This is a genomic window from Hydrogenophaga sp. FG152 (assembly GCF_057809615.1).
On record NZ_JBMDKH010000025.1, the window covers coordinates 1 to 55,057 of the forward strand.

General features: G+C 67.5%; 54 protein-coding genes and 1 other RNA gene (1 of these 55 cut by a window edge). 33 read left to right on the top strand and 22 right to left on the bottom strand.

Annotation, left to right across the window (positions count from 1 at the left end; all coding sequences use genetic code 11):
* Positions 1–90: 90 nt before the first annotated feature.
* Complete coding sequence (locus ACODTB_RS23425) at positions 91–747, bottom strand: glutathione S-transferase (protein WP_291114764.1); 657 nt, start codon at positions 745–747, stop codon at positions 91–93.
* A 137-nt stretch (positions 748–884) separates the two neighbouring features.
* Between ACODTB_RS23425 and ACODTB_RS23430 the strand changes: the two genes are divergently transcribed.
* Entirely contained in the window at positions 885–2,093 is a 1,209-nt protein-coding gene (locus tag ACODTB_RS23430; RefSeq protein ID WP_291114766.1) for a polyhydroxyalkanoate depolymerase, read from the top strand.
* Positions 2,094–2,146: 53 nt separating this feature from the next.
* Here ACODTB_RS23430 and ACODTB_RS23435 read toward each other — a convergent pair whose 3' ends face one another.
* Positions 2,147–2,614, bottom strand: a complete 468-nt coding sequence (locus ACODTB_RS23435) for a CBS domain-containing protein (RefSeq protein ID WP_291114768.1) — start codon at positions 2,612–2,614, stop codon at positions 2,147–2,149.
* Positions 2,615–2,741: 127 nt separating this feature from the next.
* On the opposite strand from ACODTB_RS23435, the gene ACODTB_RS23440 reads away from it, so the two are divergent.
* The gene (locus tag ACODTB_RS23440; protein ID WP_291114770.1) at positions 2,742–4,052 is read left to right on the top strand and encodes an O-acetylhomoserine aminocarboxypropyltransferase; all 1,311 of its coding nucleotides are present in this window, start codon (positions 2,742–2,744) and stop codon (positions 4,050–4,052) included.
* Between the two features lie 92 nt (positions 4,053–4,144).
* Positions 4,145–4,963 carry an alpha/beta fold hydrolase gene (locus tag ACODTB_RS23445; RefSeq protein ID WP_291114772.1) on the top strand — a complete coding sequence of 273 codons (819 nt, stop codon included), beginning with the start codon at positions 4,145–4,147 and terminating at the stop codon, positions 4,961–4,963.
* On the opposite strand, the gene ACODTB_RS23450 is transcribed toward ACODTB_RS23445, so the two are convergent.
* Positions 4,960–5,802 carry an alpha/beta fold hydrolase gene (locus ACODTB_RS23450; protein WP_291114774.1) on the bottom strand — a complete coding sequence of 281 codons (843 nt, stop codon included), beginning with the start codon at positions 5,800–5,802 and terminating at the stop codon, positions 4,960–4,962. The two genes, ACODTB_RS23445 and ACODTB_RS23450, sit on opposite strands and share 4 nt — an antisense overlap.
* A 14-nt stretch (positions 5,803–5,816) precedes the next feature.
* Positions 5,817–6,797: a Bug family tripartite tricarboxylate transporter substrate binding protein gene (locus ACODTB_RS23455; RefSeq protein ID WP_291114776.1), complete on the bottom strand. Its 981-nt coding sequence runs from the start codon at positions 6,795–6,797 to the stop codon at positions 5,817–5,819.
* A 97-nt stretch (positions 6,798–6,894) separates the two neighbouring features.
* On the opposite strand from ACODTB_RS23455, the gene ACODTB_RS23460 reads away from it, so the two are divergent.
* Positions 6,895–7,791 carry a LysR substrate-binding domain-containing protein gene (locus ACODTB_RS23460; RefSeq protein WP_291114779.1) on the top strand — a complete coding sequence of 299 codons (897 nt, stop codon included), beginning with the start codon at positions 6,895–6,897 and terminating at the stop codon, positions 7,789–7,791.
* On the opposite strand, the gene ACODTB_RS23465 is transcribed toward ACODTB_RS23460, so the two are convergent.
* Positions 7,784–8,053: a hypothetical protein gene (locus ACODTB_RS23465; RefSeq protein ID WP_291114781.1), complete on the bottom strand. Its 270-nt coding sequence runs from the start codon at positions 8,051–8,053 to the stop codon at positions 7,784–7,786. The two genes, ACODTB_RS23460 and ACODTB_RS23465, sit on opposite strands and share 8 nt — an antisense overlap.
* Before the next feature lie 127 nt (positions 8,054–8,180).
* On the opposite strand from ACODTB_RS23465, the gene ACODTB_RS23470 reads away from it, so the two are divergent.
* Positions 8,181–9,440, top strand: a complete 1,260-nt coding sequence (locus ACODTB_RS23470) for a cytochrome P450 (RefSeq protein WP_291114783.1) — start codon at positions 8,181–8,183, stop codon at positions 9,438–9,440.
* A gap of 9 nt (positions 9,441–9,449) precedes the next feature.
* Here ACODTB_RS23470 and ACODTB_RS23475 read toward each other — a convergent pair whose 3' ends face one another.
* Positions 9,450–10,739, bottom strand: coding sequence for a YihY family inner membrane protein (locus ACODTB_RS23475; RefSeq protein ID WP_291114785.1), 1,290 nt, complete (start codon positions 10,737–10,739; stop codon positions 9,450–9,452).
* 51 nt (positions 10,740–10,790) lie between these two features.
* Here ACODTB_RS23475 and ACODTB_RS23480 point away from each other — a divergent pair, with 51 nt between their 5' ends.
* From ACODTB_RS23480 to xth, 9 genes are read left to right on the top strand one after another with little or no spacing between them, the layout of a single operon-like run.
* Entirely contained in the window at positions 10,791–11,246 is a 456-nt protein-coding gene (locus tag ACODTB_RS23480) for a DUF2069 domain-containing protein (protein ID WP_291114787.1), read from the top strand.
* On the top strand, positions 11,243–12,673 hold the full coding sequence (locus tag ACODTB_RS23485; protein ID WP_291114789.1) for an FAD-binding oxidoreductase: 1,431 nt from the start codon (positions 11,243–11,245) through the stop codon (positions 12,671–12,673). The genes ACODTB_RS23480 and ACODTB_RS23485 overlap by 4 nt, the downstream gene beginning before the upstream one ends.
* Complete coding sequence (locus ACODTB_RS23490; protein WP_291114791.1) at positions 12,670–13,587, top strand: lytic transglycosylase domain-containing protein; 918 nt, start codon at positions 12,670–12,672, stop codon at positions 13,585–13,587. The genes ACODTB_RS23485 and ACODTB_RS23490 overlap by 4 nt, the downstream gene beginning before the upstream one ends.
* Positions 13,584–14,396: a thymidylate synthase gene (locus ACODTB_RS23495; protein WP_291114793.1), complete on the top strand. Its 813-nt coding sequence runs from the start codon at positions 13,584–13,586 to the stop codon at positions 14,394–14,396. The genes ACODTB_RS23490 and ACODTB_RS23495 overlap by 4 nt, the downstream gene beginning before the upstream one ends.
* Positions 14,397–14,418: 22 nt before the next feature.
* A complete protein-coding gene (locus tag ACODTB_RS23500) occupies positions 14,419–15,312 on the top strand; it encodes a DMT family transporter (protein WP_291114795.1) in 894 nt (297 codons plus the stop codon).
* A gap of 4 nt (positions 15,313–15,316) precedes the next feature.
* Positions 15,317–15,829 carry a dihydrofolate reductase gene (locus ACODTB_RS23505; RefSeq protein ID WP_291114797.1) on the top strand — a complete coding sequence of 171 codons (513 nt, stop codon included), beginning with the start codon at positions 15,317–15,319 and terminating at the stop codon, positions 15,827–15,829.
* Positions 15,826–16,467, top strand: coding sequence for a 7-carboxy-7-deazaguanine synthase (gene queE, locus ACODTB_RS23510; protein WP_291114799.1), 642 nt, complete (start codon positions 15,826–15,828; stop codon positions 16,465–16,467). Before ACODTB_RS23505 ends, queE begins: the two co-directional genes overlap by 4 nt.
* The gene (locus ACODTB_RS23515; protein ID WP_291114801.1) at positions 16,464–16,844 is read left to right on the top strand and encodes a 6-carboxytetrahydropterin synthase; all 381 of its coding nucleotides are present in this window, start codon (positions 16,464–16,466) and stop codon (positions 16,842–16,844) included. The genes queE and ACODTB_RS23515 overlap by 4 nt, the downstream gene beginning before the upstream one ends.
* Before the next feature lie 11 nt (positions 16,845–16,855).
* Complete coding sequence (xth, locus tag ACODTB_RS23520) at positions 16,856–17,635, top strand: exodeoxyribonuclease III (RefSeq protein ID WP_291114803.1); 780 nt, start codon at positions 16,856–16,858, stop codon at positions 17,633–17,635.
* Positions 17,636–17,723: 88 nt separating this feature from the next.
* Here xth and ntrC read toward each other — a convergent pair whose 3' ends face one another.
* The 6 genes from ntrC to ACODTB_RS23550 form a co-directional block, all read right to left on the bottom strand.
* Positions 17,724–19,283 carry a nitrogen regulation protein NR(I) gene (gene ntrC, locus ACODTB_RS23525; RefSeq protein ID WP_291114805.1) on the bottom strand — a complete coding sequence of 520 codons (1,560 nt, stop codon included), beginning with the start codon at positions 19,281–19,283 and terminating at the stop codon, positions 17,724–17,726.
* 49 nt (positions 19,284–19,332) lie between these two features.
* The gene (gene glnL, locus ACODTB_RS23530; protein ID WP_291114807.1) at positions 19,333–20,490 is read right to left on the bottom strand and encodes a nitrogen regulation protein NR(II); all 1,158 of its coding nucleotides are present in this window, start codon (positions 20,488–20,490) and stop codon (positions 19,333–19,335) included.
* Entirely contained in the window at positions 20,487–21,014 is a 528-nt protein-coding gene (locus ACODTB_RS23535) for a hypothetical protein (RefSeq protein ID WP_291114809.1), read from the bottom strand. Before ACODTB_RS23535 ends, glnL begins: the two co-directional genes overlap by 4 nt.
* 210 nt (positions 21,015–21,224) lie before the next feature.
* Positions 21,225–22,640: a type I glutamate--ammonia ligase gene (gene glnA / locus ACODTB_RS23540; protein WP_291114810.1), complete on the bottom strand. Its 1,416-nt coding sequence runs from the start codon at positions 22,638–22,640 to the stop codon at positions 21,225–21,227.
* Positions 22,641–22,906: 266 nt separating this feature from the next.
* A complete protein-coding gene (locus tag ACODTB_RS23545; RefSeq protein ID WP_291114812.1) occupies positions 22,907–23,722 on the bottom strand; it encodes a competence/damage-inducible protein A in 816 nt (271 codons plus the stop codon).
* On the bottom strand, positions 23,719–24,615 hold the full coding sequence (locus tag ACODTB_RS23550; RefSeq protein ID WP_291114814.1) for an EI24 domain-containing protein: 897 nt from the start codon (positions 24,613–24,615) through the stop codon (positions 23,719–23,721). The genes ACODTB_RS23545 and ACODTB_RS23550 overlap by 4 nt, the downstream gene beginning before the upstream one ends.
* Before the next feature lie 84 nt (positions 24,616–24,699).
* Between ACODTB_RS23550 and ACODTB_RS23555 the strand changes: the two genes are divergently transcribed.
* A complete protein-coding gene (locus ACODTB_RS23555) occupies positions 24,700–25,512 on the top strand; it encodes an alpha/beta fold hydrolase (RefSeq protein WP_291114816.1) in 813 nt (270 codons plus the stop codon).
* A gap of 223 nt (positions 25,513–25,735) precedes the next feature.
* Positions 25,736–26,464 (top strand): hypothetical protein, encoded by a 729-nt coding sequence (locus tag ACODTB_RS23560; protein WP_291114818.1) that lies wholly within the window; start codon positions 25,736–25,738, stop codon positions 26,462–26,464.
* On the opposite strand, the gene ACODTB_RS23565 is transcribed toward ACODTB_RS23560, so the two are convergent.
* Positions 26,461–27,231, bottom strand: coding sequence for a pseudouridine synthase (locus ACODTB_RS23565; protein ID WP_291114847.1), 771 nt, complete (start codon positions 27,229–27,231; stop codon positions 26,461–26,463). The genes ACODTB_RS23560 and ACODTB_RS23565 overlap by 4 nt on opposite strands.
* Before the next feature lie 91 nt (positions 27,232–27,322).
* On the opposite strand from ACODTB_RS23565, the gene ACODTB_RS23570 reads away from it, so the two are divergent.
* Entirely contained in the window at positions 27,323–27,910 is a 588-nt protein-coding gene (locus tag ACODTB_RS23570) for a DUF2062 domain-containing protein (RefSeq protein WP_291114820.1), read from the top strand.
* A gap of 68 nt (positions 27,911–27,978) precedes the next feature.
* Here ACODTB_RS23570 and ssrA read toward each other — a convergent pair.
* From ssrA to ompA, 4 genes are all read right to left on the bottom strand, one after another.
* Positions 27,979–28,355, bottom strand: a transfer-messenger RNA (tmRNA) gene (gene ssrA / locus ACODTB_RS23575).
* 13 nt (positions 28,356–28,368) lie between these two features.
* A complete protein-coding gene (locus tag ACODTB_RS23580; protein ID WP_291114822.1) occupies positions 28,369–29,040 on the bottom strand; it encodes an HAD-IA family hydrolase in 672 nt (223 codons plus the stop codon).
* Positions 29,037–29,744 carry a bifunctional 2-polyprenyl-6-hydroxyphenol methylase/3-demethylubiquinol 3-O-methyltransferase UbiG gene (gene ubiG / locus ACODTB_RS23585; RefSeq protein ID WP_291114824.1) on the bottom strand — a complete coding sequence of 236 codons (708 nt, stop codon included), beginning with the start codon at positions 29,742–29,744 and terminating at the stop codon, positions 29,037–29,039. The genes ACODTB_RS23580 and ubiG overlap by 4 nt, the downstream gene beginning before the upstream one ends.
* Before the next feature lie 70 nt (positions 29,745–29,814).
* Complete coding sequence (gene ompA / locus ACODTB_RS23590; protein WP_291114826.1) at positions 29,815–30,462, bottom strand: outer membrane protein OmpA; 648 nt, start codon at positions 30,460–30,462, stop codon at positions 29,815–29,817.
* Positions 30,463–30,722: 260 nt separating this feature from the next.
* Here ompA and gyrA point away from each other — a divergent pair, with 260 nt between their 5' ends.
* The 9 genes from gyrA (at position 30,723) to lapB (ending at position 42,318) form a co-directional block, all read left to right on the top strand.
* Complete coding sequence (gyrA, locus tag ACODTB_RS23595) at positions 30,723–33,374, top strand: DNA gyrase subunit A (RefSeq protein ID WP_291114828.1); 2,652 nt, start codon at positions 30,723–30,725, stop codon at positions 33,372–33,374.
* A complete protein-coding gene (gene serC / locus ACODTB_RS23600) occupies positions 33,374–34,480 on the top strand; it encodes a 3-phosphoserine/phosphohydroxythreonine transaminase (RefSeq protein ID WP_291114830.1) in 1,107 nt (368 codons plus the stop codon). Before gyrA ends, serC begins: the two co-directional genes overlap by 1 nt.
* 4 nt (positions 34,481–34,484) lie before the next feature.
* Positions 34,485–35,582, top strand: coding sequence for a prephenate dehydratase (pheA, locus tag ACODTB_RS23605; protein ID WP_291114832.1), 1,098 nt, complete (start codon positions 34,485–34,487; stop codon positions 35,580–35,582).
* Positions 35,582–36,460, top strand: coding sequence for a prephenate dehydrogenase (locus ACODTB_RS23610; RefSeq protein WP_291114849.1), 879 nt, complete (start codon positions 35,582–35,584; stop codon positions 36,458–36,460). Before pheA ends, ACODTB_RS23610 begins: the two co-directional genes overlap by 1 nt.
* Before the next feature lie 35 nt (positions 36,461–36,495).
* Positions 36,496–38,547, top strand: coding sequence for a bifunctional 3-phosphoshikimate 1-carboxyvinyltransferase/cytidylate kinase (locus tag ACODTB_RS23615; RefSeq protein ID WP_488929811.1), 2,052 nt, complete (start codon positions 36,496–36,498; stop codon positions 38,545–38,547).
* A gap of 181 nt (positions 38,548–38,728) precedes the next feature.
* On the top strand, positions 38,729–40,414 hold the full coding sequence (gene rpsA, locus ACODTB_RS23620) for a 30S ribosomal protein S1 (RefSeq protein ID WP_291114836.1): 1,686 nt from the start codon (positions 38,729–38,731) through the stop codon (positions 40,412–40,414).
* Positions 40,415–40,506: 92 nt separating this feature from the next.
* Positions 40,507–40,827 (top strand): integration host factor subunit beta, encoded by a 321-nt coding sequence (locus ACODTB_RS23625; protein ID WP_291114839.1) that lies wholly within the window; start codon positions 40,507–40,509, stop codon positions 40,825–40,827.
* A 44-nt stretch (positions 40,828–40,871) separates the two neighbouring features.
* Entirely contained in the window at positions 40,872–41,183 is a 312-nt protein-coding gene (locus ACODTB_RS23630) for a LapA family protein (RefSeq protein ID WP_291114841.1), read from the top strand.
* Positions 41,173–42,318, top strand: a complete 1,146-nt coding sequence (gene lapB, locus ACODTB_RS23635; protein ID WP_291114843.1) for a lipopolysaccharide assembly protein LapB — start codon at positions 41,173–41,175, stop codon at positions 42,316–42,318. Before ACODTB_RS23630 ends, lapB begins: the two co-directional genes overlap by 11 nt.
* Positions 42,319–42,418: 100 nt before the next feature.
* Here lapB and ACODTB_RS23640 read toward each other — a convergent pair whose 3' ends face one another.
* Together ACODTB_RS23640 and ACODTB_RS23645 are read right to left on the bottom strand one after the other, a co-directional pair.
* Complete coding sequence (locus ACODTB_RS23640) at positions 42,419–46,003, bottom strand: hydantoinase B/oxoprolinase family protein (RefSeq protein ID WP_488929812.1); 3,585 nt, start codon at positions 46,001–46,003, stop codon at positions 42,419–42,421.
* Between the two features lie 126 nt (positions 46,004–46,129).
* Positions 46,130–46,669: a winged helix DNA-binding protein gene (locus tag ACODTB_RS23645; RefSeq protein WP_291117711.1), complete on the bottom strand. Its 540-nt coding sequence runs from the start codon at positions 46,667–46,669 to the stop codon at positions 46,130–46,132.
* Between ACODTB_RS23645 and ACODTB_RS23650 the strand changes: the two genes are divergently transcribed.
* The 6 genes from ACODTB_RS23650 (at position 46,620) to crcB (ending at position 51,195) form a co-directional block, all read left to right on the top strand.
* On the top strand, positions 46,620–46,742 hold the full coding sequence (locus ACODTB_RS23650; protein WP_291117815.1) for a hypothetical protein: 123 nt from the start codon (positions 46,620–46,622) through the stop codon (positions 46,740–46,742). The two genes, ACODTB_RS23645 and ACODTB_RS23650, sit on opposite strands and share 50 nt — an antisense overlap.
* A gap of 103 nt (positions 46,743–46,845) precedes the next feature.
* A complete protein-coding gene (locus tag ACODTB_RS23655; RefSeq protein WP_291117714.1) occupies positions 46,846–47,820 on the top strand; it encodes a TRAP transporter substrate-binding protein in 975 nt (324 codons plus the stop codon).
* 7 nt (positions 47,821–47,827) lie between these two features.
* Positions 47,828–48,397, top strand: coding sequence for a TRAP transporter small permease (locus tag ACODTB_RS23660; RefSeq protein WP_291117717.1), 570 nt, complete (start codon positions 47,828–47,830; stop codon positions 48,395–48,397).
* Entirely contained in the window at positions 48,398–49,708 is a 1,311-nt protein-coding gene (locus tag ACODTB_RS23665; protein ID WP_291117719.1) for a TRAP transporter large permease, read from the top strand. It abuts the gene before it with no gap.
* An 84-nt stretch (positions 49,709–49,792) separates the two neighbouring features.
* Positions 49,793–50,785, top strand: a complete 993-nt coding sequence (locus ACODTB_RS23670) for a recombination-associated protein RdgC (protein ID WP_291117722.1) — start codon at positions 49,793–49,795, stop codon at positions 50,783–50,785.
* Positions 50,786–50,811: 26 nt separating this feature from the next.
* Complete coding sequence (gene crcB / locus ACODTB_RS23675) at positions 50,812–51,195, top strand: fluoride efflux transporter CrcB (RefSeq protein ID WP_291117725.1); 384 nt, start codon at positions 50,812–50,814, stop codon at positions 51,193–51,195.
* On the opposite strand, the gene ACODTB_RS23680 is transcribed toward crcB, so the two are convergent.
* The 3 genes from ACODTB_RS23680 to ACODTB_RS23690 are packed head-to-tail and all read right to left on the bottom strand — an operon-like array spanning position 51,182 to position 54,629.
* Positions 51,182–52,099: a helix-turn-helix transcriptional regulator gene (locus tag ACODTB_RS23680; protein WP_291117728.1), complete on the bottom strand. Its 918-nt coding sequence runs from the start codon at positions 52,097–52,099 to the stop codon at positions 51,182–51,184. The two genes, crcB and ACODTB_RS23680, sit on opposite strands and share 14 nt — an antisense overlap.
* Positions 52,096–54,162, bottom strand: a complete 2,067-nt coding sequence (locus ACODTB_RS23685) for a xanthine dehydrogenase family protein molybdopterin-binding subunit (protein ID WP_291117731.1) — start codon at positions 54,160–54,162, stop codon at positions 52,096–52,098. Before ACODTB_RS23685 ends, ACODTB_RS23680 begins: the two co-directional genes overlap by 4 nt.
* Entirely contained in the window at positions 54,159–54,629 is a 471-nt protein-coding gene (locus tag ACODTB_RS23690) for a (2Fe-2S)-binding protein (RefSeq protein ID WP_488929813.1), read from the bottom strand. Before ACODTB_RS23690 ends, ACODTB_RS23685 begins: the two co-directional genes overlap by 4 nt.
* A gap of 249 nt (positions 54,630–54,878) precedes the next feature.
* Here ACODTB_RS23690 and ACODTB_RS23695 point away from each other — a divergent pair, with 249 nt between their 5' ends.
* A protein-coding gene (locus ACODTB_RS23695; RefSeq protein WP_291117737.1) for a multidrug effflux MFS transporter crosses the window boundary here: on the top strand, positions 54,879–55,057 show its start. The gene runs 1,009 nt beyond the window's last position; the window shows 179 of its 1,188 coding nt (coding positions 1–179); its start codon is at positions 54,879–54,881; its stop codon lies beyond the right edge, outside the window.

A 55,057-nucleotide genomic window follows, 5' to 3' on the forward strand; every position in this document is an offset into this window, starting at 1 on the left:
GGGTAAAGGAGGAGCCGGCACCAGCCGGCGGGGGACACCCGCGGAGCAGAGCGCCCGGGTGGTCGATCCCGCGAGGTGCAGGAAAGGAATTCAGAACTCGGCGTCCAACTCGTCGATATCGTCGGGCTCGGCCTCCGCAGCCGCCACCCACTCCTTCATGGCCGGCAAGTCCATGATGGTGTCGCAATACGCCACACAAGAAGGGCTGATCGCCACCCCGTAGGTGATGAAGCGCGTCACCACCGGCGCGAACATCGCATCCGCCATGCACGGCTTGTCGCCGAACAGGTAAGGCCCGCCATAGGTCTCCAGACACTCGTTCCAGATCGCCTCGATGCGGTCGATGTCTGTCTGCGCGCGCGACCACAGCTTGAAATTCGGAAACGACGCCTTGATGTTCATCGGCAGCGACGATCGCAGCGCTGAAAACCCCGAATGCATCTCGCCGCAGATCGCCCGGCAATGCGCCCTCGCCGCCCGGTCCGCCGGCAACAGACCCGCCTTCGGCTTCACCTCGTTCAGGTACTCGCCGATCGCCAGCGTGTCCCACACATGAATCCCGTCGTGCTCCAGCGCCGGCACCCGCATCGAAGCCGACAGCAACAGCATCTCGGCCTTCATCGCCGGGTCGTCCGGCGAAATCACGTTCTCCGTGAACTCCAGCTTCGCCATGCGCGCCATCAACCAGCCCCGCAAAGCCCAGGCACCGTAGTTCTTGCTGCTGATCGTGAGTACCGCTTTGGCCATGGACATGCTCCTTCAGAGGGCATCGACCGAGCAAGGCCTGTGCCATCGCTGTGCACCCACCACGCACCGCGCCGGTGCAACACCCCGCTGGCCCGCAACTTGCCTGCGACGCGACACGTTGTCCCAGGAAACAAACCATGCTGTATCAGGCCTACCAACTCCAGTCCGACCTGATCTCGCCCCTGCGCCTGACCGCGCAGCACCTGAGCGCCGCCCTCTGGCTGCGCGAAACCGAGGGCAGCGTCATGCGCAAACTGGCCGCCGCCTGCGACGTGATCTCGCGCCTGCGCCTGACGCACACGCGCCCGCCGTACCAGATCCACAACGTGACGGTGGGTGAACGCGAATTCCCCGTCACCGAGGAAACGGCGCTCACCCTGCCCTTCGGCACCCTGCTGCGCTTTCGCAAGGAAGGCGCCGAGCCCCAGCCCAAGGTGCTGCTGGTGGCCCCGCTCTCGGGGCACTTCGCCACCCTGCTGCGCGAGACCGCACGCACCCTGCTGCAGGACCACGACGTCTACATCACCGACTGGCACAACGCGCGCGACGTCTCCCTGCGCCACGGCGGCTTCTCGCTGGACGACTACATCAGCTACATGATCCGCTTCACCGAGGCCGTGGGCCCGGGCAGCCACATGGTGGCGGTGTGCCAGCCCTGCGTGGCCGCGCTGGCCGCCACGGCCCTCATGGCCGAGGACGACAACCCGGCCCAGCCGCGCAGCCTCACGCTGATGGCCGGCCCGGTGGACTGCCGCGTCAACCCCACCGAGGTGAACAAGCTCGCCACCAGCAAGCCCATCGAGTGGTTCGAGAAAAACCTGATCAGCCACGTGCCGTTTCCGCACGCCGGCATGATGCGCCGCGTCTACCCCGGCTTCGTGCAGCTCACCGCCTTCATGAGCATGAACCCGGACCGCCACAAGCAGTCGTTCCGGAACATCTACGACCACCTGGCGGCCGGCCGCACCGAAGAGGCCGGCGTCATCCAGGCGTTCTACGAGGAGTACCTCGCGGTCAACGACCTGCCGGCCGAGTTCTACCTGGAGACGGTGGAGAAGGTGTTCCAGACCTACGACCTGCCGCGCGGCGTGCTGACCTGGAACGGCCGCACCGTGAACCCCACCGCCATCCGCCGCACCGCACTGATGACGGTGGAAGGCGAACGCGACGACATCTGCTCGGTGGGCCAGACGGTGGCCGCGCAGGACCTGTGCCGCAGCGTGCGCCCCTACATGAAGACGCACCACGTGCAGACCGGTGTGGGCCACTACGGCGTGTTCAGCGGGCGGCGCTGGAACCAGCAGATCTATCCCCGCGTGCGCGACATGATCCATGGGTCGGCATGAGCCCATGAAAAACGCCCCGGCATGCGGGGCGTTTTCGTTGAAGGCTGGAAACTTCAGGGGAAGTTCGGCTCGTTCTTGCTCGACTCTTCCTCCGGCCAGTCGCGGATGTAGGCCTTGAGCATCTTGTTCTCGAAGTTCTGGCTGTCGACCACGGCCTTGGCCACGTCGTAGAAGCTGATCACGCCCATGAGCATCTTGTTGTCCATCACCGGCATGTAGCGCGTGTGCCGTTCCAGCATCATGGGGCGCACCTGCTCCAGTTCGGTCTGGGGCGTGCAGGTCATGGGGTGGTCGTCCATCACGGTGCGCACGGTGCGACCGCCCAGCGAGCCGCCATTCTTGGCCAGGGTGTGGATGACTTCGCGGAAGGTCAACATGCCCACCAGGTCGCCATGCTCGATCACGGCCAGCGAACCGATGTCGAACTGCGACATGGTTTCGATCGCGCGTTCCAGCGTCTCCTGAGGCTGGACGGTGTACAGCGTGCCGCCCTTGACGCGCAGGATATCGCTGACTTTCATGGCTGTGCTCCTCAATTCTGATGTGTCCCCCATGGGGCTGGGGTGCTGACAATATAGCCCACAATACAAATCAAGACCACTGCGCGCGCCTCGGCCGCCGCAACGACAGGCAACCACTGGAGACCTTATGTCCGGCTACGCTGACCCCGGCTTCGACACGCTCGCGCTGCACGCGGGCGCCGCCCCCGACCCCACCACCGGCGCGCGCGCCGTGCCCATCCACCTCACGACCTCGTTCGTCTTCGATTCCAGCGACCACGCCGCCGCCCTGTTCAACCTGGAGCGCGCGGGCCACGTGTACAGCCGCATCAGCAACCCGACCAACGCCGTCTTCGAGCAGCGCATGGCCGCGCTGGAGGGTGGCATCGGCGCCATCGCCACCGCCAGCGGCCAGGCCGCGCTGCACCTGGCCGTGGCCACGCTGATGGGCGCGGGCTCGCACATCGTGGCCAGCACCGCGCTGTATGGCGGCAGCCAGAACCTGCTGCACTACACCATGCGCCGCTTCGGCATCGAGACCACCTTCGTGAAACCTGGCGACATCGACGGCTGGCGCGCCGCCGTGCGGCCCAACACCAAGCTGTTCTTCGGCGAGACCGTGGGCAACCCGGGCCTGGACGTGCTCGACATCCCCACCGTCTCGCAGATCGCGCACGAGGCCGGCGCGCCCTTGCTCGTGGACTCGACGCTTACAACGCCTTACCTCGTCAAACCGTTCGAGCTGGGGGCCGACATCGTCTACCACTCGGCCACCAAGTTCCTCAGCGGCCACGGCACGGTGATCGGGGGCGTGGTGGTCGATGCGGGCAGTTTCGATTGGGAGAAGTCGGGCAAATTCCCCGAGCTCACCGAGGCCTACGAAGGCTTTCACAACATGGTATTCAGCGAAGAAAGCACGGTGGGTGCCTTCCTGCTGCGCGCGCGGCGCGAGGGCCTGCGCGACTTCGGCGCCTGCATGAGCCCGCACAGCGCCTGGCTGATCCTGCAGGGCATCGAGACGCTCTCGCTGCGCATGGACCGCCACATGGGCAACACCGAGAAGGTGGTGCAATTCCTCGCCAGCCACCCGCTGGTGGGTCGCGTGGGCCACCCGCTGCTGGAGAGCCACCCCAGCCACGCGCTGGCCGAGAAGCTGCTGCGCTTTGGCGCCAAGGGCGCGGGCTCGGTGTTCAGCTTCGACATCAAGGGCAGCCGCGCGCAGGGCAAGGCCTTCATCGAGGCGCTCAAGATCTTCAGCCACCTGGCCAACGTGGGCGACTGCCGCTCGCTGGTGATCCACCCGGCGAGCACCACGCACTTCCGCATGAGCGACGAAGCGCTGGCGGCCGGCGGCATCGGCCCGGGCACGATCCGCCTGTCGATCGGGCTGGAAGACCCGGACGATCTCATCGACGACCTCAAGCGCGCGCTCAAGGCCGCAGAGAAAGCAGGAGCCTGAACCATGCGCCCCCACGTTCATCACTTCGTGTATTCACTGCCCCCCGAGGGGGCACAGGCCTCCCTTGGGGCGGCCCGGCGGGAGTCCTGATCATGTACCTGCAAGTCAACGGCGCCAACACCTACTGCTACACCGGCGGCAAGCCTTTCGACGCCGCCAAGCCCACCGTGGTGTTCCTCCACGGCGTGATCAACGACCACAGCGTCTGGATCCTGCAGAGCCGCTACCTGGCCCACCACGGCTGGAACGTGCTCGCGGTGGACCTGCCCGGCCACTGCAAGAGCGAGGGCGAAGCGCCCGCCTCGGTGGAAGACGCGGCCGGCTTCGTGGCCGCCCTGCTCGACGCCGCCGGCGTGCAGAAGGCCGCGCTGGTGGGCCACAGCTGGGGCTCGCTGATCGCGCTCGAATCGGCCGCGCGCCTGAAGGAGCGCGTGAGCCACCTGGTGCTGGTGGGCACGGCCTACCCCATGAAGGTTTCGCCCGCGCTTATCGAAGCCTCGCTCAACGAGCCGGAGAAGGCGCTCACCATGGTGAACGTGTTCAGTCGCAGCACCCTGGCCGCGCCGCCCTCGGCGCTCGGCCCGGGCACCTGGGTCTACGGCTCCAGCATGGCGCTGGGCCGGCGCGTGCTGCGCAGCAACGCCAAGGTCAACGTGTTCCACCGCGGCTTCGTGGCCTGCGACCGCTACGCCGGCGGTGAAGCCGCCATCGCGCAGATCACCTGCCCGGTGCTCTTCGTGCTCGGCGGGCTGGACCAGATGACCAACCCCAAGGCCGCGCAGGTGCTGGTGCAGGCCGCGCGCACGGCCGGCAAGGCGGTGAGCATCGCCACGCTGCCGGTGGGCCACCACCAGATGACCGAAACGCCCGACGCCACGCTGTTCGCGATCCGCGATTTCCTCCGGGTTTAAGAACAGGCGCCCGTTTCGGCCAACGGGTCGGCTGGCGCCCCGCCCAGGCACGACCGCAGAAAGCGGCCCACCTGCGCATTGAACTCCGCAGGGCGTTCGAAGTACGGTGAATGCCCACAGGCGTTCATCTCGATGGCCTGCGCGTTCGGGAAAAGCGCCGCGATCGACCGGGCGAGTCCTGGAGGCACCAAGGGATCGTGCTCCCCCGAGACCAGGAGCACGGGGCAGGCAACTTCTGCGAGGCGCTCGCATCCGATCAGGGCATCCGGGTGGTTCAAGGCCTGCAGCCGGCGCTTGAGCTCGGCCGTCATGTCGCCGGACACCAGTGGGTTGAAGGCGTTGATCTGCTGGTACAGAAAGGCCAAGGCCGCCTCCGACGCGCGGAATGCGGGCGCCAATGCGCGTTGCTCGACCTGCCGGCTGTCCGACGTGCCCAGGTAACGTTCGACACACGCCAGCACCTCGGGCGCATCGATGCCCAGCGGCGAACCGCTCGATACCAGGGCCCACACGCGATCGGGGTGCGCCAGCGCAAGGCGCAGCCCCACGCCCCCGCTCAACGACTGGCAGACCAGGGCCGCGCGATCGATGCGCTCGGCGTCGAGCACCGCCAGAAGATCCCTGGTGAGCACATCCCACGTCAGGGAGTCGGGGCGTGCCAGCGACCGGCCGAAACCGCGGCAGTCCAGGGTCAGGCAGGTAAAGCGGCTCGAGAAAAAAGGGATCTGCTGCCACCAGGTCGCGGCATTGGACCCCGCGCCATGGCAGAAGACCAGCGCCGGTCCCTGACCGTGGCGCTCATGGTAGATGCGGCAACCCTGGGTCTGGACAAAGCCCATGGCAACGGGCTCCCTCAGTCTTCCAGCTTCATGCCCGGCACGATCGCCCGGTACTTGCGCTCCTCGGCATCGAGAAAACGCTGCGCCCCGGCGAAATCCAGGCCCGCAGCGGGCACCGCCATGCCGCTGGCGCGAACGAACGACTGGATCGACTCCGAGCGATGCGCCTCGCGCAGCGCCTGGTTGAGGCGCTCGGCCACCGCCTGTGGCGTGCCCTGCGGCGCAAACAGGCCCACCCAGATCGAGAAATCGACATCACGAAGCTCGGGCATGCTCTCGGCAAAAGTGGGGACCGTCGGAGCCAGGTCCATCCTCGAAGACGAAGACACCGCCACCGCCTGCATCTGGCCGCTCGACAACTGCGGCACCGCCGTGACCGTGGGCAGCAGGATCAGGTCGATCTGACCTCCGATGAGGTCCGCGATGAAGGGGGCGCCCCCCTTGTAGGGAACGTGCAGCAAGTCCGACTTCAGCCGAGACGCCAGGGAGTGCATCACGATGTGCTGAAAGGTGCCTCGACCCGGCGTGCCATACGTCAGGCTGCCCTTGCCGGGTGCGCTGGCCTGGGCGATGTCCTTCAGCGATCGGTGCGGTTTGGATTTGCCGGTCAACAGCACGACCGGGGAGGCCCCCAGGATGCCCACGGTCTTGAAACTGGCGGTCTTGTAGGGCGGGTTCCTGTTGGTCAACGGGCTCAGCACCACCTCGTTCACCGCCCCCAGCAAGAGCGTATAGCCATCGGGCGCGGCCTGCGCCACCCGCTTCGCGCCGATCATGCCGCCCGCGCCCCCCATGTTCTCGACCACCACCGGTTGCCCAAGCTGTTTGGCAAGCTCCTCGCTCCACTTCCGGGCCACCGTGTCGGTGGATCCACCGGCCGGATACGCCACCACCAGGGTGACGGGCCGGTTGGGATAGGCCGGATCGGCCGAGGCGGTGACGGTTGCCCCCAGCAGGGCCGCGATGGCCAGGGTCCATCGGTGAAGGGTCTTCATGGTCGTGTCTCCATCGTTGTGCTGGAAGAATTCTGTTCTTGCGGCCAGTGGCGGTAAACCGAATAATCCGCATGCACCCATTTCCTATGGAAATACCATGAGGCTGCCAGCCCTTCACTTGCTGCAAGCGTTTTCCGCCACCGCCCGCCACGGATCCATCTCGGCCGCTGCGAGGGATCTCCACCTCACGCAAGGCGCCGTGAGCAAAAAGCTCCTGGAGCTGGAGGCCTCGCTGGGGGTGGCCCTCTTCGACCGGATTCGAGGGCGCCTTCACCTTTCTCCTGCGGGGCATCGCTACCTGCCGGGGGTGGATGCGGCACTCGGACAACTGGAGCAGGCGACGCTGGGCGTCATGACGTTGCGAGGGCGCGGGGGTGTTCTGAACGTCATGAGCACCCCGACATTCGGGGCGAAATGGCTGATCCCCCGCCTGCCCCGGTTCCTGGCACAGCATCCTGAGGTATTCCTGAATTTCGTGCCCTTCAGCCGAGGCGCGTCCCCCGACCCCGATCTGGACTGCGCGCTTCTCTATGGCAACGGCACCTGGCCTGGAGCAAGCTCCCACTACATCGCCGGCCATGAGTACGTGGTCATTGCCCCGCCGCGCCTTCCGGCCTCGTCGCGCCTGCGCAGGCCGCGCGACATCGCCCTGCACGCTCTGCTTCAGCATCCCGCTGAACCGGGCGCCTGGCCGCGGTGGTGTGAGCTGCACGGCGTCTCCCACCCGGCGCTCATGCAAGGGCCCAAGCTCGATCAGGTGACTTCCATCGTGCGCGCGGTGATGGCAGGCATGGGGCTGGGCCTGGTGCCCCGTTGCGTGGTTCAGGACGACATCGACGCAGGGCTCGTGGCGGCCCCCTTTTCCAAGGACATGGTGGGTGAGGCCGGCTACTACCTCACCTACCCCGAGGGCAAGAACCACTTGCCACCTCTGGCCACCTTCCGCGACTGGATGCTGCAGGAGGCCACGGGAAGAGACGCGCCGGCTACTTGACGCACTGCAGCTGGCCGGTGTCCTTGCCGCTGCTGGGCGGCACGCTCATCACGCAGGACATGCCGCCGCAGACGCAGTGCACGAGGCGGGTGCCACCGGCCACCACGGACGTCGGTGCCGAACATTGGCAGGCCGGCGCCTCCATGATGTTTTTGGACTGGGCCGAGGCCGGCCGCAGCGGCAGCGCCGCCAGCAGGGCAACGACCAGCACGAAGAGCAGGATCGCAGCGATCAGCACGCCGCGCAGGGGACGCTGGAACATGGCAACTCCTCAAGCAGACAAGGGCGCAACCCATGCTACGCCACCGCCTCGCGATTGCAAGCCCATTTCGTCCATGCTTTCGCGCTGCCACAATGCGCGAACCATGACGCCACCGATCACACCGCCCATGACCGCTGCGCGCGCGCAGGAGATCGCCACCCACTTCGACCTGCGCGCCCTGCCCGCCGACTTTCTGGCCAATCCCTACCCGGTCTACGCCGCGCTGCGCGAGAGCCAGCCGGTGCGCCGCATGCCCGATGGATCGGTGTTCCTCACCCGCTGCGCCGACCTGATGGCGGTGTACCGCGATGCGCAGGCCTTCAGCTCCGACAAGCACGTGGAGTTCGCGCCCAAATACGGCGCGGATTCGGCCCTGTTCGAGCACCACACCACCAGCCTGGTGTTCAACGACCCGCCGCTGCACACGCGCGTGCGCCGGCTCATCATGGGCGCGCTCACGCGCCGCGCCATCGCCGAGATGGAGCCGGGCCTCATCGCACTGGTGGACCAGTTGCTCGACGAGCTGGACGCGCGCGGCGGGGGTGACCTGATCGAGGACTTCGCTTCGGCCATCCCGGTGGAGATCATTGGCAACCTGCTGGACGTACCGCACGAAGACCGGGGCCCGCTGCGCGCCTGGTCGCTCGCCATCCTGGGCGCGCTGGAACCCACGCTCACGCCCCCGCAGCAGGCCAGCGGCAACCAGGCCGTGACCGAGATGACCGCCTACCTGCGCAGCCTGGTGGCCGCGCGCCGCCAGCGCCCGGGCGACCCGGAGCGCGACGTGCTCACCCGCCTGATCCAGGGCGAGGCCGGCGGCGAGCAGCTCAGCGAGGTGGAGCTGCTGCAGAACTGCATCTTCCTGCTCAACGCGGGCCACGAAACCACCACCAACCTGATCGGCAACGGCCTGATCTCGCTGCAGGAGTTTCCCGAGGCCCGTGCCGGCCTGCTGCGCGATTTGCAGGCCACGGCGGGCGACGCCGCCGCCGAGGAAGCCGTGCTCAGCCGCGCGGTCGATGAATTCCTGCGCTTCGAGTCGTCCAACCAGCTCGGCAACCGGCGCGCGATTCAGGACACCCAGGTCGGCGGCGTGGATCTGCCGGCCGGCACGCTGGTGACGCTGTGCATCGGCGCAGCCAACCGCGACCCGGCGCAGTTCGCCGACCCCGAGGCATTGAACCTGGCGCGCGAAGGCAACAAGCACCTGGCCTTCGGCTTCGGCATCCACCAGTGCGCCGGCCTGAGCCTGGCGCGGCTGGAGGGGCGCATCGCCATCGGCCGCTTCCTGCGGCGCTTCCCGGGCTACCGTCTCATCGAGGAGCCCACGCGCGGCGGCCGGGCACGTTTTCGCGGCTTTCTGCGCGCGCCGTTCGCCGTCGGTTGAGCGCGGGCATCAACCCGACGCGGCCGAAGCCTCCCCCACGACCTCGCTCGAGCCGCCGGCCAGGGCCGGTGTGGTCGAGATGGCCTGCGCCACCGAGAGGTCCATCCAGCGGCTCTCGGACCAGAAGCGCGCGGTGTGCGGCTGGCGTGCGAGCAGCAGCCGCTCCACCAGCGGGGCCAACGGCGTCATGGCCGGGTCGATCAGCAGCACGTAGCGCTCGCCGTCCTCGTCGAGCCGGCCCAGCCAGTCCAGCTTGACCATCACGGCCACCGGCTCTTCGAGCTGCAGCGCGTCCACCCGCAGCACCTGGGCCAGGGCCTCCAGGCTCAGGCCCTTGGGCGCGGTGTCGCGCGCCGTGTGGAGCTGCTCCAGCACCTCCAGCGCGAGCTGGAAGCTCCAGCCCGGGGTGTCGCTGCGCCGTGCGATGCCCGAGAGCAGGCTGGGCAGGTAGGCGGCGACCACCGCCCCCAGCAGCACGATCACCCAGGCGACGTAGAACCACACCAGCAGGATGGGCACGGTGGCAAAGGTGCCGTAGACCACCGAGTAGGTGGGGACCTGGGCCAGGTACCAGGCCAGCACCTTCTTGGCCAGCTCCAGCCCCACGCCCACGAACAGGGCGCCCGAGAGCGCGTGGCTCCAGCGCACCCGGGTGTTGGGCACGTAGCGGTAGAGCGCGGCCAGGCCGCCGGTGAGCAGCGCGAACTGCACGGCATCCAGCAGGAAACGCACACCACCAGGCAGGCCCGAGACCACGCCGCGCGAGGCCGTGACGGCGTAGGAGGTGGCCGCCAGGCTGCCCGCCAGCAGCAGCGGGCCCAGGGTGAGCACGGCCCAGTACACCAGCACGCGCTGGGTCAGCGAACGCGGCTGGCGCACGCGCCAGATGTCGTTGAGCTTGCGGTCGATGGTCAGGATCAGGGCCAGCGCGGTCACCAGCAGCACCAGCGCGCCGGCCCAGCCCATCTGCCCGGCCTTGTTGGCGAACTGGTTGAGGTAGCTGAACACCTGCTTGGCGATGTCGGGCGGCACCAGGCTTTGCACCAGCCAGCGCTGCAGGGTGACCTGCAGGCGGTCGAACATCGGGAAGGCGCTGAAGATCGCCAGCGCGACGGTGAACAGCGGCACCAGCGAGATGGTGGTGGTGAAGGTCAGCGAACTGGCGGTGATGCCCAGCCGATCTTCCCGGAAGCGCTCGCGCAGCGTCAGCGCCGTGGTGCGCCACGGAAAATTCAGGGCGTCGCGCCACAGCGCGCGCGCCAGGGTTTCAAGGGCCCGCAGGCGCTCTTTCAGGGTCATCCCGGTATCATGCCACCTGCCCTCCCGCCCCCGGCTTCCCCACCCTCCCCCATGCCCTCATCCCCCTCGCCCTCCAGCGCCCTGGATACCCCTTTCGCCGTGCGCGGCACCCGCTGGCTCGCCGTGGGCAGCCTGCTGGGCCTGATCGTGCTGGGCCTGGCCTGGGAACTGTGGCTCGCGCCGCTGCGCGAAGGCGGCTCCTGGTGGGCCATCAAGGTGCTGCCGCTGACCGTGCCGCTGGCCGGCCTGCTGAAGAACCGGATGTACACCTACCGCTGGGTCAGCCTGCTGGTGTGGCTGTATTTCACCGAAGGCGCGGTGCGCGCCACCAGCGAGTCGGGCACCTCGATGTGGCTGGCCTGGCTTCAGGTGCTGCTGTGCATCGCCCTCTTCGCGGCCTGCGCGCTGCACGTGCGCATGCGCCTGCGCGCCGCCGGCAAGGAAGCCGTGGCCGCCGACGTGGCCAGCTCCACCGCCGCGGCCGAGTCCCGGGTCGCCAAGCCATGAGTGCAGAGCTGCTGCAAGCGCTGCGCGCGGCTGTGGGCCCGGCCCAGGTGCTCACGCACGAAGACCCCGCCGCCGACCTCTCCGCCTGGGAAAACGACTGGCGCAAGCGCGCGCAGGGCCGCGCGCTGGCGGTGGTGCGCCCGGGCAGCACCGCCGAGGTGGCCGCCGTGGTGCGCGCCTGCGCCGAGGCCGGCGCGGCCATCGTGCCGCAGGGCGGCAACACCGGCCTGGTGGTGGGCTCGGTGCCCGACGATTCCGGCACCCAGGTGGTGCTGAGCCTCACCCGCATGAACGCCGTGCGCGCGATCGACGGGGCCAACCTCACGATGACGGTGGAAGCCGGCTGCGTGCTGCAGTCGCTGCAGGACGCGGCCGAGAACGCCGGCTTTCTGTTCCCCCTGAGCCTGGCGGCCGAGGGCAGCTGCACGATCGGTGGCAACCTGGCCACCAACGCGGGTGGCACGCAGGTGGTGCGCTACGGCAACGCGCGCGAACTCTGCCTGGGCCTGGAGGTGGTGACCGCGCAGGGCGAGGTGTGGCAAGGCCTCACCGGCCTGCGCAAGGACAACACCGGCTACGACCTGCGCGACCTCTTCATCGGCAGCGAGGGCACGCTGGGCGTGATCACCGCCGCCACGCTCAAGCTCTATCCGCTGCCGGCAGCGCAGCTCACTGCCTGGGCCGCCGTGCCCACGCTGGACGCCGCCGTGGCGCTGCTGGGCCTGGCGCACCAGCACCTGGGCGCAGGCCTGACCGGCTTCGAGGTGATGGGCCAGTTCGCCCTGGGTCTGGTGGACAAGCACTTTCCCGCCCTGCGGGTGCCGCTGTGGGCGGACAGCCCTTACTGCGTGCTGCTGGAGAACAGCGACAGCGAATCGGAAGAACATGCGCGCGGGCAGTTCGAGCGCCTGCTCGAAACCGCCTTCGAGCAAGGCCTGGTCAGCGACGCGGTGGTGGCCGAGAGCCTCTCGCAGGCGCGTGGCCTGTGGCACATCCGCGAGAGCATTCCTCTGGCCCAGGCCGAAGAGGGCCTGAACATCAAACACGACATCAGCATCCCGGTCTCGCGCATCCCCGCCTTCTGCGCAGAGACCGACGCCTTGCTGCAGCGCGAGATCCCCGGCGTGCGGCTGGTGAACTTTGGCCACCTGGGCGACGGCAACCTGCATTACAACGTGCAGGCGCCGGCTGACGGGGATGCCAAAAAGTTCCTGAATGAGCAGGAAACGCGCGTGAACACCCTGGTTTTCGATGCGGTGGCGCGCTACGATGGATCGATCAGCGCCGAACACGGCGTGGGCAGCCTCAAGGTCGCCCACCTGCCCCACTACAAGGACCCGGTTGCCCTGGGCCTGATGCGCGCCATCAAGCAGGCGCTCGACCCTCACCACCTCATGAACCCTGGCCGCGTGCTCACCCACCCATGAATCTCCGCCGTCCCGTCCGCCTCCTGCTCGTGTGTGCGCTCGCCGCCACGGGGTGGGCGCACGCGGTCGAGGCGAACCAGCGCCAGGCCTGGCGCGAGCAGGCACTGGCCTATGAACACGGCGAGGGCGTGGCGCGCGACACCCAGGCCGCGATCGCGCTCTACTGCCGCGCCGCACTCGCGGGGGACGCGGTCTCTGCCTACAACCTGGGCTGGCTCTACGCCAACGGCCGCGGCACGCCGCGCCACGACGGCTACGCCGCTCACTGGTTCGCGCGCGCGGCCCTGCTGGGCGATGCCCAGGCCGAGGCGATGTACAAGCGACTCGACACACCGGCCGACAAACCCGAGTGCGTGCTGCAGGCCGAACGGGCCGAACAGCAGCGCGCCGAACAGGAACGGCTGACCGCCGAGGCCGATGCGGTGGTCACGCGCTACCGCGACTGGGTCAACACGCCCGAGCAGCAGCGCATCATGAAGATCGTCTACAAGCTCGCGCCGCAGTTCGGCATCGAGCCCGGCCTGGCCTTCGCGGTGATCAAGGCCGAGTCCAATTTCAACGTGCATGCCCAGTCGGACAAGAACGCCCAGGGCCTGATGCAGCTCATTCCCGAGACCGCCGCGCGCTTCCGCGTGAACAAGCCCTTCGACGCCGAGCAGAACATCCGCGGCGGCCTGTCCTACCTGCAGTGGCTGCTGGCCTACTTCAAGGGCAACGTGCCTCTGGTGCTGGCCGCCTACAACGCGGGCGAAGGCACGGTGGAGCGCTACCGTGGCGTGCCGCCTTTCCCCGAAACGCAGGGCTACATCAAGCGCATCCAGCAGATCTTCGCCCTGCAGCAACATCCTTTTGACGAGCGCATCACCGCGCCGTCGCCGGCCTTGCCCGGCATCGCCTCCGCCATCCGCCCATGACCGACCGACCCATCCGCTCACAGTACGAAGACTTCATGCGCCACGTGTTCACCACAGGCGTGCAGAAAACCGATCGCACCGGCACCGGCACCACCAGCGTGTTTGGCCACCAGATGCGCTTCGATCTCAACGAAGGTTTTCCCCTGGTGACGACCAAGAAGGTGTTCACCAGGGCCATCATCGTCGAGCTGCTGTGGTTCCTGCGCGGCGACAGCAACGTGAAGTGGCTGCAGGAGCGCGGCTGCACGATCTGGGACGAGTGGGCGCGCGAAGACGGCGACCTGGGGCCGGTGTACGGCGTGCAGTGGCGCAACTGGCCCGCGCCCGACGGGCGCCACATCGACCAGATCAGCGAGGTGGTCAAACAGCTCAAGACCAACCCCGACTCGCGCCGCATCATCGTGAGCGCCTGGAACGTGGCCGACCTCGACAAGATGGCCCTGATGCCCTGCCACGCGTTCTTCCAGTTCTACGTGGCCGACGGCAAGCTGAGCTGCCAGCTCTACCAGCGCAGCGCCGACATTTTCCTGGGTGTGCCGTTCAACATCGCCAGCTACGCGCTGCTCACCCACATGCTCGCGCAGCAGTGCGACCTGGAAGTGGGAGAGTTCATCTGGACCGGCGGCGACTGCCACATCTACAGCAACCACCACGAGCAGGTGCAGACGCAGCTTGCCCGCGCCCCGCACCCCTACCCCACGCTGCGCATCAAGCGCCGCCCCGCATCGATCTTCGACTACGACCTCGACGACTTCGAGATCCTCGACTACCAGCACCACCCGGCCATCAAGGCGCCGGTGGCGGTCTGAGCACGCGCCCGCCGCCGCGCGCGTGATCACCCGACGCCAGCTCTGGGCACTGCTCGCCCTCACGCTCATGTGGGGCGTGAACTGGCCCATGATGAAGCTCTCGCTGCAGGAGCTGACGCCGCTGTACTTCCGCGCCAGCACGATGATGCTGGGCGCGCTGGGCCTGTTCATCTACGTCGCCCGCCGGGGCGAGCGCATGCGGCCCACCCGCGCCGAATGGGCCGCCATCGCCTGGCTCGGCCTGCCCAACGTGCTGGGCTGGCACACGCTCTCCATCTTCGGCGTGCAGGAGCTCGCCTCGGGTCGGGCGGCCATCCTGGGCTTCACCATGCCGATCTTCACCGTGCTGATGGGCGCAGCCTTCTTCGGCGAACGCATCACGCCGCGCGTGCGCTTGGCCGTGGTGTGCGCGGGCATCGCCATCGCGCTGCTGCTGTGGCACGAGCTGCAAAGCCTGAGCGGCCGACCCACCGGCATCGCGTGGATGCTGGGCGCCGCCTTCTGCTGGGGCGTGGGCACGCTGCAGTTCCGCCGCGCCCACCTCACGCTCTCGCCCATGGTGGTCACCGTCTGGATGCTGCTGCTGGGCAGCGGCGTGGTGGGGGTGCTGGCCCTCGCACTGGAACCCGTGCCCCGGCTGGCGGGCTTCTCGGCACCGATGTGGATCAGCCTGGCCTATGGCGTGTTCATCAACTACGGCGTGGCGCAGCTGATCTGGTTCGGCATGGCGCGCAACCTGCCACCGGCGACCAGCGCCATGAGCGTCATGGCCATCCCGCTGGTGGGCACGCTGAGCGCGACCTTCATCGTGGGCGAGGTGCCTCACTGGCAGGACTGGGCCGCCATCGGCTTTGTGATGATGGCCATTGCCAGCGTGCTCTGGCCCGCCCGGCCTGCCTTGCCAGCGGCACAATAGGCGCATGCCCCAGCCCACCACCCGACTTCACCTGATCCTCGCGCGCGCCGCCAACGGCGTGATCGGCAAGGACAACGCCCTGCCCTGGCACCTGCCGGAAGACATGGCGCACTTCAAGCGCACCACGCTCGGTCACCCCGTGATCATGGGCCGCAAGACCTGGGATTCGCTGCCACCGAAGTTCCGCCCGCTGCCGGGCCGGCTCAACATCGTCGTCACGCGCGACACCGCCTGGCAGGCCGACGGCGCTGCCCGGGCGAACTCGCTGCCCGAAGCCGTGTCGCTGTGCCCCGCGGGCTCAGACGCCTGGGTGATCGGCGGCGCGCAGATCTACGCCGCCGCCCACCCCCTGGCACACAGTGCCGTGGTCACAGAGATCGACCGCGCGTTTGACGGCGACGCCTTCGCCCCCACCTTCGGGCCGGAGTGGGTAGAAACAGCACGGGAGGCCCATGTCACCGCCAGCGGCCTACCCTACGCCTTCGTCACACTGACACGCACCGCAGGCCAACAATGAGCTACGCCATCAAGGAAGTCTTCTACACGCTGCAAGGTGAAGGCCTGCGCGCGGGCAGGCCTGCGGTATTTTGCCGCTTCGCCGGCTGCAATCTCTGGAATGGGCGGGAGGAAGATCGGAATCGCGCCATCTGCCAATTTTGCGACACGGACTTCGTGGGCACCGACGGCGCGCGCGGCGGCAAGTTCAGCGACCCGGCCGACATCGCCGCACTCGCGGCATCGCTTTGGCCGCCAGAGGAACGCCACCGCTACATCGTGCTCACCGGCGGCGAACCCCTGCTGCAAGTGAACGCGGAACTGGTCGATGCGCTGCATGCCCAGGATTTCGAAATTGCGCTGGAAACCAATGGCACCCTGCCTGTGCCGCCCGGCATCGACTGGATCTGCGTCAGCCCCAAGGCCGGTGCCGAATGGGTGCAGCGACGGGGCCATGAACTCAAACTCGTCTGGCCCCAACTGTCTCTGCTGCCGGATCGGGTACAGGCCATGACCGACCTTCACTTCGACCACTGGTTGCTGCAACCCATGGATGGGCCACAACGGGCCCAACACACGCGCGATGCGATCGCCTATTGCCAGCAACACCCGCGCTGGCGGCTGTCGCTGCAAACCCACAAGATCCTGGAGATTCCATGAGCCCCGAATCCACCGCCGCGCTGCACGAGTTGTCGCAGCGCTTCTTTTTCGAGGCGTCGCACACGCTGCGCCGCTCTGTAGAGGCAGAGGGCAGCCGCCGCGTGCACGGCCACACCTACGAGGCTGAAGTGACGGTGCGTGGCGCGCCCGATGCCTCGGGCATGGTGATCGATCTGGCCTACCTGCGCAGCATGATCGCCCAGGTGCGCCATCAACTCGACCACCATCTGCTCGACGAAGTGGCCGGCCTGGGCATCCCCACGCTGGAAAACCTCTGTAGCTTTATCCGTGAGAATCTGGAGCCGCAGGTGCCGGGTCTTTGCGCTGTCACGATCGAACGCCGAGCCAGCGGCGATCGATGCACCCTGCGTTGGTGAAAGGAATGCCCATGAAGCTTGCCACCTGGAACGTCAACTCCCTTTCCGTGCGCCTGCCGCAGTTGCTCGACTGGCTGGCCACCAACCCGGTCGATGCGATCGGCCTGCAGGAACTCAAGCTGGTCGACGAGAAGTTTCCCTACGAAGCCTTGCAGGAGGCGGGCTACCACGCTGCAGTCTTCGGCCAGAAGACCTACAACGGCGTGGCCATCCTCAGCCGCATGCCGCTCAACGACGTGGTGCGCAACATTCCGAACCACGCGGACGAGCAGTCGCGCGTGATCGCCGCGACGCTGGACACGCCCGATGGGCCACTGCGCATGGTCAACTGCTACTTCGTCAATGGCCAGGCGCCGGGCACCGACAAGTTCGCCTACAAGATGCTCTGGCTGGAGGCGCTGCACCGCTGGCTGCAGGAAGAGTTGAAGGTGCACCAGCGCCTCGTGCTGCTGGGTGACTTCAACGTGGCACCGGAAGACCGCGACTCGTTCGACCCCGTCGGCCTGAAAGACACCATCCACCACACGGTGGAAGAGCGCGCGCATTTCCAGGCCTTGCTCGATCTGGGCCTGACAGACGCCTACCGCCTGTTCGAGCAGCCGGAGAAAAGCTACTCGTGGTGGGACTACCGCATGCTGGGCTTCCAGAAGAACCGGGGGCTGCGCATCGACCACATTCTTGTGAGCGAGGCGCTGCGCGGCCGCGTGACGGCCTGTCACATCGACCGCCAGCCACGCAAGAACCCGCAGCCCAGCGACCACGCGCCGGTGGTGGTCACGCTGGGCGGCTGAGCCCATCCGGCGCCGGGCCGCCCCAAGCCGGATGAGCCCCCTTGGGGGGCCGCGACCCGCGTCAGCGGTGGAGCGTGGGGGCTGCGCTCTACTCCAGGTTCAGTTCCTGGATCTTGCGGGTGATGGTGTTGCGGCCGATGCCGAGCTTGTGCGCGGCCTCGATGCGGCGCCCACGCGTGTTGGCCAGCGCGGTCTGGATCAGGCGCGTTTCAAAGCGGCGCGTGAGCACGTCCCACACGTCGGTGCGGCCGTCTTCAAGCAGGGCCTGGGCCTCGGCCTGCAGACCACTCTCCCAGGCCAGAGGCGCCGCCCGGGCGGTCTCCGCCTCGGGCGAGGCGATGGCCGACTCGGCGTGGGCGATGGCAGCCGAACTGCTGGCATAGACGGGCTCGGGCACGGCAGGCGCCATGAGGCCGGTCGGCAGGGACGACACCACCGGGGCCTCCGAGGCGGCCGGGTGGGCCACCGCAGGAGCGGCACCGCTCATGGACAGCACCTCGGGTGGCAGGTCCTTGAGTTCGATCACCTGGGCCGGGGCCATCACCGTGAGCCAATGGCAAACGTTCTCCAGCTGGCGCACATTGCCCGGGAAGTCGAAGGCGCCGAGCAGCTTCAGGGCCGCCTCGGAGATGCGCTTGGGCTCCACGCCGAGCTGCTTGGCGCTCTGCTGCAGGAAGAAGCGCGTGAGCATGGGCACGTCTTCACGCCGCTCGCGCAGCGCCGGCAGGCGCAGGCGGATGACGTTGAGGCGGTGGAACAAGTCTTCGCGGAACACGCCTTCCTTGACGCGCTGCTCCAGGTTCTGGTGCGTGGCGGCAATCACGCGCACGTTGGCGCGCACGGCGCTGTGGCCGCCCACGCGGTAGAAGTGGCCATCGGACAGCACGCGCAGCAGGCGCGTCTGCAGGTCGAACGGCATGTCGCCGATTTCGTCGAGGAACAGCGTGCCGCCATCGGCCTGCTCGAAGCGGCCCCGGCGCATGGTCTGCGCGCCCGTGAAGGCCCCACGCTCATGGCCGAACAGTTCCGACTCCAGCAGGTCCTTCGGGATGGCCGCGGTGTTGATGGCCACGAAGGGTCCGGCCGCGCGCGGCGAGTGCTTGTGCAGCGCGCGCGCCACCAGCTCCTTGCCCGAGCCCGATTCGCCGGTGATCAGCACCGTGACCTGGCTCTGGCTCAGGCGCCCGATGGCGCGGAACACGTCCTGCATCGCGGGCGCCTGACCGAGCATTTCAGGCGCGGCGCTCATGCGCTCCTCGGCCACTTCCTCGCGCAGGCTTTCGTCCACCGCGCGGCGGATCAGCTCGACCGCCTTGGGCAGATCGAAGGGCTTGGGCAGGTACTCGAAAGCACCGCCCTGGAAGGCCGAGACGGCACTGTCCAGATCGGAGAACGCGGTCATGATGATGACCGGCAGGCCGGGCAGCTTCTCCTTGACCTTCTCCAGCAACTCCAGCCCCGAACCGCCGGGCATGCGGATGTCGCTCACCAGGATCTGGGGGCCTTCGTGTTCGGGCGTGTCGATCAGCGCCTTGAGCACGTCCTGCGGGTTGGTGAAACTGCGCGTGGGCAGGTTCTCGCGCAGCAGCGCCTTTTCGAGCACGAAGCGGATCGATTGGTCGTCGTCCACTATCCAGATCGGCTTCATTGAGTTGTCTTCCCTTCTTGTGGCGCGGCGTCCGACGGTCGTTAAGTCACTAGGGCAACGGAATCAGAATCTTGAAGTCCGTCTCGTTCGGCACGCTCTCACACTCGATCAGACCGTGGTGCTGCTGGACAAAGGTCTGCGCCAGCGTGAGCCCCAGGCCGGAGCCGCCATCCCGCCCCGACACCAGCGGGAAAAAGATGCGGTCCTTGATCGAGTCTGGAACGCCAGGCCCGTTGTCGATCACATGCAATTCCAGTGCCAGCCGATAGCGTTGCTTACCAAACGTCACCTGTCGACCCACGCGCGTGCGGAACACGATGCGCGCATCGCCCGCCGCGATGCGTTCGCTCAGCGCCTGCGCGGCGTTGTGCGCGATGTTGAGCACGGCCTGGATGAGCTGCTCGCGATCGCCGCGGAACTCGGGGATGGAGGTGTCGTAGTCGCGCACGACCTTCAAGCCCTTGGGAAACTCGGCCAGGATGAGCGAGCGCACGCGCTCGCACACCTCGTGGATGTTCACGTCGCCCACCACGTGCGGCCGGCGGTGCGGCGCGAGCAGGCGGTCCACCAGCGACTGCAGCCGATCGGCCTCGTGGATGATGACCTGGGTGTACTCGATCAGCTCGCGGGACTCCAGCTCCATCTGCAGCAACTGGGCCGCTCCGCGAATGCCGCCGAGCGGGTTCTTGATCTCGTGCGCAAGGTTGCGGATGAGTTCCTTGTTCGCCTGCGCCTGGTCGATCAGCCGCTCTTCGCGCTCCTGGCGCGCCTGCTGCTCCAGCGGCAGCAGCTCGACGATCACCTCACCGGGATTGTCGGTCTGCGCCACCACCACGTGCACCGGCAAGGCTTCGTGGTTGAGGCGCTTGAGCCACGCGTCGTAGCGCAGCGCGGCGAACTGGTTGCCGCTCGCGCCCTGCAGGGCGTTTTCCAGCAGCGGGGGTTCGGTGAAGCAATCCTGCAGCAGCGTGCCCGTGATGCTTCGGCGGGACATGCCCAGCGCATCCTCCAGCGCCGCGTTGGCGTAGAGCACGCCACCGTGCTGATCCACCACGGCCACCAGGGTGGCCAGCAGGTCGAGGGACTGGAAACGGGACGACACCGAGGGGGACTTGCGTCCGGCAGCCGACCCGTCCGGGTCGGCCGGGGACCGGCGCGGGAAAGTGGGAAGAAGGGAGGGGAAGTTGGGCTTTTTCAAGCCGGTCATTTTGCGGCAGAACCGACGGCGTTGGCGGACCCCGGCAGTCGATTCAATTCGCGCTGCAGGCCTGCGACGTCGCTCTCGGCGCGCGCCACGGCGGCCTTGAGTTCGGCCACGCGGTCGAGGTATCGCTGGTAGTTGCGCGACTCGATGCCCTGCTTCTCGGGCTCCCCGTTGGCGTATTCCTTGCGCGCGTGCTCCAGGCGCTCTTGCGCCTTGCGCAGTTCGGCCTCGAGGATGGCGCGCGCATCGCTGTCGCGCGCGCGCTGCGCGGCCGAGTCGACGCGTTCGTTGGCGCTGCCGTTGCGCGGGGCGGCCGCTGCGGGCGTGGTGCGCGGCGGCGTGGGCCGGGTGCCTTCGATGATGGTGATGTTGCCACCCTCCATGGGGCTGCACCCCTTGGACTTGGCCACCTGCGCGTCGTTCGTGTACTCGTTGCCGCAGCGGTAGATGCGCGCCTGGGCATGGGCTTGCAGGACGCACAGCGCGAGCGTGGCCACGGCCAGCGACCGGATCGTGAGTGAAGGCATCGGATTCAAGGTGACATCAACTCCAGGAAGCGGTTTCGGGTATGGGCGGGCGCACCGATATGCGTTTTTCAGTATGACCGAAAACTGTTTCAAAAGTGCCGTGCCAGCGTGTGAACGGTGGCGATTGGCCGCCCGAGCAACAAAAAAGGGGCCACTTGCATGGCCCCTTCCGGGTTGACCCAGGCAGCCCGGGCAGAGCCGGGCAAGCCATCACAGGCTGTAGTACATGTCGAACTCGACCGGGTGCGGCGCCATGCGGAAACGCGTGACTTCGCCCATCTTGAGCTCGATGTAGGCGTCGAGCATGGAGTCGGTGAACACACCACCCTTGGTCAGGAAGCTGCGGTCCTTGTCGAGGTACTCCAGCGCCTGGTCGAGGCTGTGGCACACGGTCGGCACCAGCTTGTCCTCTTCGGGCGGCAGGTGGTACAGGTCCTTGGTGGCGGCTTCGCCCGGGTGGATCTTGTTTTCCACACCGTCCAGGCCGGCCATCATCAGGGCCGAGAAGGCCAGGTAGGGGTTGGCCGAAGGATCGGGGAAACGCGCTTCGATGCGGCGGCCCTTGGGGTTCGCCACGTACGGGATGCGGATCGAGGCGGAGCGGTTGCGGGCCGAGTAGGCCAGCTTCACGGGGGCCTCGAAGCCAGGCACCAGGCGCTTGTAGGAGTTGGTGCCAGGGTTGGTGATGGCGTTGAGCGCGCGGGCGTGCTTGATGATGCCGCCGACGTAGTACAGGGCGAAATCGCTCAGGCCGGCGTAGCCGTCACCGGCGAACAGGTTCTTGCCGTCCTTCCAGATCGACTGGTGCACGTGCATGCCGGAGCCGTTGTCGCCGGCGTAGGGCTTGGGCATGAAGGTCGCGGTCTTGCCGTAGGCGTTGGCGACGTTCCACACCACGTACTTGAGCACCTGCGTCCAGTCGGCGCGCTCGACCAGCGTGCTGAACTTGGTGCCGATTTCGTTCTGGCCAGCGCCCGCCACTTCGTGGTGGAACACTTCAACCGGAATGCCCAGCGATTCGAGGATCAGGGACATCTCGGCGCGCATGTCCTGCGTGCTGTCGACCGGGGGCACGGGGAAGTAGCCGCCCTTCACGGTCGGACGGTGGCCACGGTTGCCGCCTTCGAGCTTGGCGCCGCTGTTCCAGGGCGCTTCGTATTCCTCGATCTCGCACATCACGCGGCCGGGTTCGTTGCTCCAGCGCACGCCGTCGAAGATGAAGAATTCGGGTTCCGGTCCGAAGAAGGCGGTGTCGCCCAGGCCGGAGGCCTTGAGGTAGGCCTCGGCGCGCTTGGCGATGGAACGCGGATCGCGGTCGTAGGCCTTGCCGTCGCCCGGTTCGATCACGTCGCACTGCAGGAACAGCGTGGTTTCTTCGAAGAAGGGGTCGATGTTGGCGGTGTTGGGGTCGGGCATGAGCTGCATGTCCGAGGCTTCGATGCCCTTCCAGCCAGCCACCGAAGAACCGTCGAACGCATGGCCCGAGCTGAACTTGTCTTCGTCGAAGTGAGACACGGGCACGGTGACGTGCTGTTCTTTGCCCCGGGTGTCGGTGAAGCGGAAGTCAACGAACTTCACTTCGTTGTCTTTCACCATTTGCATCACGTCTGCGACGGTCTTGGCCATCAAATACTCCTGTAGCTGGGTGAGTGGAAAAATTGAAAACGACGCTGCTGATAAGCAGAATGTGTGCCACAAAGTGGGTCATGCGCGGGCGCTGGCTCCCCCGGCTTCACGGGACAACGGGAATTATGGCCCACGCCATGCGCCACAAAGGGTCGGCCGGCAGGCACCAGAGCCCTTGGAAGACCGTGCGTTGCACCGTGTCGGGCGTTATCGCCGTCGGCCGCACCCATTGGGTGCACCCATCGAATGCACTGATTTGGTGCAACTCAGTTTCGCACCATTTCAGGGCCCAGCTTCGCGTCGTGGCGATGCAAGCCGGCGAGCAGCTGGGCGTAGGCCGGCGCCACCGCCTCGGTGGCGCCCTTCACCCCCAGTTCGATGTGCCGGCCGTACTCCGGGTGGTCCACGCTCGGCAGGCTGAAGACCTTCACGGCATGGGCCTGCTCGATTTGCTCCATGAGCGGGGTCAGCGTGGCCTCCATGGCGCCGAACACGATCACCGAACGCTCCTGCCAGGCGCCCTGGCGGTGCCATTGCGCGTACTCGGTATCGAGCACGCCTTCGATCATGGGCCACGCCATGACGGGAAAGCCGGGCACGAAATGCACGCTGCCGCCCCCCGCCCCGTCACAACTGAAACCGGGAATCTTGTTGTACGGGTTGAGGATGAGGCGCGCGCCCACGGGAAACACGCCCATGTTGTAGCGGTGCACGTTGTCCGGCCGCTCGGAATCGAAAACCTCGCCACGCTCGGCGGCCGTGTCACGCATGCGAGACTCGATCAGTTCCTTGGCCTGCGGGTGCAGGGCCAGGTCCACGCCCAGCGCGGCGGCGGCGCACTGGCGCGTGTGGTCGTCGGGCGTGGCGCCAATGCCGCCGCAGCAGAACACGGCGTCGCTGCCCGCGAACGCATCGCTCAGCGTGGCCGTGATGCGGTCGCGGTCGTCGCCGACCAGCTTGGCCCAGGACAGGGTCAGGCCGCGCTGCGCCAACAGCTCGACGATCTTGGGAAGGTGTTTGTCGCTGCGCTTGCCGGAAAGGATCTCGTCACCAACGATGATCAGGCCGAAGGTGGGTGTCATGAAAGGGTGGGTGGCTGGTTGAATGAGGACCCTGGTTCCTGGGCAGGCAAGGTCAATGGGGCCGGTGGGCTGGGTTCGGTGTCCCGCACCTCCACCGTGGCCTGCGCCCGCTGACGCTGCAACACGGTCAGGCAGAAGTGCGCGAACCAGAGCGAGGCGAATGCGAACACCAGGGTGTAGATCCAGATTGCCACAGGCACCAGCAAGGGGGCCAGTGCAATGAACATTGCACCCGAGGCCCACAGCAGGCTGGGCGCAGCGCCCAGGTAGCCGCTGAGCACACCCATGACGAGCAGGCTGCCGCGGTGCTGGCGCAGGATGGCCTTGCGCTCGTCGCCGCTGGCGTGCGTGGCCAGCGCGTCGAACGCGAACACCCGGTAGGTGAGCCAGCCCCAGATCAGAGGCGGAAGAATGAGCACCAGGGGTGGCACCAGCCACAGCGGCATGGACACGATCAAGGCCAGCACCGCGAGCAGCGTGGAGCCGAGCGACCACAACACGCTCACCAGCAGAGACCCACCGTGCTTGCGCTCCAGGCTGGGAAAGCGGCGCTGGCCGACCAGCTCCACCATGGCGGGCGTCATGAACATCGCCACCAGCAACAGGCACAACAGCACGATGACGGGGGTGGCCAGCACCAGCACCAGCAGCGGTGCGAACACGGTGCGCAGCGAGCCCAGGCCCAGGCGCTCCAGCCAACCGAGGAACATCTGGATGAGGTCGAACGCCTCCAGCCACGCCGCCACCGAGGCCACGGCGTTCTCCCAGAAGAAGTAGCCTAGGCCGAACGACAGCACCACCATCAGGATCAGCGGGAGAAACGACAGTGCGATCACCCGCGGATGCATGCAATAGGCGATGGCGCGCCAGAAGGAATCGAACAGCAAGGACATGCCGGCAAGAATACATCCAATCCATGTCAGGCCACCCCGCAAGCCGCGCTCGCTCGGATCACCACGACGCTAGGATCGAGCCCCATGAAACACATCGACATCGCGGGCATTGGCCTGGAAGTGGCTCACATTCCGGGGCCGGCGGAACGTGCCCCCCTGGTCTTCCTGCATGAAGGCCTGGGCAGCGTGGCCATGTGGCAGCAGCGCGGCCGGCACTGGCCCGCCGAGCTTTGCGCCGCCACAGGCCGCGCGGGCTGGCTGTACTCGCGCCGAGGATACGGCCAGTCCGACCCCGTGGCCGATGTGCGCGGCCAACCCCGATGGCAGGGGTCCTGGCACATCGGCCGCCACGAACCCGACTACATGCACCTCGAAGCCTGGCAGGTTCTGCCTGCGCTGTTGCAAGCCCTGGGCGTGCCCGAGCCCGTGCTCGTAGGCCATTCGGATGGTGCCACCATCGCCCTGCTGCATGCCAGCCGGCACCCGGTCGCGGCCTGCGTGGCCATGGCGCCCCACGTGTTCATTGAAGACATCGCGCTGAACGCCATCGCCCAGGCCAAGACCTTGTACGAAGGCGATCCCGACGGGCTTCGCCAGCGCCTCTCGCGCTACCACGCCGACGTGGACAACGCCTTCTGGCAGTGGAACGATGTCTGGCTCAGCCCGGCCTTCCGCCAGTTCGACATCCGCGCCGAATGCCAGGCCATCACCGCCCCTTTGCTGCTGGCGCAAGGCCTGGGCGATGAGTACGGCACCCTGGCCCAGCTGGACGAGATCGCGCTGGCGGCGCCCCATGCGCAACGCATCGAGCTGCCCGATTGCGGCCACAGCCCCCACCGCGATCAGCCCGAGGCCTTGACCCGCGCCGTGGCGGATTTTCTGGCCCGCTTGGGCTGATTTCCCCGCCTGGGGGATGCACGCCCGGCGGGCAGTTGGGCACAATGGAACGTTGGCCGGACGCGGGGGCGCCGGCTTGGCGCGCCACACCACCATTTGTATCAAACGACCTCAAAACCCCAAGAAATTCACACGAAACGCGTACACGCAAGGCCACAAAGCCCCGCCGAAGGTCCGGCAAACCTCTACACTTTGATACAAATAGACGCCACCCCTGCCACACATGAATACTTGGAACAACCCATGGCTGCTTGCCGTGCTCGCGCCCGCTCTGCTGGCCCTGGGGGCATTCCTGCACCGCGTCTGGGTCGACAAGCAGGCACGGGAACGGCGGCGCATTCCCAAGCATTGGCCGCTGAGCACCCGCGCCCTGGCCAACAGTGAAGAAGCCCGCGTCTGGCACTGGCTGGCGCGCGCCTTCTACGACCACCACGTCATGATCAAGCTGCCGGTCACGCGCTTCACCCTGCCGCGCGACAAGGAGCAAGGCATGGACTGGTACAAGCTGCTCGGCGGCGTGTATTGCACCTTCACCGTCTGCCGCTCGGACGGGCGCGTGCTCGGCTGCCTGGACGTGCCGGGCAGCGCTGGCTTGCCGCGCAGCACCCGCACCCTCAAACACTCCCTGCTGACCCAGTGCGGCCTGCCTTATTGGGTCGTGCGCTCCAACAGCTTGCCGACGGTTGCCGAAATCCGGGCTGAGTTCCTGGGCGAGTCCTCGCTCAACCACTCCATGCGCGAGCGCGAAATGGAAGAGCGCGCCATCATCGCCGCGCAGGCCAATCTGCGCACCGCGCTCACGCGCCAGCGCAGCAACCGCAACAGCGATTTCAGCCCGCTGTCGAACTGGCCGAACAGCACCACCGGCGACCCGCGCAGCGACTTCAACTCGCAGTGGCAGGAGAACTCCTTCCTCATGCCGCTGGACAGCCGCAAGGGCGATCTGCTCTAAGCCTGGCGTGCCGCCTGCTGGGCGCTCGCCGCGCCGGGCGCCTTCTGCGTGAGCGCCAGCACCTCCGCCGCAGTGAGCCACCGCCACAGGCCAGGCTTTAGCTCGGGCGACAACACCAGGCTGCCGATGGACGATCGGTGCAGGCCTTCCACCCGGTTGCCGACGGCCGCCACCATGCGCTTGACCTGGTGGTATTTGCCCTCCGTCAAGGTCAGCCGCAGGTGAAGCTCGCTGACGGCTTCGCACGCCTCGGCCTTCACCGGCCGGGGATCGTCGTCCAGCACCACCCCTTCCAGCAAACGGCCAATCTGCCGCGCATCCAGCGGATGCTTGACCTGGGCCTCGTACACCTTGGGCACGTGATGGCGCGGCGACGTCAGGCGGTGGATGAACTTGCCATCGTCGGACAGCAGCAGCAAGCCCGTGGTGTCCTGATCCAGCCGCCCGACGGCCTGCACGCCCGCAGCGGCCCCTCCCCCGCGTTGGCGCAAGGGGCCGGGCAGCAGCGTGTAGACGCTGGGGTAGGTGCTGGGCTTCTGCGAGCACTCGTAACCCGCTGGCTTGTGCAGCAGCAGGTAGGCGCGCGCGTGGTAGTGCCAGACCTCACCCTGCACGCGAAACACCAGCCCCTCCTCCTCGAAGAGAGCTGAGGGATCGGTGCATGGAGAGCTGTCTTCACCCACCGACACCAGGCCTTGCTGCACCAAGCCGCTGCAGATGCGGCGGGTGCCGAAGCCCTGGGAAAAAAGAATGTCCTGCAATTGCATCATGGTGCGGGAATTGTCGCCGCTCACCCGACTCAGACCACGACACACCAGAATGGCAGGCCGCCCGCCGTGGGCGCCCTCACTTTTGCGCATGAAGCAACGGATCAAGACCTGGCTCAGCACACAAGACGGACTGCGCCACCACCGCTGGCTGCGCTGGATGGGGCCCGTGCTGCACCAGCCCAGGTTGTGGCACTTCAGTCGCAAAGGCATCGCCATGGGCGTCGCCGTGGGCATCTTCTTCGGCCTGCTCGTCCCGATTGCGCAAATGCCTCTGTCGGCCGCCGCGGCCGTGCTCCTCAGAGCGAACCTTCCGATGGCGGTGGCCAGCACCTTCGTGACGAATCCGGTGACGTTCGGGCCGGTCTACTACGGCGCCTACCGCCTCGGCAAGGTGGTGTTGGGCGAACCCCGCGTGACGGAGAACGAGGCAATGGCCGCGCTTCGGAGGGCGCAGGCTGAAGAGAAGGCTGAGGGAGCGCGGCCAACCTGGTCGCAGCGCATCGCCCGTGGTGTGGAGCACCTGAGGACAGCCGGCAAGCCGCTCGCAGTGGGCCTGGCCATCATCGCCACCTTGAGCGGGCTCACCGTCTACGCCCTCATCAGCGGGCTGTGGATTCTCAAGACACGCTGGGAACGCAAGCGACGGCTGCGCGAGCGCTCTTCGCCAGATGCCTGAAGGTCGCTCGCTTCGCAAAGTCGAAAAAAAGCCCGCCCGGCACGGCGCCGGGCGGGCTTTTCAATAGGTGGTGGAGCTGGGGGGATTCGAACCCCCGTCCGCAAGCCTTCTTCGAGCAGTTCTACATGTGTAGCCGTCTGTTTTGGGTCTCGCCGCCCGAGTCGCGCAGTGGCACGCTAAACGGGAAGCCAGCATCCTTGAATCTCACCCTGCGCCAAGGTGCCCGACGCAGAGCCAGCCAATGTGAATTACCTCGCAGCCGGGAGGTCTTGCGACCCCCTTGCCCAGCCCATCGGCCTGCTGTTGCGAGGCTCACCGGTGTTTAAGCGGCGAGTGCGAAACGTTCGTCGTTTGCAGTTGGTTTTTTTCTGCGGATTAACGAGGTAACAGAACCTCGACATGCCCTGCTGCGCGTCCGAACCCACGTCGAAACCAGTGCAGCCCCAGGAAGACGGAGTTTAAGGCAGTTCCAGCAATTTCAAGAGCTGCAGGGGCGAAGAAACCTCCGCGTCCGCACCCCAGCTGGCCACGTCGGCACCGAAGCCGAGGTAACCGTACCGCGCAGCCACCGTCGGCATGCCCGCCGCCTTGCCCGCGCGGATGTCGCGCTCGTCATCGCCCACGTAGAGGCACTGGCTCGGCAACAGCTGCAACCGGCGCGCCGCCTCCAGCAAGGGCTCGGGATGCGGTTTGGCATGTGGCGTGGTATCGCCGCTGATCACGACAGAAGCGGTCTCGAAGAGCGCCATGGCCCGCGAAAGAGGATTCGTGAACCGCTGCGACTTGTTGGTGACCACGCCCCAGCGAAGCCCGCCGTCCACGAGGCGGGCCAGCAGATCGGCCACGCCATCGAACGGCGCCGTGCGTTGGGTCATGCAGCCTTCGTACGCGCCAAAGAACTCCTCCTTCAACGCAGGGTAGTCCGCATGCTCGGGCGTGATGCCGAACGCCACATGCAGCATGCCCCGGGCCCCGGAGCCCGCATGAGGCCGGTATTGTTCCAGCGGCAGCGAGGCCATGCCTCGGCTTACCCGCATGCCATCGGCAGACGACCCCAGATCCGATGCGCTGTCGATCAGCGTACCGTCCAGATCGAACAGGACGGCATGCACCCCTCGAAAAACAGTCATGGTTTGCGTGTGGCGAACAGGTAATTGACGCTGGTGTCGGCGCTGAGCCGATAGCGTTGCGTCAACGGGTTGTATTCCATGCCGCGGGTCTGATCGAGCTCCAGGCCCACGGCCCGGCAATAGCTCGCCAGCTCGCTGGGCCGGATGAACTTCGCGTACTCGTGCGTTCCCTTGGGCAACAGTTGCAGCAGGTACTCCGCCCCGAGCACCGCGAACAGAAAGGCCTTGGCGTTGCGGTTGAGGGTCGAGAAAAACACCCAGCCTCCCGGTTTCACCAGGGTGGCGCAGGCGCGCACCACCGACGCGGGGTCGGGCACGTGCTCCAGCATTTCCATGCAGGTCACCACATCGAACTTGCCGGGCTGCTCCAGCGCCATGGCCTCCGCGCTGATCTCCTTGTAGCTGACGTTGGCGGTGCCCGCCTCCAGGGCATGCAACTGCGCCACCCGCAACGCCTTGACGGACAGGTCGATGCCCGTCACGTCGGCACCTTTGCGGGCCATGGAATCGGACAGGATGCCTCCGCCGCAGCCAATATCGAGCACCCGTTTGCCTGCCAATCCCGCCAATCCGTCAATCCACCCCAGGCGAAGCGGATTGATCTGATGCAGGGGGCGAAACTCACTGTCGGGATCCCACCAGCGATGGGCGAGATCGGAGAACTTGGCCAGCTCGGCCGGATCGGCATTGACGTTCGGATTCATGCGTTGATTATCGCCAGCACAATAAAAAAACCGCGCCGAAGCGCGGTTTTTGGACCGGAACTGAAGGGAATCAGTTCTTGCGGGTGCCGACCACTTCGACTTCCACGCGGCGGTTCTTGGCGCGGCCTTCGCGGGTGGCGTTGTCGGCCACCGGCTGGGTCAGGCCCTTGCCTTCGGTGTAGATGCGGTTGCTTTCGATGCCCTTGCTCACCAGATAGGCCTTGACGGCTTCAGCGCGGCGGTTGGACAGCTTCTGGTTGTAGCCAGCAGCGCCGGTGGAGTCGGTGTGACCCACAGCGATCACGACTTCCAGGGCAATGCCGGACACCTTGCCAGCCAGATCGTCCAGCTTGGCCTTGCCTTCGGGCTTGAGCACAGCCTTGTCGAAGTCGAAGAAGGCGTCAGCAGCGTAGGTCACCTTGGACGCCACGGGAGCCGGTGCGGGTGCGGGAGCCGGTGCGGGTGCAGGGGCTGCGGCAGGAGCCGGAGCGGGAGCCGGTGCGGGAGCCGGAGCAGCGGCAGGAACGATCGCGCCGTCGCAACCTTGTGCGGCGGTGGCGGGCGTCCAGTTGGCATCGCGCCAGCAGAGTTCATTGGTGCCGTTTTTCCAAACCAGTTCGCTGGTGCCATTGCGCCAGTTGTCGATGGTTTGGGCGCCGGCGGCCGTTGCCATGGCGGCGGTTGCCAACAGCATTGCCACTTTGTTAAGTTTTTTCATGGTTTTCCTCTATATAAGCCGCAGACAGACTGCGTGACAAGAACGACGCTTCAAGTGACCACCACTAAAAACGCTGGAATTTATTGTGCCACAAGCACGGAATGCCCGGCCCGCCGGCCAATGCGGCGTTGTCGCCGGATACAGCAGGTCACGTCATTCGTTGTGGATGTACAACAAACGACCCAAGAAGTTGTAGGAGAACGCGCCGTCTAAAATCGCAGGTTGCCCTCCGGTCCATCTACGCACCTATCCCCTCGCTCATGACACAGTTCGCCAAAGAGACCCTGCCCATCAGTCTTGAAGAGGAAATGAGGCGCAGCTACCTCGATTACGCCATGAGCGTGATCGTGGGGCGCGCCCTGCCCGACGCGCGGGATGGTCTCAAGCCGGTGCACCGGCGCGTGCTTTTCGCGATGCACGAGCTCAACAACGACTGGAACCGCCCTTACAAGAAATCGGCCCGTATCGTGGGCGACGTGATCGGTAAGTACCACCCGCACGGCGACAGCGCGGTGTACGACACCATCGTGCGCATGGCGCAGGACTTCTCGCTGCGGCACATGCTCGTGGACGGACAGGGCAACTTCGGCTCCGTCGACGGCGACAACGCGGCCGCCATGCGTTACACGGAAATCCGCCTGTCGAAGATCGCCCATGAAATGCTGGCGGACATCGACAAGGAGACCGTCAACTTCGGTCCCAACTACGACGGCTCGGAAAAAGAGCCGCTGGTGCTCCCGTCGCGCCTGCCCAACCTGCTCGTCAACGGCTCGGCCGGTATCGCGGTCGGCATGGCCACCAACATTCCGCCGCACAACCTCAACGAGGTGGTGGACGCCTGCCTGCACCTGCTCAAGAGCCCCGAGGCCTCCATCGACGAATTGATGGAGATCATTCCCGCGCCCGACTTCCCCACGGCCGGCATCATTTACGGCATCAATGGGGTCAAGGATGGCTATCGCACGGGACGAGGCCGCGTGGTGATGCGCGCCAAGTGCCATTTCGAGGACATCGACCGTGGCCAGCGCCAGGCCATCATCGTGGACGAGCTGCCCTACCAGGTCAACAAGAAGACGCTGCAGGAGCGCATTGCCGAACTGGTGCACGAAAAGAAGATCGAGGGGATCAGCCACATCCAGGACGAGTCGGACAAGTCGGGCATGCGCCTGGTGATCGAACTCAAGCGCGGCGAAGTGCCGGAAGTGGTGCTCAACAACCTGTACAAGCAGACGCAACTGCAGGACACCTTCGGCATCAACATGGTGGCCCTGGTCGATGGCCAGCCGCGCCTGTGCAACCTGAAGGATCTGGTCCAGGTCTTCCTGGAGCACCGCCGCGAGGTCGTGACCCGCCGCACGGTGTTCAACCTGCGCAAGGCGCGCGAGCGCGGCCATGTGCTCGAAGGCCTCGCCGTGGCCCTGGCCAACATTGACGAGTTCATCCGCATCATCCGCGAGTCGCCCACGCCGCCCGTGGCCAAGGCTGAACTCATGGCGCGCCCCTGGGACAGCCAGCTGGTGCGCGAGATGCTCACCCGCACGCGCGCCGATGGCGGCGTGATCAATGCCGACGACTACCGGCCCGATGGCCTGGAACGCGAGTTCGGCATGGGCGGCGACGGCCTGTACCGGCTGTCCGAGACCCAGACCCAGGAAATCCTGCAGATGCGCCTGCAGCGCCTGACCGGCCTGGAGCAGGACAAGATCGTGGCCGAGTACAAGGAGGTCATGGGCGAGATCGACGACCTGCTGGACATCCTGGCCAAGCCCGAGCGGGTCTCGACCATCATCGGCGAAGAGCTGATCATCGTGAAGCAGGAGTTCGGCCAGACCAAGCTGGGCGCGCGCCGCAGCGAGATCGAGCACAACGCGCAAGACCTCGCCACCGAAGACCTGATCACGCCGACCGACATGGTGGTCACGCTCAGCCACAGCGGCTACATCAAGAGCCAGCCGCTGTCGGAATACCGCTCGCAGAAGCGCGGCGGCCGCGGCAAGCAGGCCACCGCCACCAAGGAAGACGACTGGATCGACCAGCTCTTCATCGCGAACACGCACGACTACATCCTGTGCTTCTCCAACCGTGGCCGGCTGTACTGGCTCAAGGTGTGGGAAGTGCCGGCGGGTTCGCGCGGTTCGCGCGGCCGCCCGATCGTCAACATGTTCCCGTTGCAGGAAGGCGAGAAGATCAACGTGGTGCTGCCGCTGACCGGCGAGATGCGCAGCTTCCCGTCCGACCGCTATGTGTTCATGGCCACCTCCATGGGCACGGTCAAGAAGACGGCGCTCGATGAATTCAGCAACCCGCGCAAGGCCGGCATCATCGCCGTGGACCTCGACGAGGGCGACTACCTCATCGGCGCGGCTCTGACCGACGGGCAGCACGACGTGATGCTGTTCAGCGACGGCGGCAAGGCCGTGCGTTTCGACGAGAACGACGTGCGCCCGATGGGCCGCAACGCGCGCGGCGTGCGCGGCATGCTGATCGAAGACACGCAGAGCGTGATCGCCATGCTGGTGGCCGAGGACGAAGAGCAGAGCGTGCTGACCGCCACCATCAATGGCTATGGCAAGCGCACGCCGATCGCCGAGTACACCCGCCACGGGCGTGGCACCAAGGGCATGATCGCGATCCAGCAGAGCGAGCGCAACGGCAAGGTCGTGGCGGCCACGCTGGTGCACAACGACGACGAGATCATGCTGATCACCGACAAGGGCGTGCTGGTGCGCACCCGCGTGTCCGAGATCCGCGAAATGGGTCGCGCCACGCAAGGGGTGACGCTGATTGCGCTGGACGAAGGCTCCGAACTCTCGGGCCTGCAGCGCATCGTGGAGAACGACGCCAACGTGCCGGAGCTGGGCGACGACACGAACGGAGCAGCCGCAGCCGACGACGCGGGCACCGAGCCGTGATGGCGCGGCCCTACAACTTCTCCGCCGGCCCGGCGGCCATGCCCGCCGAGGTGCTGCAGCAGGCAGCGGCCGAAATGCTCGACTGGCACGGCAGCGGCATGAGCGTGATGGAAATGAGCCATCGCGGGCAGGAGTTCGGCGCCATCCTCAAGGCCGCCGAAGCCGACCTGCGCGAGCTGCTCGCCGTGCCGGAGCACTTCCGCATCCTCTTCATGCAGGGCGGTGGCCTGGCCGAAAACGCCATCGTGCCGCTGAACCTGTCGCGCGGCGAAACGGTCGACTTCGTGGTCACCGGCAGCTGGAGCCAGAAGTCGCTGAAGGAAGCGCGCCGCTACTGCGACGCGCGCGTGGCCGCCAGCAACGAAGCCGACCACCACACCACCCTGCCTGCGCCAGCGACCTGGCAGCTCGACCGCAGCGCGCGCTACGTGCACCTGTGCAGCAACGAGACCATCAACGGCGTGGAAGTGCACGAGTTGCCCGACCTGAAGGCCCTCGGATCCGATGTCCCGCTGGCCATTGATTTCTCTTCCCACGTGGCCTCGCGGCCGGTGGACTGGTCGCGCGTGGGCCTGGCCTTCGGCGGCGCCCAGAAGAACCTGGGGCCGGCCGGCCTCACGCTCGTGGTGGTCCGCGAAGACCTGCTGGGGCACGCCCTGAAAACCTGCCCCAGCGCGTTCGACTACAAGACCGTGGCCGACAACCACTCCATGTACAACACGCCGCCGACCTTCGCCATCTACATGGCCGGCCTCACCTTCCAATGGCTCAAGCGCCAGACCGAAGGCAACCTGAGCGGCGTGGCGGCCATGGAGGCGCGCAACATCGCCAAGGCCGAGTTGCTGTACGGCTTCATCGACCAGTCAGACTTCTACAGCAACAAGGTCGCCAAGGACTGCCGTTCCCGCATGAACGTGCCTTTCTTCCTGCGCGACGAGTCGCGCAACGAGGCCTTCCTCGCGGGCGCCAAGGCGGCCGGCCTGCTGCAGCTCAAGGGCCACAAGTCCGTGGGCGGCATGCGCGCCAGCATCTACAACGCCATGCCGATGGAAGGCGTGCGCGCCTTGGTGGCCTACATGCGCCAATTCGAACAAACACAGGCCTGAACCGATGACCCTCCCCTCACAGTCCGAAGCCCTGGGTACCCTGCGCGTGCAGATCGATGCGCTGGACCAGCAGTTGCTGGCCCTGCTCAACCAACGCGCTCGCGTGGCCGAACAGGTCGGCGACATCAAGCGCGCGGAGGGCTCGCCCTTTTTCCGGCCGGACCGCGTCGCGCAAGTCATCGAGAAGATCCAGGGCGCCAACCAGGGACCGTTGCTGAACCAGCACGTGGCCTCGATCTGGCGCGAGATCATGTCCGCCTGCCTGGCGCTGGAGGCGCCGCAGCGCGTGGCCGTGCTCGGTCCGCAGGGCACCTTCTGCGAACAGGCGGCGATCGAATTCTTCGGTGGCGCGGCCAACCTGATCTACTGCGCCAACTTCGACGAGGTGTTCCACGCCACCGCGGCCGGCACGGCGCAGTTCGGCGTCGTGGGCATGGAGAACTCCACCGAAGGCGTGGTGGCGCGTTCGCTGGACCTGTTCCTGCGCTCGCCCGTGCACGTGGTGGGCGAAGTCAGCCTGCTGATCCGCCACAACCTGCTGCGCCAGGTCAATCACCTGGATGGCATCGAAGTCGTCATGGCCCACCCGCAGGCCCTGGCCCAGTGCCAGAACTGGCTCACGCAACACCTGCCGAACGCCGAACGCCGCGCGGTCTCCAGCAACGCCGAAGGCGCGCGGCTGGCGGCGGAGAATCCGGCCTGGGCCGGCCTGGCCAGCGAGCGCGCCGCCGCCCAGTTCGGGCTGCACATCGTGGCGCACGCCATTCAGGACGAGGCCTACAACCGCACTCGCTTTGCCGTGATCTCGCTGCCGCAGACCCTGGCCATGCCGCCTGCTTCGGGACGCGATTGCACCAGCCTGGTGGTGTCGGTACCCAACCGCCCTGGTGCCGTGCACGACCTGCTGGTGCCGCTGAAGAACAACGGCGTGTCCATGACGCGCTTCGAGTCGCGCCCGGCCAAGTCGGGCCAGTGGGAGTACTACTTCTACATCGACATCGCGGGCCACCCGTCGCAGCCGCACGTGGCCGCCGCGCTGGAGGAACTCAAAGGTCTCTGCGCCTTCTACAAGGTGCTGGGCGCATACCCGGTGAGCGAATGATGTTTGAACAACTGGGACTGATCGGCTGCGGCATGATGGGCGGCTCCTTCGCGCTGGCGCTCAAGCGCGCCGGGCTGGTCAAGCGCGTCGTGGGCTACAGCAAGTCGCCCTCCACCACCGAACGCGCGCGCCAGCTGGGCGTGATCGACGTCGAGGCCCCGTCGGCGCTGCTGGCGGTCTCGGGCGCCGATCTCGTGCTGCTCGCGGTGCCGGTCTCGGCCACCGAAGCCACCTTCAAAGCCATCCGCCACCTGGTGCGCGGCAACGTGTTGATCATGGACGTGGGCTCGACCAAGCGCGAGGTGATCGACGCCGCGCGCCGTGTGCTGAAGGACCAGGTCGGTGTCTTCGTTCCCGCGCACCCGATCGCCGGCAAGGAAGTCGCGGGTGTCGAACACGCCGACGCGGACCTGTACCACGGCCGCCAGGTCATCCTCACCCCGATCGAACGCACCCTGACCGCCCAGCTCGAGAAGGCCAGCCAGCTCTGGACCGCGCTCGGTTGCCACGTCAAGCAGATGTCGCCGGAAGCGCACGATGCGGCCTATGCCGCCGTCAGCCACCTTCCGCACATGGTGGCGTTCGCCTTGATGAACGCCATCCAGGGCCAGTCGGATGGGCCGGATTTCCTCTCGCTGGCCGGCCCGGGCTTTCGCGACTTCAGCCGCATCGCGGCCAGCGACCCGGCGATGTGGCGCGACGTACTCATGTCCAACCGCGAAGAGTTGCTGGCACAGTCGCGCCATTTCCAGCGCGCGCTGCACGCCCTGGAGACCGCCATCAATGCCGGCAACCCCGACGCCCTCGAAGCCTTGATCGAACAGGCCAGCAGCGCGCGCGCGCGCTGGCGCATGACCGCCGTCAAGCCCCGCAGCTGAGCGGCGCCCCGGGCGACGCTTCCTCACCTTCGCGCATGTTTGCCATTTCCCACCTCGACATCCCGCCGCTGGCGAGCGCCGGCGGCACCGTGCGCCTGCCCGGCTCCAAGAGCATTTCCAACCGCGTGCTGCTGCTCGCCGCGCTCAGCGTGGGGCACACCGACATCGCCGACCTGCTCGACTCCGACGACACGCAGGTGATGCTCAAGGCCCTGGCCGCGCTGGGCTGCCGCATCGAATCGCAGCCCGACGGCGCCCTGCGCGTGCATGGCCTGGGCGGCGCCCTGCCCGTGCCCCAGACCAAATTGTTCCTGGGCAACGCCGGCACCGCGATGCGGCCCCTCACCGCCTCGCTGGCCCTGCTGGCCACCCGCCATGGCGGTATCTTCGAACTCGGCGGCGTCCCGCGCATGCACGAGCGCCCCATCGGCGACCTGGTCGATGCGTTGCGGCAGCTCGGCTGCCCCGTGGCCTGCCTCGCCAACGAAGGCTACCCCCCCCTGAAGCTCGGCGACGGTCAGACCCACGCCCTGCGGCTGGACCAGCCCATCCGCGTGCGTGGCGACGTGTCCAGCCAATTCCTCACCGCCCTGCTGCTCGCCCTGCCCCTGGTGGCGCAGGAGCGCGACATCGCCATCGACGTGGTGGGTGAACTCATCTCGCGGCCCTACATCGAGATCACGCTCAACCTGCTGGAGCGCTTCGGCGTGGTCGTGCGGCGCGACGGCTGGCAGCGCTTCACCATCCCCGCCGGCAGCCGCTACCAGTCGCCCGGCCGCATCGCGGTCGAAGGCGATGCCTCTTCCGCCAGCTATTTCATCGCCCTGGGTGCCCTCGCACCCGCCACGCCTGGCACCGACGGCATCACCATCGAGGGCGTCGGCCTGTCGTCCATCCAGGGCGACATCCGCTTCGTCGAAGCCGCCCGCCTCATGGGCGCCAAGGTCTCGGGCGAAGCCAACCGCCTGCACATCCAGCGCGGGGCCTGGCCACTCAAGGCCGTGGACCTGGACTGCAACCACATCCCCGATGCCGCCATGACGCTGGCGGCCATGGCCCTGTACGCCGACGGCACCACCACGCTGCGCAACATCGCCAGCTGGCGCGTCAAGGAAACCGACCGCATCGCCGCCATGGCCAAGGAGTGCCGCAAACTCGGTGCGACGGTGGAGGAAGGCGAGGATTTCATCCGCATCACGCCGCCCGCCCGCCCGCAAGACTGGCGAGCGGCGTCGATCCACACCTACGACGACCACCGCGTCGCCATGTGTTTTTCGCTCGCCGCGTTCAACCCGGCGAAGCTGCCGGTGCGCATCGAAGACCCCAAGTGCGTCGCCAAGACCTTCCCGGACTACTTCGAAACCCTGTTCCAGGTCTGCACCACGCCCAGGGAGCACATCCCGGTGATCTGCGTGGATGGCCCAACCGCCTCCGGCAAGGGCACCCTCTCGGCCGAGGTGGCCGAACAGCTTGGGTACCACCTGCTGGATTCGGGGGTGTTGTACCGCCTGGTCGGGCTGGCGGCGGAAAGAGCCGGCCTGTCCACTGCCGAGCCCGACCTGAAGGATCCCGAACACGCGCGCCGCCTGGGCGAGCTCGCCGCCGGCCTGCAGGTGCGCTTCGAAGGCCTGCGCACCCTGTTCGAGGGCCAGGACGTGACCGAGGACCTGCGCAGCGAAACCGCTGGCATGGCGGCTTCCCGGGTCTCGTCCGTGCCCGCCGTGCGGGAGGCCCTGCTGGGCCTGCAGCACGCCTTTCGCCAGCTGCCCGGCCTGGTGGCCGATGGCCGCGACATGGGCACGGTGATCTTCCCGGACGCTCAGCTGAAGGTGTTCCTCACCGCCAGCGCCGAGCAGCGCGCCGCGCGGCGCCATAAGCAGTTGATTTCAAAGGGAATTGCTGCTAACATCGACAGTCTTTTGGCAGACCTGAAAGCGCGTGATCTGAGGGACACCTCCCGCGCACACGCCCCTCTCAAGCCCGCCGAAGACGCCTTGGAACTGGACAACTCCGGCATGGACATCGAGCAATCGGTGCAGCAGGTGTTGACCTGGTGGCAAGGCAAAACGGCGTTCTCGGGCAACTGAGCGCGCTTCTTGATGGCCCTGACGGCACAGCCGGGCGTTCCCTGCCCGCAGGCCGAAAGGTTCTTTTCACTTAACCCCGCGGTGTCACGCACCGCAACGTCAACGCCGCCCACACGTCGCATCCGTTCCAGCCGCATTTCCCGTGGTTGTTGCACCGACGCTGAGTGGTTTAGGAAATTCAATGTCTGAATCTTTTGCCGCCCTGTTTGAAGAGTCCCTGAAACGCGCCGAAATGCGCTCGGGCGAAGTCATCACCGCCGAGGTCGTGCGCATCGAGCACAACCACGTGGTGGTCAACGCTGGCCTGAAGTCGGAAGCCTACGTGCCTCTGGCCGAATTCAAGAACGACCAGGGCGAACTCGAAGTGCAGGTCGGTGACTTCGTCTCCGTCGCCATCGACTCCGTGGAAAACGGCTTCGGCGACACCCTGCTCTCGCGCGACAAGGCCAAGCGCCTGGCTTCCTGGATGTCGCTGGAAAAAGCGCTCGAATCCGGCGAATTCGTCACCGGCACGACCTCCAGCAAGGTCAAGGGCGGCCTCAAGGTCATGGTCAACGGCATCAGCGCCTTCCTGCCGGGCTCGCTGGTCGACAGCCGTCCGACCAAGGACCTGACCCCGTACGAAAACAAGACCCTGGAATTCAAGGTCATCAAGCTCGACCGCAAGCGCAACAACGTGGTGCTGAGCCGCCGCGCCGTGGTGGAAGCCTCCATGGGCGAAGAGCGCGCCAAGCTGATGGACACCCTGAAGGAAGGCGCCATCGTGCACGGCGTGGTCAAGAACATCACCGAGTACGGTGCGTTCGTGGACCTCGGCGGCATCGACGGCCTGCTGCACATCACCGACATGGCATGGCGCCGCGTGCGCCATCCGAGCGAAGTGGTCACGGCTGGTCAGGAAATCACCGCCAAGATCCTCAAGTTCGACACCGAGAAGCACCGCGTCTCGCTGGGCCTCAAGCAGATGGGCGACGACCCGTGGATGGGCGTTTCGCGCCGCTACCCGCAAGGCACCCGCATGTTCGGCAAGATCACCAACATCGCCGACTACGGCGCGTTCGTGGAACTCGAGCCTGGCATCGAAGGCCTGGTGCACGTCTCCGAAATGGACTGGACCAACAAGAACGTGGCCCCGTCCAAGCTGGTGTCGCTGGGCGACGAAGTCGAAGTCATGGTGCTCGACATCGACGAAGACAAGCGCCGCATCTCGCTGGGCATGAAGCAGTGCCGCGCCAACCCCTGGCACGAGTTCGCCGAACAGACCAAGCGCGGTGACCGCGTCAAGGGTCCGATCAAGTCGATCACCGACTTCGGCGTGTTCGTCGGCCTGGCCGCCGGCATCGACGGCCTGGTGCACCTGTCCGACCTGTCCTGGAACGAGCCCGGCGAAGCCGCCGTGCGCAACTACAAGAAGGGCCAGGAAGTCGAAGCGATCGTGCTGGCCATCGACGTGGAGCGCGAGCGCATCTCCCTGGGCATCAAGCAGCTCGACGGCGACCCGTTCACCACCTTCGTGTCGGTGAACGACAAGGGCTCCATCGTGACCGGCAAGGTCAAGACCGTGGATGCCAAGGGTGCCGAGATCGATCTGGGCGAAGACGTGCTGGGTTACCTGCGCGCCAGCGAAATCAGCCGTGACCGCGTGGAAGATGCGCGCAACGTGCTCAAGGAAGGCGACGAAGTCAACGCCGTGGTGGTGAACGTGGATCGCAAGACCCGCAACATCCAGCTGTCGATCAAGGCCAAGGACGCCGCCGATCAGCAGGAAGCCATGGCCAACCTGAGCCAGCAGTCTTCCCGCGAAAACGCCGGCACGACCAGCCTGGGCGCCCTGCTGCGCGCCAAGCTGGACAACAACCAGAACTGAAGCGAAACCGGTTCGGCGCCGGGTGAGCCCCCCGCCCGCAAGGGCGGCCACTTGCCCGGCGCTGTCCCCTCAACGCCCCCACTCCATTCGACATGACCCGAAGCGACCTCGTTGAAGCTCTGGCCAGCCGTTTCGGCCAACTCACCCACCGCGATGCCGAGTTCGCCGTCAAGGCGATCCTGGACGCCATGGGCGAAGCCTTGGTGAAGGGCCATCGCATCGAGATCCGGGGTTTTGGCAGCTTCTCCGTCAACCGGCGTTCACCTCGCATCGGGCGCAACCCGCGCTCCGGTGAGAGCGTGATGATTCCCGAGAAACGGGTGCCGCACTTCAAGCCGGGCAAGGCCCTGCGCGAAGAGGTGGACAAGAAGACCGCCGAGATTCTGGGCCGCGAAACCCAGAAGCGGGCCTGACACAGGGCTGCTCGCTACAATCGCCCCACCACAAAGGGGACGACGTGAAATACCTGATGTGGCTGCTCAATGCAGCCATTTTTTTTGTGCTGTTCGCCTTCGCGCTCAACAACCAGGACAGCGTGACGCTGCACCTGTTCTTCGGTGCGAGCTGGCAGGCCCCCCTGGTGCTGGTGATCCTGGTGGCGCTGGTGATCGGGGTGTTCCTCGGCGTGGCCGTGATGCTGCCGCTGTGGCTGCGCGCCCGGCGCACCCGCCGCCAGCACGCGTCGGCCTCGGCACTGCACAGCACCGCCTTTGACGGCGACACCACCCTGCTCCCTCCCGACCCGATCGACCGCCGGCATGGACTTTGATTTCACCTGGCTGCTCTGGGGCCTGCCGCTGGCGTTCGCGCTGGGCTGGGCAGCGTCGCGCTTCGACCTGCGCCAGTGGCGCATGGAAGGCCGCCAGGCGCCCAAAGCCTACTTCCGCGGCCTCAACCACCTGCTCAACGAACAGCAGGACCAGGCCATCGACGCCTTCATCGAAGCGGTGCAGGGCGACCCCGACACCGCCGAACTGCACTTCGCCCTGGGCAACCTGTTCCGCCGCCGCGGCGACTACGACCGCGCCGTGCGCGTGCACGAGCACCTGCTCTCGCGCGCCGACATCGACCGCAAGGACCGCGACCGCGCCCAGCACGCGCTGGCGCTCGACTTCCTCAAGGCCGGCCTGCTGGACCGCGCCGAAGCCGCCTTGCACAAGCTCGAAGGCTCGGCGTTCGAGGGCGAGGCCTTGCTGGCGCTGCTGGGCATCTACGAACGCTCGCGCGACTGGCCCCAGGCCAAGCGGATCGCCCAGCGCCTCGAAGACGCCGAACAGGGCAGTTTCGCCACGCGGCTGGCGCACTACCTGTGCGAAGAGGCCGACCTTGCTCAGCGTGGGGGCGACGGCGCCAAGGCCCTGCAGCTGCTGAACGAGGCCGTGCAACGCGCCCCGCAGCTGGCGCGCGGCTGGATGGCGCTGTCGGCCCTGAAGGCGCACACCGGCGACGCCTCAGGCGCGTTCGACGCCCTGGTGCGCATGAACCAGCACGCGCCACAAAGCCTGCCGCTGGCGGCCCGTGCCCTGGCCGATCTGGCCCGGCAGACCGGCCGCGAGGCCGAAGCCATGAAGCTGCTGCAGGCCAGCCACGAGCGCGCACCGGCGATCGACGTCACCGAAGCCCTGGCCAGCCTGAGCAGCGGCACCGAGGCTGTGCGTGGCCACTACCTCAGCCACCTCGAGCGCGAACCCTCGCTGGTCATCACCACCCAGTGGATGGCGGGCGAAACGCTCTCCAGCCCCACCGCGAAGGCCAGCGTGCAGAAGGCGCTGGAACACGCCAGCGCGCCGCTGCGCCGCTACCGCTGCGCGGCTTGCGGCTTCGAGGCGCGCCAGCATTTCTGGCAGTGCCCGGGCTGCCAGGCCTGGGACAGCTACCCGGCCCGGCGCGTCGAGGAGTTGTGACCCCCCCGCGCCGCGCCTGCGGCGCGTCACCCCCCAGGGGGCAACACCTGCGGCCTGGCAAAGCCAGTTCCGCGGTGTTCTGGAAAAGGCACTTCGCTCGCTACGCCTTGCCGTACCCACCGCCGCCCGGCGTGTGAATCTCGAAGACATCGCCTGCCTGCATCTCGGCCTGCCCGATGTGGGCCAGGTCCTCGGTGCAGCCGTCCACCCGCACCACGCGGTTGATGCCAAGCTGCCCAGGCTCGCCGCCGGCCATGCCGAAGGCGGGATGCACGCGGCCGTTGGACAGGATGCTGGCGGTCATGGGCTCCAGGAAGCGCACGCGGCGCACGCCGCCGTCACCGCCGTGCCACCGCCCCGCCCCGCCTGAACCAGCCCGGATCTCGTAGCTTTCCAGCCGCACCGGGAAACGGAACTCCAGCACCTCGGGGTCGGTCAGGCGCGAGTTGGTCATGTGGGTCTGCACCACGCTCGTGCCATCAAAGCCGTCGCCCGCGCCGCTGCCCCCCGAGATCGTCTCGTAGTACTGGTGCGCCGCGTTGCCGAAGGTGAAGTTGTTCATCGTGCACTGGCTGGCCGCCATCACGCCCAGCGCACCGTACAGCGCGTTGGTGATGCAACTGGAGGTCTCCACGTTGCCCGCCACCACCGAGGCCGGCGGGTTGGGGTTGAGCATGGAACCGGACGGGATGACGACCTTGAGCGGCTTGAGGCAGCCCGCGTTGAGCGGGATGTCGTCGTCCACCAGCGAGCGGAACACGTACAGCACCGCCGCCATGCACACCGCCGTGGGCGCGTTGAAGTTGTTGAGCTGCTGCGGCGAGGTGCCGGTGAAGTCGATCTCGGCACTGCGCTCGGCCGCGTTCACCCGAACGCTCACCTGGATCTGCGCGCCGTTGTCCAGCGGCAGGGTGTATTGCCCGTCCTTCAGGCGCGTGATCACACGGCGCACCGACTCCTCCGCGTTGTCCTGCACATGGCGCATGTAGGCCTGCACCACGTCCAGGCCGAACTGCTCGACCATCTTGCGCAGCTCCTGCACGCCTTTTTCGTTGGCGGCGATCTGCGCCTTGAGGTCGGCCATGTTCTGCTGCGGGTTGCGCGAAGGGTATTCACCGCTCTGCAGCAGGGCCACCATCTCGGCCTCGCGCAGCACGCCCCGGTCCACCAGCTTCACGTTGTTGATCTGCACGCCCTCTTCCTCGATGCGCGTGGAGAACGGCGGCATGGAGCCCGGCGTGGTGCCGCCGATGTCGGCGTGGTGGCCGCGCGACCCCACGTAGAACGTGGGCTGGCTGCCCAGGTAGACCGGTGTGATCACCGTCACGTCGGGCAGGTGCGTGCCCCCGTGGTAAGGGTCGTTGAGCACGTACACGTCGCCCGGCTGCATCTTGCCAGTGTTCTCGCGGATCACCGTCTTGATGCTCTCGCCCATGGAACCCAGGTGCACCGGCATGTGCGGCGCATTGGCGATGAGATTGCCCTGCGCGTCGAACAGCGCGCACGAGAAATCCAGGCGCTCCTTGATGTTCACCGAGTACGCGGTGTTCTGCAGCTGCAGCCCCATCTGCTCGGCGATGTTCATGAACAGGTTGTTGAACACCTCCAGCAGCACCGGATCCACCGTGGTGCCCACGGCATAGCTCACCGTGCGCGGCACGCGGCGGTCCAGCACCAGGTGGTCCAGTGCCGTGAGCACCGCCTCCCAGCCCGGTTCGACCACCGTGGTCGCGTTCTTCTCCGCGATGATCGCGGGCCCGGGAATCACGTCGCCCGGGCGCAGGTCCTCGCGCACCACCAGCGCGGTGTCCAGCCATTGACCTCCCGAGTACATGCGCACCGTCTCGCGCCGCGGCACCTCGCGCGGCTCGTGCGTTTCCGCGCGCGGCTCGTGCGGCGCGTCGCCCGCGACCACGGCCTCCACCGACACCGCCTCCACCACGAGGCGCTTGCCCTGCATGAGAAAGGCAAAGCGCTGCCGGTAGGCGGCTTCGAAACCCGCCTCGATCTCGGCCATGTCGCCGCAGGGAACGACCAGGGCCGAGTCGCTGCCTTCGTAGCGCACATGCACGCGCCGGTGCACGGTGGATTCGCCCGCGTTCACCTGCTGGCGCTGCAGCTCGGCGCGAGCGGCCACCGCCAGGGCTTCGAGCGTGTCCGCGATCGTGGGCAGCGACGCCGCCACCAGCGGCAGCTCCACCGCCTGCTCGCGGATCACGTTCTGATCGGCCAGCCCCATGCCGTACGCGCTGAGCACACCGGCCAGGGGGTGCACGAACACGCGCGTCATGCCCAGCGCGTCCGCCACCAGGCAGGCGTGCTGCCCGCCCGCGCCGCCGAAGCACTGCAGGGTGTAGCGCGTCACGTCGTAGCCGCGCGCCACCGAAATCTTCTTGATCGCGTTGGCCATCTGCTGCACCGCGATGTGGATGAAGCCTTCGGCCACCTCCTCGGCGGGCCGCCCGGTCTGCGCCGCCAGCTCGGCGAACTTCGCCTGCACCGCGTCCAGGCTCAAGGCCTCGTCGGCCCGGGGGCCGAACACCTTGGGAAAGTGCGCCGGCTGGATCTTGCCCGTCATCACGTTGGCGTCCGTCACCGCCAGCGGGCCGCCGCGCCGGTAGCTCGCCGGGCCTGGGTTGGCGCCCGCGCTCTGCGGGCCCACGCGAAAGCGCGAACCGTCGAACGCCAGGATGGAGCCCCCCCCCGCCGCCACCGTGTGGATGCTCATCATCGGCGCGCGCATGCGCACGCCCGCCACCTGGGTCTCGAACTCGCGCTCGAACTCGCCCGCGTAGTGCGACACGTCGGTGGACGTGCCGCCCATGTCGAAGCCGATCACCTTGCCGTGGCCCGCCAGGCCCGCCGTGCGGGCCATGCCCACGATGCCACCGGCCGGGCCGGAAAGGATCGCGTCCTTGCCCTGGAAGGCGTGGGCATCGGTCAGGCCACCCGAGGACTGCATGAAGAACAGCTTCACGCCCGGCATCTCGGCGGCCACCTGCTCCACGTAGCGGCGCAGGATGGGCGAGAGGTAGGCATCGACCACCGTGGTGTCCCCCCGGCTCACGAACTTCATCATGGGGCTGGTGCCGTGTGAGCTGCTCACCTGCGTGAAGCCCGCCTCGCGCGCCAGCCGCTCTGCCGCCGCCTCGTGCGCGGTGAAGCGGTAGCCGTGCATGAACACGATGGCCACGCTGCGCAAGCCGCGCGCAAACGCCGCCTGCAGGTCGGTGCGCAACGAAGCTTCGTCCAGCGGCTGCAGCACCTCGCCGTGCGCGGCCATGCGCTCCTGCGCCTCGATCACCTCGGCGTAGAGCAGCTCGGGCAGCACGATGCGGCGGTCGAACAGGCGCGGCCGGTTCTGGTACGCGATGCGCAGCGCATCGCGGAAACCGCGCGTGGTCACCAGCAGCGTCGGCTCGCCCTTGCGCTCCAGCAGGGCGTTCGTGGCCACCGTGGTGCCCATCTTCACGCACTCGACCTGCTCGGGCGTCACCGGCTCGCCGGCCTTGAGCCCGAGCAGGTGGCGGATGCCGGCCACCGCCGCGTCGCGGTACTGCTCCGGGTTTTCAGAGAGCAGCTTGTGCGTGACCAGGGTGCCGTCGGGCCGCTTGGCCACGATGTCGGTGAAGGTGCCGCCCCGGTCGATCCAGAACTGCCAGCGAGGGTCAGAGGAAGAAGACATTCTTGAATCTCCAAAATCGGAAGAGCGCAGACACCGAGTCAAGGGGGCCGCGGAACTGGCTTCGCCAGGCCGCTGGCACCGCCCCCTGGAGGGGGTGACGCGCCGAAGGCGCGGCGCGGGGGTGAATCACAATGACGCAGCGGAGCGCGCGGCCTGGTCGTAGATGCCGGAGAGCACGCGCAGCAGGCGCGCGAGCTGGCCGATGTCGTGGTTGAGCGCGTCGTCCGCCTTGAGCGCATCGATCAGGCAGGTCTCGCGGATCTCGCGGTAGCGCGTCACGTACCCCTTGCCCGCCTCGGTGGGCGCGTAGGTCACGTCCTTGCCGTTCTTGCTCGACTCCACCATGCCCAGGCTCTGCAGCTTCTTGAGCGAGTAGTTGACGAGGTGCGTGTCCTCCACGTTCATGATGAAGGCGATGTCGGCCAGGCGCTTGTCGCGCGCGCGGTGCGAGACGTGGTGCAGCACCAGCACGTCCAGCGCGGTGAGGTCCTTCAGCCCGGCGGCGCTCATGCAGTGCACCACCCAGCGGTGGAAGGCATTGCCGGCCACGATCAGGCCGAACTCGAACTCGCTCATCTCCGCGCTGCGCGGCGACACCAGGTGCGCGGAAGACACGATGGGCGAAGCCGGCGGCGTTGGCTTGGCACTTGCTTTGGAACGGGCCATGGCGGAAAGTCTGCGTCGTTTCGGTGCGCCGGAGTTTAGGCTTTATGTTGACGATTTGCCAACGATTTATTGACATTCAGGGAAAGTACCGATCACACTTCATCCACTCGCCGATAGAGTCCACCGAGCCGCAACCGCTGCTCGATCCGTGTCCCACCCCCACCTGGAGCCCCAAGATGAAACGTCGCCTGTTCAGCCTTTCCGTGGCCGCGGCCACCGTGGCCATGAGCCTCCCCGCCCTGGCCCAGACCAAATGGGATCTGCCGGCGGCCTACCCCGCCACCAACTTCCACACCGTCAACCTCACGGCCTTCGCCAACGACGTGGACAAGGCCACCGGCGGCAAACTCAAGATCACGGTGCACGCAGGCGCCTCGCTGTTCAAGGCACCCGAGATCAAGCGCGCGGTGCAGGGCGGGCAGGCGCAGATCGGCGAGATCCTGATGGCCAACTTCCAGAACGAATGGCAACTGTTCGGCGCCGATGGCCTGCCTTTCCTGGCCGACAGCTACGACGCCTCCATGAAGCTCTACAAGGCGCAGAAGCCGCTGCTGGAGAAGAAATTCGCCGAGCAGGGCATGGTGCTGCTCTACGCCGTGGCCTGGCCGCCGCAGGGCCTGTACAGCAAGCAGCCGATCAACAGCGCGGCCGACCTCAAGGGCAGCAAGTGGCGCGCGTACAGCCCGGCCACCGCGCGCATCGCCGAACTGGTGGGTGCACAGCCCGTCACCGTGCAGGCCGCCGAACTCTCTCAGGCCCTGGCCACCGGCGTCGTCGAGACCAACATGACCTCCGGCGCCACCGGGGTGGACAGCAAGCTCTACGAGCACCTGAAGTTCTACTACGACGTGCAGGCCTGGCTGCCCAAGAACGCCGTGTTCGCCAACAAGAAAGCCTTCGACGCGCTCGACAAACCCTCGCAGGACGCGCTGCTCAAGGCCGCCGCCGACGCCGAAACGCGCGGCTGGGCCGAATCGCAGAAGGTCAACACCGACACCCTGGCCACCCTCAAGGCACGCGGCATGACCGTGGCGCCGCCGTCGGCACAGCTCAAAGCCGACCTGCAGAAGGTGGGCGAGACCATGCTCAAGGAATGGCAGGACAAGGCCGGCCCGGAAGGCAAGACCCTGATCGACACCTACAAGCGCTGACCCCACCATGACGCTGGATGCACCGGCCGCTGCGCGCGGCCCCGTGAGGCGCGCGCTGGACGGCCTGTACGCACTGGGGGGCGGCCTGGCCGCCCTGTGCGTGCTGGGCATCCTCGTGCTGATGGTCTGGGCGTCCCTGGGCCGCCTGCTCGAATGGCGCGTGTCCTGGGTCAACGACGTGGTGGCCTGGCTCTGCGCCGCCGCCGCGTTTCTGGGCATGGCCTACAGCTTTCGCAATGGCGATTTCGTGCGCGTCACGCTGCTGCTGGAAGTGGCCAGCCCGCGCGTGCGCCCCTGGCTGGAGGTGTTCGCCCTCGCGGTGGCCACCGCCATGGTGAGCTACCTCGGGTATTGGGCCGCGCTGTTCACCTACGAAAGCTATGTCTTCAACGACATCGCGAACAACATGGTCGCGATCCCGATCTGGATCCCGCAGATGAGCGTGGTGGTAGGCACGGCCATCCTGATCATCGCGGCGCTGGACGAATGCGTCACCGTGCTGCGCGGCGGCCGGCCGAGTTATGTGGTGCGTGTCGAAGAGCGGCACGCGCGCGGTGATTTTTCCGAGGAGCTGTGAATGGGCCTGCTTGAAATCGGGGCCCTGCTGCTCTTCATTCTGTTGCTGATGCTCAGCGGCGGCGTCTGGATCGCCATGACGCTGGCCATCGTGGGTTGGGTCGGCCAGGCCTTCTTCACCACCACCCTGCCCGGCAAGAACCTCTTCACCGCGTTCTGGGAAACCACCGCCAGCTGGGAACTCGCGGCCCTGCCGCTGTTCATCTGGATGGGCGAGATCCTCTACCGCACCCGCCTGTCCGAACAGATGTTCGACGGCCTCTCGCCCTGGCTCTCGCGCGTGCCCGGCCGCTTGATGCACACCACCGTGCTGGGCTGCGGCATCTTCGGCTCGGTCTCCGGCTCCTCTGCCGCCACCTGCGCCACCATCGCCAAGGTCGCCCTGCCCGAGCTGGACAAGCGCGGCTACGACCGCAACCTCGCGCTCGGCTCGCTGGCCGCCGCCGGCGGCCTGGGCATCCTGATCCCGCCGTCCATCACCATGGTGGTCTACGCCGTGGCGGCCGACGCCAGCGTGATCCGCCTCTTCCTCGCCGGCTTCCTCCCGGGCTTCTTGCTGATGGGCCTGTTCTCCGGCTACATCATCTGGTGGAGCCTGCGCAACCCCGACAAGGTGCCGCCGGCCGAAGCCCCCACCACCTTCGCCGAGAAGCTGCGGCGCTCGGGCAGCCTCATTCCCTGCGGCCTGCTCATCGTCTTCATCGTCTGGGTGCTGGTCTCCGGCATTGCCACCGCCACCGAATGCGCGGCCTACGGCGTGGTGGGCTCGCTCGCCATCGCCGCCGCCAGCCGGGCGCTCACCTGGCGCAACTTCTGGCAGGGCCTCACCGGCGCCACGCGGGTGAGCTGCATGATCATGTTCATCCTCGCGGGCGCGGCCTTCCTCACCAAGACCATGGCCTTCACCGGCATCCCGCGCGAGCTTGCCGAGCTGGTCGAGCGCCTGGACCTCTCGCCCTACGGCCTCATCTTCGTGCTGGTGATCGTCTACCTCGTGCTCGGCGCCGCGCTCGACGGCATCAGCATGATCGTGCTCACCGCCGCCGTGGTGCTGCCCATGGTGCAACAGGCCGGCTTCGACCTCGTGTGGTTCGGCATCTTCATCATCATGCTGATCGAGATCGCGGAGATCACACCACCGGTGGGCTTCAACCTCTTCGTGCTGCAGAACATGACCGGCATTGACAGCAACCGCATCGCGCGGGTCACGCTGCCTTTCTTCGCCTGCATGATCCTGGCCATCGCGCTCATCACGGTCTTCCCCTCCATCGTCACCGTGCTGCCCGACCTCTTCATGGGGAAAGAGTTGTAACAGAGGCCGAAACCCGCATCCTCTACACTGACGCATTCCCGCCGCCACCGTGCGGCGGTTTGCTTTTTTCCCGAGGAAATTCCCGTGTTCAAGAATGTGACGATCTACCGCATCGCGCCCGGCTGGGAAGCGACGCTGGAAGACATGGAAGCTGCGCTGGACGCGGCCCGTTTCGTGCCCTGCGGCGCCACGCAGGACAAGGCCGTCGGCTGGATCGAGCCACGCGGCGAGGCCCACGGCCCACTGGTGGAATCGGTGGCCGGCCAGCGCATCCTGAAACTGCAGATCGAGACCAAGGGCGTGCCCGGCTCGGTCGTCAAGAAAAAGGCCCAGGAAGAAGCCGACCACATCGAGGCCACCACCGGCCGCAAACCCGGCAAGAAGGAAACCAAGGCGCTGCGCGAAGACGCGCTGCTGGCCCTGCTGCCCCAGGCCTTCGCGCGCCAGATGACGGTGTGGGTCTGGATCGACCTGAAGAACGGCTGGCTCGTCACCGACGCCAGCAGCCAGGGCAAGCTCGACGAGGTCGTCACCGCCCTGGTGCGCGCCTTCGATGGCCTGGCCGTCACGTTGCTGCAGACCGCCGTGACGCCACAGACCGCCATGACGCAATGGCTCTCGGCCACCACGCCCGACGAATGGCCCGGTGGCTTCGCGGTGGAGCGCGAATGCGAACTCAAGTCCGGCGACGAGGAAAAATCGGCCGTGAAATTCACGCGCCACAACCTCGCCACCGACGAGGTGCGCAAGCACATCACCGAAGGCAAGCTGCCCACCCGCCTGGCCATGAGCTGGGAAGGCCGCATCGGCTTCACGCTCACCGAATCGCTGCAGGTCAAGAAGATCAACTTCCTGGAAGGCGTGTTCGACGGCCGGCCCGATGAAGGCGAGAACGGCTTCGACGCCGACGTGGCCCTGTCCACCGGCGAGCTGCAGAAACTCATCCCCGAACTCATCGAAGCCCTGGGCGGCGAGATGGCCTTCGGCGCCGCTGCCGACAGCGAGCCTTCGGCGCCGGCACCTGCCGCGCGCGAAGCCGTCACCGCCGACGCGGACGACGACGGCCCGCCGTTCTGATCCTCTTTCGCTGAAGCGCGATCCCCATGCACAGCGTCATCGCCATCTCCCTCGGTGCCGTGCTGGGCGCGCTGGCCCGATGGCGCCTGAGCCTGTGGCTCAACCAGGGTGCGGCCATCCTGCCCTGGGGCACGCTGGCGGCCAACTGGATCGGCGCCTACATCGTGGGCGTGGCCGTGGTGTTCTTCCAGAGCCAGACGCAGATCGACCCGGTCTGGCGGCTCGCGGTCATCACCGGTTTCCTCGGTGCGCTGACCACCTTCTCCACCTTCTCGGCCGAAGTCATCGCCATGCTGCAGCACGGCCGCCTCGCGCTCGCCCTCGGCACGGCCGGCCTGCACCTGATGGGCTCGCTGCTGCTCACCTGGGTGGGCATGCGCACGGCCGCGATCTGGTTCACCCCAGCCTAGGCGCGAACTCGCTGCGGTACAGCCCCGGCGTCATCGCCGTGTGCTGCTTGAACTGCCGGGTGAAGTGGGCCTGGTCCGCGAAGCCGCACACATAACCCACCTGGGCCGTGGGCATGCTGTCCGCCGCCAGCAGCCGGGCCGCCCCGGCGAGCCGGGCCTTCGATACCAACTGCGTGAAGCTCAGGCCCTGGTCCGCCAGGCGGCGCTGCAGCGTGCGCGGCGACGAGGCCGCTTCCCGCGCCAGCGCGCCCACCGTCCAGCCCCGCCCCGGGTCGGCGGCGAGCCGGGCCTGGAGGTGGGCGACCCAGCCCTCGGGTGTCGCGGGTCTGGGTTCGGTCAGCGGACTCTCGGGCCGGGCTTGCCAACGCAACTCCCAGCTCGACACATCGTCCGGCCAGACAGGCGAGCGCCACGCGCGCTGGCTGCGGCTCCACAGCGCTTGCCCGATGGGCCGGGCCTGCACACCCGGTGTGCGCAGGTATTCGCACAGCGCTACCAGAAAGCCGAACACCAGCAGGTCTTCGGCCGGCGTGGGCGGGCGGTGCGCGTCCAGCGACACGTGCCGCAGGCGCAGCAGGCCGGGCTCGGGCTGGCTCACGCGCACGCGGTGGCGCGAATGCACGAAGCGCTCCAGGCGCTGCCAGCGCTGCAGCAGGTCGGGCGGGTCGCGCGCGAGCGAGAGCGCCAGCAGCAACGGCTCGTCGTCCATGCCGTGCACCGCCTCGCCCAGCCGCACGATCACGTCCGGCCCATGGGCCTGCCACAGGCGGTCCAGCCAGGCGCGCTTGTCTGCCAGCGGCACGTGCGCGCTGCGCACGGCCGGCGGGCCATCGGCCGCCAGGCCTTGCCGCTGCAGGCCGGCGCGCACCAGGCGCAGCATGGCTTCGGAAGCAAAGTCGTTCATGGTGTCGTCGTCTGGGCCAACAGGCCGGTGTCGATCGGAAACCGCTGGATGCGCACGCCGGTGGCCTCGCGCACCGCATTGGCGATCGCCGCCGCCGTGGCCACGATGGCGGTCTCGCCCGCCCCGCCGGGCGCGCCACCCGCCTCCACCAGCACCACCTCCAGCGGCGGAATCTGGTCCAGCGATGGTATCGGTGCTTCGGCAAAACTGCCGGGGCCGATGCGCGAATCGACCGCCGCCAGCCGGTCGCTCAGCGCCATGCCCAGGCCCCACACCAGGTTGCCCTCGCACTGCGCACGCACCTGGTCGGGGTTGATCACCGTGCCGCAGTCGTGCGCGCAGACCAGCCTCGCCACGCGCAGCTGGCCGCGCGCGTCCACCGCCACCTCGGCAACCACGCCCACGTAGCTCAGCTGCTTGTAGATGCCGCAGGCCACGCCGCGCCCGCGGCGCAGGCCCGGCACGTCGGGCGGCAACGCACCAGCCCGCGCCTGCACCGCGCGCAGCACGCGCGCCAGCCGAGGATCTTCCGCGTGACGCAGGCGAAACGCCAACGGGTCCACGCCCGCATGACGCGCGCATTCGTCGATGGCCGACTCCATCGCCAACCCATTGGGCCCCGCGCCCAGGCCGCGCCAGGGCCCGGTGAACACCGGCAGGCGGTTCAGCGCGAACTCGGCTCGCTTGCGCGCGCAGCGGTAGGGCAATTGCGCCCCGCGCGCCACACCCGCATCGGTCACGAAGTCGGTCAGGCGCTGCATCCAGGCCGGCAGGCCCGCGTTGGTGAACAGGATGTGGCTGCTGCCGAACGCATGCCACCACTGGTCCAGCTGGCCGTCGCGCAGGCGCACGCGGATGCGGTGGCTCGAGGGCGGGCGGTGAAAGCCCTGGCGGAACTCCTGCGCGCGCGTCCATTGCAGCTTCACCGGCTGCCGCACCGCCTGCGCGAGCACCGCGGCCTCCAGCTCCACCGTGCAGATCGTCTTGCCCCCGAAGGCCCCGCCCACCCGGCTGCCATGCACGCGCACGCGGTCTTCGTCCAGCCCCAGGCTTTTGCAGACCACGTCGCGCTGGTAGTACACGTCCTGCGAGCCCACCCAGAGGTCCAGCCCGCCCTCGGCATCGAAGGCGGCCACCGCCGCGCGCGGCTGGATCGGCGCGTGCGCCGCCAGCGGAATGTCGATGCGCAGGTCCACATCCCACTCACCCTGCGCGTCGATGGCGTCCTCGTGCACCCGGTACTTGAATCCCCCGTCGGCGAGGTGGCGGTCCACGTCCACCAGGTGGTCAATCTCGGCCTGCCCGAAGCTGCCCTGCGAAAGCCAGCGCGCCTCCAGCGCCGCCTCGATGCGGTCCAGCGCCCCCGGCGTGCGCGCGACGATGCCGACGCCCTCGCTCGACGCCTGCCGCAGGCGCTCGTCGCGCACCAGGGCCACGAAGCCCTTCACCGCGCGCGCGGCGGCCTCGTTCATCGCGCCCAGCGTGGAGGCGCGCTCGGGAGACACCGGCGCGCGCAGCACGCGGCCGAACAGCAGGCCCGGCAGGCGCACGTCCGCCACATAGACCGGCGCGCCCGTCACGATGGCATGGCCCTGTTCGATCGGCACGGCGCGGCCGACGTGGCGGCCCCCGGGCTGGAACGCGCGCAGCTGGTCCATGGGCCGTGGCTCGGCCATGCGCTCACCCTGGGTATGGCCCGCCGCCAGCGCCTCGCGCAGCGTGGCACAGGCCTGGGCCAGCGGCAGGGCGAAGTCCTTCACCGATTCGCTGCCCACCGTGGCGCGCACGCGCGCCATCTCGCCGGTGTGCGGCAGGCGCAGCGTGAGCTGGTCCCAGCCGATGCCCAGCTCCTCGCACGCCACCTGCTTGAGCGCGGTGCCGATGTTCTGGCCCATCTCCACGCGCGGCAGCAGCAGCTCGTAGCGGCCCTCGCGGTGGCGCACCCAGCCCAGCGCGTCCTCGTAGCCCGCCACGGGCCGCTTCGGAATCACCGGCAAGGCGCAGCCGGCGAGAAAGGCCACGCTCAGCGCGCCGCCGGCCTGGAGGAAGGCGCGCCGCTTCACGGGCGGCCCCGCTGCAGCACCACCGCGCGCTGCACACCGGCGCGGATGCGCTGCTGCGTGCCACAGCGGCACAGGTTGCCCGCCAGCGCTTCGTCCACGCGCGCCGGGCTCGGGGCCGGGTCCTGCCGCAGCAGGGCCACGGCGGCCATGATCTGGCCCGCCTGGCAATAACCGCACTGCGGCACGCGCTCGTCCAGCCAGGCCTGCTGCACCGGGTGCAGGCCACCGTCCCGGCCCGCCAGCCCCTCGATGGTCTCCACGGCTTGGTTCTGCACCGCGCTCACCGGCAGCAGACAGCTGCGCTGCGCCTGGCCATCGAGCAGCACCGTGCAGGCGCCGCACTGGCCCATGCCGCAGCCGAACCTGGTGCCGACCAGGCCCAGGTGTTCGCGCAGCACGGCGAGCAGGGTCTCGTCCTGCCAGTCGGGGTGGATGTTGAACCGCTGGCGGTTCACGAGGATGTTCATGGCAAGGCTCCGTTGGGGTGGTGATGCCGCACTGTCCCAGCCGCCGCGCCGCGCGTCTTGAAGATTCGCGCCATGCGGTGCTGGGGCAGAATGCGGCCATGGGCCGCGCACAGCCGGCCCGATCCCCGCCGCGGGCCCCACCCAGCCCGTTGGCGCATGACTCCTGTTGAACCCGGCACGAGCAGATCACGGTCGCGCAACCGCACGGCCCCCGGCGATTTGTCCTTTCAGCCCAGGCGTTCAACCCCCATGCAGACCACGGCCTCCCCGCGCCTCTCCGTCCTCATCGCCCTCTCGGCGCTGGCGATCCTGCCGCTCAACATGTTCGTGCCCTCGCTGCCGAACATCGCGCGCGACCTCGGTGCCGACTTCGCGCTCGTCAACCTCGCGGTGGCTGGCTATGCGATCGCCACCGCCGTCGCGCACCT

Excerpts from the sequence above, each read along its gene's own strand:
- ACODTB_RS23515 (WP_291114801.1), top strand. The coding sequence starts at position 16,464 with ATGAGCCCCGAATCCACCGCCGCGCTGCACGAGTTGTCGCAGCGCTTC.
- ACODTB_RS23470 (WP_291114783.1), top strand. The coding sequence starts at position 8,181 with ATGACCGCTGCGCGCGCGCAGGAGATCGCCACCCACTTCGACCTGCGC.
- ACODTB_RS23475 (WP_291114785.1), bottom strand. The coding sequence starts at position 10,739 with ATGACCCTGAAAGAGCGCCTGCGGGCCCTTGAAACCCTGGCGCGCGCG.
- ACODTB_RS23610 (WP_291114849.1), top strand. The coding sequence starts at position 35,582 with ATGTTTGAACAACTGGGACTGATCGGCTGCGGCATGATGGGCGGCTCC.
- ACODTB_RS23495 (WP_291114793.1), top strand. The coding sequence starts at position 13,584 with ATGACCGACCGACCCATCCGCTCACAGTACGAAGACTTCATGCGCCAC.
- ACODTB_RS23555 (WP_291114816.1), top strand. The coding sequence starts at position 24,700 with ATGAAACACATCGACATCGCGGGCATTGGCCTGGAAGTGGCTCACATT.
- ACODTB_RS23460 (WP_291114779.1), top strand. The coding sequence starts at position 6,895 with ATGAGGCTGCCAGCCCTTCACTTGCTGCAAGCGTTTTCCGCCACCGCC.
- ACODTB_RS23425 (WP_291114764.1), bottom strand. The coding sequence starts at position 747 with ATGGCCAAAGCGGTACTCACGATCAGCAGCAAGAACTACGGTGCCTGG.
- ACODTB_RS23450 (WP_291114774.1), bottom strand. The coding sequence starts at position 5,802 with ATGGGCTTTGTCCAGACCCAGGGTTGCCGCATCTACCATGAGCGCCAC.
- serC (WP_291114830.1), top strand. The coding sequence starts at position 33,374 with ATGGCGCGGCCCTACAACTTCTCCGCCGGCCCGGCGGCCATGCCCGCC.
- ACODTB_RS23465 (WP_291114781.1), bottom strand. The coding sequence starts at position 8,053 with ATGTTCCAGCGTCCCCTGCGCGGCGTGCTGATCGCTGCGATCCTGCTC.
- ACODTB_RS23440 (WP_291114770.1), top strand. The coding sequence starts at position 2,742 with ATGTCCGGCTACGCTGACCCCGGCTTCGACACGCTCGCGCTGCACGCG.
- ACODTB_RS23655 (WP_291117714.1), top strand. The coding sequence starts at position 46,846 with ATGAAACGTCGCCTGTTCAGCCTTTCCGTGGCCGCGGCCACCGTGGCC.
- ACODTB_RS23545 (WP_291114812.1), bottom strand. The coding sequence starts at position 23,722 with ATGACACCCACCTTCGGCCTGATCATCGTTGGTGACGAGATCCTTTCC.
- ACODTB_RS23665 (WP_291117719.1), top strand. The coding sequence starts at position 48,398 with ATGGGCCTGCTTGAAATCGGGGCCCTGCTGCTCTTCATTCTGTTGCTG.
- ACODTB_RS23565 (WP_291114847.1), bottom strand. The coding sequence starts at position 27,231 with ATGCAATTGCAGGACATTCTTTTTTCCCAGGGCTTCGGCACCCGCCGC.
- glnA (WP_291114810.1), bottom strand. The coding sequence starts at position 22,640 with ATGGCCAAGACCGTCGCAGACGTGATGCAAATGGTGAAAGACAACGAA.
- gyrA (WP_291114828.1), top strand. The coding sequence starts at position 30,723 with ATGACACAGTTCGCCAAAGAGACCCTGCCCATCAGTCTTGAAGAGGAA.
- ompA (WP_291114826.1), bottom strand. The coding sequence starts at position 30,462 with ATGAAAAAACTTAACAAAGTGGCAATGCTGTTGGCAACCGCCGCCATG.
- glnL (WP_291114807.1), bottom strand. The coding sequence starts at position 20,490 with ATGACCGGCTTGAAAAAGCCCAACTTCCCCTCCCTTCTTCCCACTTTC.
- queE (WP_291114799.1), top strand. The coding sequence starts at position 15,826 with ATGAGCTACGCCATCAAGGAAGTCTTCTACACGCTGCAAGGTGAAGGC.
- ACODTB_RS23615 (WP_488929811.1), top strand. The coding sequence starts at position 36,496 with ATGTTTGCCATTTCCCACCTCGACATCCCGCCGCTGGCGAGCGCCGGC.
- ACODTB_RS23550 (WP_291114814.1), bottom strand. The coding sequence starts at position 24,615 with ATGTCCTTGCTGTTCGATTCCTTCTGGCGCGCCATCGCCTATTGCATG.
- ACODTB_RS23580 (WP_291114822.1), bottom strand. The coding sequence starts at position 29,040 with ATGACTGTTTTTCGAGGGGTGCATGCCGTCCTGTTCGATCTGGACGGT.
- ACODTB_RS23485 (WP_291114789.1), top strand. The coding sequence starts at position 11,243 with ATGAGTGCAGAGCTGCTGCAAGCGCTGCGCGCGGCTGTGGGCCCGGCC.
- ACODTB_RS23505 (WP_291114797.1), top strand. The coding sequence starts at position 15,317 with ATGCCCCAGCCCACCACCCGACTTCACCTGATCCTCGCGCGCGCCGCC.
- ACODTB_RS23480 (WP_291114787.1), top strand. The coding sequence starts at position 10,791 with ATGCCCTCATCCCCCTCGCCCTCCAGCGCCCTGGATACCCCTTTCGCC.
- ACODTB_RS23650 (WP_291117815.1), top strand. The coding sequence starts at position 46,620 with ATGGGCGAAGCCGGCGGCGTTGGCTTGGCACTTGCTTTGGAACGGGCC.
- ACODTB_RS23570 (WP_291114820.1), top strand. The coding sequence starts at position 27,323 with ATGAAGCAACGGATCAAGACCTGGCTCAGCACACAAGACGGACTGCGC.
- ACODTB_RS23445 (WP_291114772.1), top strand. The coding sequence starts at position 4,145 with ATGTACCTGCAAGTCAACGGCGCCAACACCTACTGCTACACCGGCGGC.
- ubiG (WP_291114824.1), bottom strand. The coding sequence starts at position 29,744 with ATGAATCCGAACGTCAATGCCGATCCGGCCGAGCTGGCCAAGTTCTCC.
- ACODTB_RS23560 (WP_291114818.1), top strand. The coding sequence starts at position 25,736 with ATGAATACTTGGAACAACCCATGGCTGCTTGCCGTGCTCGCGCCCGCT.
- ntrC (WP_291114805.1), bottom strand. The coding sequence starts at position 19,283 with ATGAAGCCGATCTGGATAGTGGACGACGACCAATCGATCCGCTTCGTG.
- ACODTB_RS23430 (WP_291114766.1), top strand. The coding sequence starts at position 885 with ATGCTGTATCAGGCCTACCAACTCCAGTCCGACCTGATCTCGCCCCTG.
- crcB (WP_291117725.1), top strand. The coding sequence starts at position 50,812 with ATGCACAGCGTCATCGCCATCTCCCTCGGTGCCGTGCTGGGCGCGCTG.
- ACODTB_RS23490 (WP_291114791.1), top strand. The coding sequence starts at position 12,670 with ATGAATCTCCGCCGTCCCGTCCGCCTCCTGCTCGTGTGTGCGCTCGCC.
- xth (WP_291114803.1), top strand. The coding sequence starts at position 16,856 with ATGAAGCTTGCCACCTGGAACGTCAACTCCCTTTCCGTGCGCCTGCCG.
- ACODTB_RS23645 (WP_291117711.1), bottom strand. The coding sequence starts at position 46,669 with ATGGCCCGTTCCAAAGCAAGTGCCAAGCCAACGCCGCCGGCTTCGCCC.
- ACODTB_RS23640 (WP_488929812.1), bottom strand. The coding sequence starts at position 46,003 with ATGTCTTCTTCCTCTGACCCTCGCTGGCAGTTCTGGATCGACCGGGGC.
- ACODTB_RS23680 (WP_291117728.1), bottom strand. The coding sequence starts at position 52,099 with ATGAACGACTTTGCTTCCGAAGCCATGCTGCGCCTGGTGCGCGCCGGC.
- rpsA (WP_291114836.1), top strand. The coding sequence starts at position 38,729 with ATGTCTGAATCTTTTGCCGCCCTGTTTGAAGAGTCCCTGAAACGCGCC.
- ACODTB_RS23435 (WP_291114768.1), bottom strand. The coding sequence starts at position 2,614 with ATGAAAGTCAGCGATATCCTGCGCGTCAAGGGCGGCACGCTGTACACC.
- ACODTB_RS23625 (WP_291114839.1), top strand. The coding sequence starts at position 40,507 with ATGACCCGAAGCGACCTCGTTGAAGCTCTGGCCAGCCGTTTCGGCCAA.
- ACODTB_RS23660 (WP_291117717.1), top strand. The coding sequence starts at position 47,828 with ATGACGCTGGATGCACCGGCCGCTGCGCGCGGCCCCGTGAGGCGCGCG.
- ACODTB_RS23455 (WP_291114776.1), bottom strand. The coding sequence starts at position 6,797 with ATGAAGACCCTTCACCGATGGACCCTGGCCATCGCGGCCCTGCTGGGG.
- lapB (WP_291114843.1), top strand. The coding sequence starts at position 41,173 with ATGGACTTTGATTTCACCTGGCTGCTCTGGGGCCTGCCGCTGGCGTTC.
- pheA (WP_291114832.1), top strand. The coding sequence starts at position 34,485 with ATGACCCTCCCCTCACAGTCCGAAGCCCTGGGTACCCTGCGCGTGCAG.
- ACODTB_RS23535 (WP_291114809.1), bottom strand. The coding sequence starts at position 21,014 with ATGCCTTCACTCACGATCCGGTCGCTGGCCGTGGCCACGCTCGCGCTG.
- ACODTB_RS23690 (WP_488929813.1), bottom strand. The coding sequence starts at position 54,629 with ATGAACATCCTCGTGAACCGCCAGCGGTTCAACATCCACCCCGACTGG.